At 63.9% G+C, this 57,538-nt stretch carries 49 protein-coding genes (1 of these 49 cut by a window edge); 18 read left to right on the top strand and 31 right to left on the bottom strand.

Annotated features, from left to right (window positions below):
* Positions 1–1,763, top strand: the 3' end of a protein-coding gene (locus ACIPY3_RS02975; RefSeq protein WP_400329895.1) for an FtsK/SpoIIIE domain-containing protein. The gene continues 2,323 nt to the left of window position 1, outside the view; only the last 1,763 of its 4,086 coding nucleotides appear in the window; the start codon falls outside the window, past its left edge; the stop codon is at positions 1,761–1,763.
* Here ACIPY3_RS02975 and ACIPY3_RS02970 read toward each other — a convergent pair.
* Positions 1,760–2,269, bottom strand: a complete 510-nt coding sequence (locus ACIPY3_RS02970; RefSeq protein WP_400329893.1) for a hypothetical protein — start codon at positions 2,267–2,269, stop codon at positions 1,760–1,762. The two genes, ACIPY3_RS02975 and ACIPY3_RS02970, sit on opposite strands and share 4 nt — an antisense overlap.
* 242 nt (positions 2,270–2,511) lie before the next feature.
* On the opposite strand from ACIPY3_RS02970, the gene ACIPY3_RS02965 reads away from it, so the two are divergent.
* Entirely contained in the window at positions 2,512–2,760 is a 249-nt protein-coding gene (locus ACIPY3_RS02965) for a WhiB family transcriptional regulator (RefSeq protein WP_003804966.1), read from the top strand.
* Between the two features lie 75 nt (positions 2,761–2,835).
* Here the strand turns inward: ACIPY3_RS02965 and ACIPY3_RS02960 are convergent, their stop codons facing one another.
* From ACIPY3_RS02960 to ACIPY3_RS02945, 4 genes are read right to left on the bottom strand one after another with little or no spacing between them, the layout of a single operon-like run.
* Positions 2,836–4,305, bottom strand: a complete 1,470-nt coding sequence (locus tag ACIPY3_RS02960; RefSeq protein ID WP_400329891.1) for a sensor histidine kinase — start codon at positions 4,303–4,305, stop codon at positions 2,836–2,838.
* A 30-nt stretch (positions 4,306–4,335) separates the two neighbouring features.
* On the bottom strand, positions 4,336–9,192 hold the full coding sequence (locus tag ACIPY3_RS02955; protein ID WP_400329884.1) for an NAD-glutamate dehydrogenase: 4,857 nt from the start codon (positions 9,190–9,192) through the stop codon (positions 4,336–4,338).
* Between the two features lie 57 nt (positions 9,193–9,249).
* Positions 9,250–10,557 carry a CpaE family protein gene (locus ACIPY3_RS02950; protein WP_400329881.1) on the bottom strand — a complete coding sequence of 436 codons (1,308 nt, stop codon included), beginning with the start codon at positions 10,555–10,557 and terminating at the stop codon, positions 9,250–9,252.
* Positions 10,554–11,198, bottom strand: coding sequence for an SAF domain-containing protein (locus tag ACIPY3_RS02945; protein WP_400329878.1), 645 nt, complete (start codon positions 11,196–11,198; stop codon positions 10,554–10,556). Before ACIPY3_RS02945 ends, ACIPY3_RS02950 begins: the two co-directional genes overlap by 4 nt.
* Before the next feature lie 151 nt (positions 11,199–11,349).
* Here ACIPY3_RS02945 and ACIPY3_RS02940 point away from each other — a divergent pair, with 151 nt between their 5' ends.
* Positions 11,350–11,565 (top strand): helix-turn-helix domain-containing protein, encoded by a 216-nt coding sequence (locus ACIPY3_RS02940; protein ID WP_400329876.1) that lies wholly within the window; start codon positions 11,350–11,352, stop codon positions 11,563–11,565.
* Positions 11,566–11,606: 41 nt separating this feature from the next.
* Here the strand turns inward: ACIPY3_RS02940 and ACIPY3_RS02935 are convergent, their stop codons facing one another.
* On the bottom strand, positions 11,607–12,149 hold the full coding sequence (locus ACIPY3_RS02935) for a hypothetical protein (protein WP_400329873.1): 543 nt from the start codon (positions 12,147–12,149) through the stop codon (positions 11,607–11,609).
* Between the two features lie 172 nt (positions 12,150–12,321).
* Here ACIPY3_RS02935 and ACIPY3_RS02930 point away from each other — a divergent pair, with 172 nt between their 5' ends.
* Both ACIPY3_RS02930 and ACIPY3_RS02925 read left to right on the top strand, forming a co-directional pair.
* On the top strand, positions 12,322–13,044 hold the full coding sequence (locus ACIPY3_RS02930) for a LysM peptidoglycan-binding domain-containing protein (RefSeq protein ID WP_400329871.1): 723 nt from the start codon (positions 12,322–12,324) through the stop codon (positions 13,042–13,044).
* Between the two features lie 131 nt (positions 13,045–13,175).
* The gene (locus ACIPY3_RS02925) at positions 13,176–13,598 is read left to right on the top strand and encodes an Rv3235 family protein (protein WP_400329868.1); all 423 of its coding nucleotides are present in this window, start codon (positions 13,176–13,178) and stop codon (positions 13,596–13,598) included.
* A gap of 92 nt (positions 13,599–13,690) precedes the next feature.
* Here ACIPY3_RS02925 and secA read toward each other — a convergent pair whose 3' ends face one another.
* The 7 genes from secA to mtrA all read right to left on the bottom strand — a co-directional run bounded on the left by secA (position 13,691) and on the right by mtrA (position 24,067).
* Positions 13,691–16,432, bottom strand: a complete 2,742-nt coding sequence (gene secA / locus ACIPY3_RS02920; RefSeq protein ID WP_400329865.1) for a preprotein translocase subunit SecA — start codon at positions 16,430–16,432, stop codon at positions 13,691–13,693.
* Positions 16,433–16,474: 42 nt separating this feature from the next.
* The gene (locus ACIPY3_RS02915; RefSeq protein ID WP_400329862.1) at positions 16,475–17,755 is read right to left on the bottom strand and encodes a winged helix-turn-helix domain-containing protein; all 1,281 of its coding nucleotides are present in this window, start codon (positions 17,753–17,755) and stop codon (positions 16,475–16,477) included.
* A 30-nt stretch (positions 17,756–17,785) separates the two neighbouring features.
* The gene (hpf, locus tag ACIPY3_RS02910) at positions 17,786–18,514 is read right to left on the bottom strand and encodes a ribosome hibernation-promoting factor, HPF/YfiA family (protein WP_400329859.1); all 729 of its coding nucleotides are present in this window, start codon (positions 18,512–18,514) and stop codon (positions 17,786–17,788) included.
* A gap of 143 nt (positions 18,515–18,657) precedes the next feature.
* Positions 18,658–19,677, bottom strand: a complete 1,020-nt coding sequence (locus ACIPY3_RS02905; RefSeq protein WP_400329857.1) for a ComF family protein — start codon at positions 19,675–19,677, stop codon at positions 18,658–18,660.
* Between the two features lie 67 nt (positions 19,678–19,744).
* Positions 19,745–21,460, bottom strand: coding sequence for an LpqB family beta-propeller domain-containing protein (locus tag ACIPY3_RS02900; protein WP_400329854.1), 1,716 nt, complete (start codon positions 21,458–21,460; stop codon positions 19,745–19,747).
* Positions 21,457–23,253, bottom strand: coding sequence for an MtrAB system histidine kinase MtrB (gene mtrB / locus ACIPY3_RS02895; RefSeq protein ID WP_400330602.1), 1,797 nt, complete (start codon positions 23,251–23,253; stop codon positions 21,457–21,459). Before mtrB ends, ACIPY3_RS02900 begins: the two co-directional genes overlap by 4 nt.
* Positions 23,254–23,392: 139 nt before the next feature.
* A complete protein-coding gene (mtrA, locus tag ACIPY3_RS02890; protein ID WP_347107889.1) occupies positions 23,393–24,067 on the bottom strand; it encodes an MtrAB system response regulator MtrA in 675 nt (224 codons plus the stop codon).
* A gap of 223 nt (positions 24,068–24,290) precedes the next feature.
* Here mtrA and ACIPY3_RS02885 point away from each other — a divergent pair, with 223 nt between their 5' ends.
* The 6 genes from ACIPY3_RS02885 to ACIPY3_RS02860 are packed head-to-tail and all read left to right on the top strand — an operon-like array spanning position 24,291 to position 30,633.
* Positions 24,291–25,604, top strand: a complete 1,314-nt coding sequence (locus ACIPY3_RS02885; RefSeq protein ID WP_400329852.1) for a glycerophosphoryl diester phosphodiesterase membrane domain-containing protein — start codon at positions 24,291–24,293, stop codon at positions 25,602–25,604.
* The gene (locus ACIPY3_RS02880; protein WP_400329849.1) at positions 25,601–26,281 is read left to right on the top strand and encodes a DUF4129 domain-containing protein; all 681 of its coding nucleotides are present in this window, start codon (positions 25,601–25,603) and stop codon (positions 26,279–26,281) included. The genes ACIPY3_RS02885 and ACIPY3_RS02880 overlap by 4 nt, the downstream gene beginning before the upstream one ends.
* Positions 26,278–27,480, top strand: coding sequence for a DUF4350 domain-containing protein (locus ACIPY3_RS02875; RefSeq protein WP_400329847.1), 1,203 nt, complete (start codon positions 26,278–26,280; stop codon positions 27,478–27,480). The genes ACIPY3_RS02880 and ACIPY3_RS02875 overlap by 4 nt, the downstream gene beginning before the upstream one ends.
* The gene (locus tag ACIPY3_RS02870) at positions 27,477–28,562 is read left to right on the top strand and encodes an AAA family ATPase (protein ID WP_400329845.1); all 1,086 of its coding nucleotides are present in this window, start codon (positions 27,477–27,479) and stop codon (positions 28,560–28,562) included. The genes ACIPY3_RS02875 and ACIPY3_RS02870 overlap by 4 nt, the downstream gene beginning before the upstream one ends.
* 52 nt (positions 28,563–28,614) lie before the next feature.
* Complete coding sequence (locus ACIPY3_RS02865; RefSeq protein ID WP_400329842.1) at positions 28,615–29,907, top strand: DUF58 domain-containing protein; 1,293 nt, start codon at positions 28,615–28,617, stop codon at positions 29,905–29,907.
* Between the two features lie 15 nt (positions 29,908–29,922).
* Complete coding sequence (locus ACIPY3_RS02860) at positions 29,923–30,633, top strand: DUF4166 domain-containing protein (protein ID WP_400329839.1); 711 nt, start codon at positions 29,923–29,925, stop codon at positions 30,631–30,633.
* On the opposite strand, the gene ACIPY3_RS02855 is transcribed toward ACIPY3_RS02860, so the two are convergent.
* Both ACIPY3_RS02855 and ACIPY3_RS02850 read right to left on the bottom strand, forming a co-directional pair.
* On the bottom strand, positions 30,630–31,658 hold the full coding sequence (locus ACIPY3_RS02855) for a hypothetical protein (protein WP_400329837.1): 1,029 nt from the start codon (positions 31,656–31,658) through the stop codon (positions 30,630–30,632). The genes ACIPY3_RS02860 and ACIPY3_RS02855 overlap by 4 nt on opposite strands.
* A 2-nt stretch (positions 31,659–31,660) precedes the next feature.
* Entirely contained in the window at positions 31,661–32,050 is a 390-nt protein-coding gene (locus ACIPY3_RS02850) for a chorismate mutase (RefSeq protein ID WP_400329835.1), read from the bottom strand.
* Positions 32,051–32,198: 148 nt separating this feature from the next.
* Between ACIPY3_RS02850 and ACIPY3_RS02845 the strand changes: the two genes are divergently transcribed.
* Positions 32,199–32,855, top strand: coding sequence for an NADPH-dependent F420 reductase (locus ACIPY3_RS02845; protein ID WP_400329833.1), 657 nt, complete (start codon positions 32,199–32,201; stop codon positions 32,853–32,855).
* Positions 32,856–32,857: 2 nt separating this feature from the next.
* Here the strand turns inward: ACIPY3_RS02845 and ACIPY3_RS02840 are convergent, their stop codons facing one another.
* From ACIPY3_RS02840 to ACIPY3_RS02825, 4 genes are all read right to left on the bottom strand, one after another.
* Positions 32,858–34,564 carry an ABC transporter ATP-binding protein gene (locus ACIPY3_RS02840; RefSeq protein ID WP_400329830.1) on the bottom strand — a complete coding sequence of 569 codons (1,707 nt, stop codon included), beginning with the start codon at positions 34,562–34,564 and terminating at the stop codon, positions 32,858–32,860.
* On the bottom strand, positions 34,561–35,541 hold the full coding sequence (locus tag ACIPY3_RS02835; protein ID WP_400329827.1) for an ABC transporter permease: 981 nt from the start codon (positions 35,539–35,541) through the stop codon (positions 34,561–34,563). The genes ACIPY3_RS02840 and ACIPY3_RS02835 overlap by 4 nt, the downstream gene beginning before the upstream one ends.
* Positions 35,542–35,543: 2 nt before the next feature.
* A complete protein-coding gene (locus ACIPY3_RS02830; RefSeq protein WP_400329824.1) occupies positions 35,544–36,635 on the bottom strand; it encodes an ABC transporter permease in 1,092 nt (363 codons plus the stop codon).
* A 125-nt stretch (positions 36,636–36,760) separates the two neighbouring features.
* Positions 36,761–38,389 (bottom strand): ABC transporter substrate-binding protein, encoded by a 1,629-nt coding sequence (locus ACIPY3_RS02825; protein ID WP_400329822.1) that lies wholly within the window; start codon positions 38,387–38,389, stop codon positions 36,761–36,763.
* A gap of 319 nt (positions 38,390–38,708) precedes the next feature.
* On the opposite strand from ACIPY3_RS02825, the gene ACIPY3_RS02820 reads away from it, so the two are divergent.
* The gene (locus ACIPY3_RS02820) at positions 38,709–39,536 is read left to right on the top strand and encodes a caspase domain-containing protein (RefSeq protein ID WP_400329819.1); all 828 of its coding nucleotides are present in this window, start codon (positions 38,709–38,711) and stop codon (positions 39,534–39,536) included.
* A gap of 24 nt (positions 39,537–39,560) precedes the next feature.
* Here ACIPY3_RS02820 and ACIPY3_RS02815 read toward each other — a convergent pair whose 3' ends face one another.
* Both ACIPY3_RS02815 and mnmA read right to left on the bottom strand, forming a co-directional pair.
* Positions 39,561–41,186 (bottom strand): hypothetical protein, encoded by a 1,626-nt coding sequence (locus tag ACIPY3_RS02815; protein WP_400329817.1) that lies wholly within the window; start codon positions 41,184–41,186, stop codon positions 39,561–39,563.
* Between the two features lie 92 nt (positions 41,187–41,278).
* The gene (mnmA, locus tag ACIPY3_RS02810; RefSeq protein WP_400329815.1) at positions 41,279–42,418 is read right to left on the bottom strand and encodes a tRNA 2-thiouridine(34) synthase MnmA; all 1,140 of its coding nucleotides are present in this window, start codon (positions 42,416–42,418) and stop codon (positions 41,279–41,281) included.
* A 165-nt stretch (positions 42,419–42,583) separates the two neighbouring features.
* Between mnmA and ACIPY3_RS02805 the strand changes: the two genes are divergently transcribed.
* Positions 42,584–43,837, top strand: coding sequence for an NAD(P)/FAD-dependent oxidoreductase (locus ACIPY3_RS02805; protein ID WP_400330599.1), 1,254 nt, complete (start codon positions 42,584–42,586; stop codon positions 43,835–43,837).
* A gap of 10 nt (positions 43,838–43,847) precedes the next feature.
* On the opposite strand, the gene ACIPY3_RS02800 is transcribed toward ACIPY3_RS02805, so the two are convergent.
* The 4 genes from ACIPY3_RS02800 to ACIPY3_RS02785 all read right to left on the bottom strand — a co-directional run bounded on the left by ACIPY3_RS02800 (position 43,848) and on the right by ACIPY3_RS02785 (position 47,488).
* Positions 43,848–45,071: a cysteine desulfurase family protein gene (locus ACIPY3_RS02800; protein ID WP_400329812.1), complete on the bottom strand. Its 1,224-nt coding sequence runs from the start codon at positions 45,069–45,071 to the stop codon at positions 43,848–43,850.
* A 26-nt stretch (positions 45,072–45,097) separates the two neighbouring features.
* On the bottom strand, positions 45,098–45,778 hold the full coding sequence (locus ACIPY3_RS02795; RefSeq protein ID WP_400329810.1) for a helix-turn-helix transcriptional regulator: 681 nt from the start codon (positions 45,776–45,778) through the stop codon (positions 45,098–45,100).
* Between the two features lie 63 nt (positions 45,779–45,841).
* Complete coding sequence (locus tag ACIPY3_RS02790) at positions 45,842–46,519, bottom strand: hypothetical protein (protein WP_400329807.1); 678 nt, start codon at positions 46,517–46,519, stop codon at positions 45,842–45,844.
* 45 nt (positions 46,520–46,564) lie between these two features.
* Positions 46,565–47,488: a diacylglycerol/lipid kinase family protein gene (locus ACIPY3_RS02785; protein WP_400329804.1), complete on the bottom strand. Its 924-nt coding sequence runs from the start codon at positions 47,486–47,488 to the stop codon at positions 46,565–46,567.
* 121 nt (positions 47,489–47,609) lie between these two features.
* Between ACIPY3_RS02785 and ACIPY3_RS02780 the strand changes: the two genes are divergently transcribed.
* From ACIPY3_RS02780 to ACIPY3_RS02765, 4 genes are all read left to right on the top strand, one after another.
* Positions 47,610–48,545 carry a J domain-containing protein gene (locus tag ACIPY3_RS02780; protein ID WP_400329801.1) on the top strand — a complete coding sequence of 312 codons (936 nt, stop codon included), beginning with the start codon at positions 47,610–47,612 and terminating at the stop codon, positions 48,543–48,545.
* Positions 48,546–48,590: 45 nt separating this feature from the next.
* On the top strand, positions 48,591–49,058 hold the full coding sequence (locus ACIPY3_RS02775) for a tRNA (cytidine(34)-2'-O)-methyltransferase (protein ID WP_400329798.1): 468 nt from the start codon (positions 48,591–48,593) through the stop codon (positions 49,056–49,058).
* Between the two features lie 187 nt (positions 49,059–49,245).
* On the top strand, positions 49,246–49,851 hold the full coding sequence (gene sigK / locus ACIPY3_RS02770; protein ID WP_400329794.1) for an ECF RNA polymerase sigma factor SigK: 606 nt from the start codon (positions 49,246–49,248) through the stop codon (positions 49,849–49,851).
* A 1-nt stretch (position 49,852) separates the two neighbouring features.
* Positions 49,853–50,704 (top strand): anti-sigma factor domain-containing protein, encoded by an 852-nt coding sequence (locus tag ACIPY3_RS02765; protein WP_400329791.1) that lies wholly within the window; start codon positions 49,853–49,855, stop codon positions 50,702–50,704.
* Between the two features lie 81 nt (positions 50,705–50,785).
* Here the strand turns inward: ACIPY3_RS02765 and ACIPY3_RS02760 are convergent, their stop codons facing one another.
* The 6 genes from ACIPY3_RS02760 to ACIPY3_RS02735 form a co-directional block, all read right to left on the bottom strand.
* A complete protein-coding gene (locus tag ACIPY3_RS02760) occupies positions 50,786–52,201 on the bottom strand; it encodes a gluconate:H+ symporter (protein WP_400329789.1) in 1,416 nt (471 codons plus the stop codon).
* Positions 52,198–52,743 carry a gluconokinase gene (locus ACIPY3_RS02755; RefSeq protein WP_400329786.1) on the bottom strand — a complete coding sequence of 182 codons (546 nt, stop codon included), beginning with the start codon at positions 52,741–52,743 and terminating at the stop codon, positions 52,198–52,200. Before ACIPY3_RS02755 ends, ACIPY3_RS02760 begins: the two co-directional genes overlap by 4 nt.
* Before the next feature lie 74 nt (positions 52,744–52,817).
* Complete coding sequence (locus tag ACIPY3_RS02750; RefSeq protein WP_400329783.1) at positions 52,818–53,597, bottom strand: PIG-L deacetylase family protein; 780 nt, start codon at positions 53,595–53,597, stop codon at positions 52,818–52,820.
* Between the two features lie 4 nt (positions 53,598–53,601).
* Complete coding sequence (locus tag ACIPY3_RS02745) at positions 53,602–54,555, bottom strand: electron transfer flavoprotein subunit alpha/FixB family protein (RefSeq protein ID WP_400329781.1); 954 nt, start codon at positions 54,553–54,555, stop codon at positions 53,602–53,604.
* 15 nt (positions 54,556–54,570) lie between these two features.
* A complete protein-coding gene (locus ACIPY3_RS02740; protein WP_400329778.1) occupies positions 54,571–55,386 on the bottom strand; it encodes an electron transfer flavoprotein subunit beta/FixA family protein in 816 nt (271 codons plus the stop codon).
* A gap of 248 nt (positions 55,387–55,634) precedes the next feature.
* A complete protein-coding gene (locus tag ACIPY3_RS02735; protein WP_400329775.1) occupies positions 55,635–57,377 on the bottom strand; it encodes a trypsin-like peptidase domain-containing protein in 1,743 nt (580 codons plus the stop codon).
* Positions 57,378–57,538: the final 161 nt, after the last annotated feature.

Genomic DNA, 57,538 nt, shown 5'->3' with positions numbered 1-57,538 from the left:
AGGCCGCAGCGGCCATCCCCGTCCGTATCCCAGGCCGCGCCTTCCTGGTCCGGGCGTCCGGAGCCCCGGAGGAATTCCAATCAGCCTGCCTGGATGTCAGCGGAGGGGACTCCCCCGGCACTGCCGGCGACGCGTCATTGGTGAAGTCTGCGCGCAACGCCCTGAACACGGGACACCTACCCTCGGCACGTCCTGATGGACCTGGCCAGGCCGCGCGCACTGGCCTTGCCACGGTGGTGTCCGCCATAGGGACGGCATGGCAAGCTCATGGCGGGGGTACCCCGCGCCCTCCCATACATGTTCCGCTCCCGTCCGGCATTCCTTGGGACACGGACTTGTCTGCACTTGCCCCACCGCGTGGTCCGGAAAGCCAGGGTGACGCGTCGTTGCCCCAGGACTCCGCGCTGCTGGTCGATCTCGGCCTGTTGGACAGGCCTGAAGGCCAGACGGTTCAGATCCTTCAGTGGGCACCGCAGTCCGAAGGCCATCTGGCCATGATCGGCAGTGGAGCCAGCGGCATGCACCAGAGCTTTCAGGCAGTAACAGCCGCTCTTGAAACCCACCCGGGCAGTCCCCATCTCTACATCCTCGACGCCGTTGGCATGCTCGGGCAGGCCGGAGAGTCACGCCAGTTTGGCGCTGCCGCCGGCCTCCACGAACTGCCGTTGGCAGTACGGGTCCTGGAGCGGCTGTCCCAAGAGATGGCCGAACGACGCAGTTCCGCGCATTCCAGGAGGCAACAGTCGCCCTTGGTCCTTGTTGTGGCGGGCTGGTGCGCGTGGCAAGCCGCCTTCAGGGCCAGTCAATGGGCCGGGGCGGAAGACCTTTTCCGCGATATCGTCAGGGATGGCACAGCGCTCGGCGTTACCGTGTTGGTCTGTGGCGAGCGCGAACTGCTCGGCTCACGCTTCTTTGCCGCCATTCCAAACCGTGCTTTCTTTCCCACGGCATCAACAGACGAATCACGGTTTCATTGGCCCCGGCTCCCGGAGACACAGCCGGTCCCGGGAAGGGCCGTGGTCTTCGGTACCATCGCGCATGGTGAACCCTCCACCGCCCAATTCCGCGACGCTCCGGCGGGACCCACAGAGCCATTTCAACGACGGACCAGCACATCAGAACCACCGTTCCGCATCCGGGCCCTTCCACGCCGGCTCGATCGGGAACTGTTTGAGCTCAGGGTTCGCAGCGCTGCTTCCCTTGATCCGCGGAACCTCTGGATCGGGCTGGGCGGAGACGAGGCAGTTCCGGTGGCACTGCCTCTCAGGCCGCAGGGCCTGAGCCTTGTGCTCGGCACACCCGGCTCAGGAAAGACATCCATCCTCAACACGCTTCAGGCCCTCAACCCCCGCGCTCAGTGGATCCGCCCCGGGCCAGGAGAACAACCCGGACCGTTCTGGGCCAAAGCAGCCATGGGTTTCCTGTCCGGAAGTTGCGATCCAGAGTGCCTGTTGCTGGTTGACGACGCGGACACCCTGGACCCGGAGGCACGCCAAGCACTGGCCAGCCTCGTGGGAAAGACGCGCGGCATCATCATGACCGCAACCACAAGCCCGGCTTTGCACCGTAAGTTACCCCTTATTGACGACGTGCAAGCCAGCCGCATGGGGATTGTCCTGGCACCCGGGTCTCCCCTGGACGCCGATATCCTCGGCGTCCGATTGCCCGTGGATGGCCAGGCCATCCCCGGCCGCGGACTGCGGATCAGCGGCAAGGAACTGCTGCCCTTCCAAGCGGTCTTCGACCAGAGCCGGCAGTGCTAAATGGCGGCCTGCGAACCGCCGGTCCGTGACGCGTAGGAAATCACTGGACGCTGGAACAGGAACACCAGCGCGGCAAGTGCGGGAACAATCATGGCCAGGCCAGGAAGGATCAACCCGCCGGACATCGTCGGGAATCCAATGGTCAGGACGAACAGCTGCGCAACCAGCGCAGCTGCCCTTGTCCACCTGTACCCGCGGAAGAGGAAGTGTCCCACCGCGAACAGCCAGGCTGAGAACGCCAGCAGCAGCCCCAAAGTGAAGACAGCCCCCCAGAAGGTAAGGACGGGCGCACCGCTCAGCAATTCAAAGGCATACCAAGCCGCAGCTCCGAGGAGGGCAAGTGCCTCAAGCACCACGACTATGGAGATGACCACGATGCCTGCCGGCCGGCCGGCCCGGTCCTGTTCTGGACCAGCGGATTTCGCCGTGGCCGGAGGGCGGGTTGAATCGTCGTTTCCATCGTGGCCTGAGGATGGCTGGGCAGGGTTGGCGGGAGGTCTTGACACACTGGCACACTACCCGAGATAGTCATTGAGCAGTGAGGGCACTGGCAGCTGATGTGATGCATCGCTCACGGATTCCGGGCATTTCACCAACTAAAACCCCTTGTTTACAAGGCGTTAACATGAAACGCTTGACTCAGATGACCAAGGGGGCCCGTGCGGGCCCCTTTCCTTTGGGGCCTCTCGTGAATGTTTTCACAAGAGGCTCTCACCTAGTTCTCACACGAATGGAGTGACTGATCAGCATGGATTGGCGTAATCGCGCAGCCTGCCTCGACAAGGACCCGGAGCTCTTCTTCCCAGTCGGAAACACGGGACCTGCACTTCTCCAGATAGAAGAAGCCAAAAGTGTTTGCCGCCGCTGCCCCGTTGTGGACACCTGCTTGCAGTGGGCCCTTGAGTCCGGCCAGGATGCCGGCGTCTGGGGCGGCATGAGCGAGGACGAGCGACGCGCCCTCAAGCGCCGCGCAGCCCGCGCACGTCGAGCTTCCTAGGCGCGCGACACACAAAGCGAAAGACCGCGGACCAATCTGGTCCGCGGTCTTTCGGCTTAAGCATCGACACCCGGCTTAGCCGCGGGCCAGGTTGAGGACAATGTCGACGGCGGTACCCCCACCGTCACGCGGGCTCCATTGGATGGTTCCCCCCAGTTCGCTTGTCACGAGCGTCCGCACGATCTGGAGACCCAGGCCTTCGGCGTACTGTCCATCCGGAAGCCCCACGCCGTCGTCGGCGACGGTTACGGTCAGGAATTCGTCGTTTCCGTCGCCCGCCGCGCGGTCGGCCAACAGCCAAACAGTCCCGGTCCGCCCTTCCAAGCCATGCTCGACGGCGTTGGTCACCAACTCGTTGATCACAAGGGCCAAGGGTGTGGCGAAGTCGCTGGGCAGCTCACCGAACATCCCTGACCTTTCGGTGCGGACGTGTTGCGATGGCGACGCGACCTCCGCCGAGAGCCTGAATTGGCGTCCAATGAGTTCATCGAAGTCCACACTCTGCGTCAACCCCTGGGACAGCGTCTCGTGAACCAGCGCAATGGTCGCCACGCGGCGCATCGCTTGCTCCAAACCCTGCTTTGCCTCGTCGCTGACCATGCGTCGGGATTGCATCCGGAGGAGTGCCGCCACCGTCTGGAGGTTGTTCTTCACCCGGTGATGGATTTCGCGGATCGTGGCGTCCTTGGTCACCAGCTCCATTTCCCGCCGCCGAAGTTCCGAGACGTCGCGGCACAGGACCAGGGCGCCAAAGCGATGCTGTTCGTCCCGCAAGGGAATGGCCCTCAGTGAAAGGCTGACGCCGCGGGACTCAATTTCGCTGCGCCAGGGCATGCGTCCGGTGACCACCAAAGGCAGCGTCTCATCGACCATCCTGCGGTCCTTCAGCAGCCCGGCCGTGACCTCGGCCAGTGACCTGCCCTCGAGCGATTCCACTTCGCCAAGCCGGCGGAAAGCGGAGACTCCATTAGGGCTCGCGTACTGCACCACGCCGTCGGCATCGAGCCGAATCAAGCCGTCACCCACACGCGGAGCGCCGCGGCGGGAACCCGTTGGCGACGCGAAGTCCGGCCAGAGCCCAAGGGTTCCCATGCGGAGGAGGTCATAGGCGCACTGGCGATACGTCAGTTCAAGCCGCGACGGCATACGGGAACTAGACAAATCCATGTGCGAGGTCACTACAGCGAGGGTCCGGCCGTTGCGGACCATCGGAACGGCCTCAACACGCAAGGCCATTTCGCTGCTCCAACTTGTTTCGCTGGAGCGCTCGATCGAGCGGCTGTTCCAAGCCTTGTCCACCAAGGGACGCAGGTCGGAGCGGATGCCCTCGCCAACGAAGTCCGCATGGAACACCGTGTGGGATGTCGACGGACGGACGTGGGCGAGGGCTATGTAACCGAGCTCGGGATGCGGAAACCACAAAGCGAGGTCCGCGAACGCCAAGTCGGCGACCATTTGCCAGTCGCCGACCAGGAGGTGCAGCCATTCAGCATCTCCCGGCCCGAAATCAGCATGTTCCCTGATGGGGTCCGTAAAGATTGCCACTGCACCTCCAGTTACGACGCGGGCACCACGCTAGCGTCGGACGATTGACCTCAAGAGCCTTAATGCTACCGACAGTGAGGCCATGTCGTCGGCTTCGAGGGCATTCACCTCGTCGAACATGGTCTTCGCGCGTCCGAGTTGCTCGGCGTTCTGTCCTTCCCACGCCTTGAGGCGATCCTCGGCGGCGGTTCCCGCGTCGCTCGACTCAAGGACCGACGTCGTCATATCCGCCACGGTGGAGTAGAGGTCATCGCGCAAGGCAGCGCGGGCCAACGCCTGCCACCGGTCATCACGAGGCAATGCGCTGATGCGTTCCAGCAGCGAATCAGCGTGGAACCGGTTGAACACGGTGTAGTAGACCTGTGCCACGTCCTCGACGCTGGTGTCGCGGGCCTGTGCAATCCGTGCGATGTCCAAAAGCGCATAGCTTTCGAAGAGCTCCGCCCACCTGTGTGCCAGGTGATCCGGAAGTTCCCAGCCACGGGCCTTGTCCAGCCAACCGGAAATGCGTTCCTTGTCCTCACCGCGCAGGTAATCAAGCAATCGGCCGCGCAACGGTGCCATCATCGGTTTGAAGGATTCCACCACCTCGGCAATCGGCTGCGAAGCGATGCTCTGGCCCAGTACCCAGCGGACGGCGCGGTCCAGGAGGCGCCGGATGTCCAGGTGGACTTCGCTCCAGTGCTCAGTGGGGAACGAGGCCGGGAGGGCATTCAGTTCGTCAATCATCGAATCGAGGTCGTAGATCTCACGCAAGGCCACGAACGCCTTGGCAACAGCCACCTCGTTGGCCGAGGTCTCCTCGATGGCCCGGAAAGCGAAGGTAATGCCGCCCAGGTTGATGATGTCGTTCGCCACCACCGTAGCGATGATCTCCCGACGCAGCGGGTGGGTGTCCAGTTCGGCGTCGAATTTGTCGCGAAGCTGCTTGGGGAAGTACGAGCGGATGGTGTCCTTGAACCAAGGATCATCCGCGAGGTTGCTGTCGCGGAGCGCCGCTCCGAGTTCGATCTTGGCGTAGGCCGCCAGGACGGACAACTCCGGCGACGTCAGTCCTTGGCCTTGTTCGAGCCGCTGCCGCAGCGTCTCGGTGGACGGCAGTGCCTCAAGGTCGCGTTTGAGGTCGGCCGACTTCTCGAGCCAGTCCATGAGTCGTTCATAGCTGGGGCTCCATTCGGCAACACGGGTCCGGTCGTTGAGCAACAGGATGTTCTGGTCGATGTTGTCCTGCAGGACCAGGCGTCCCACCTCGTCAGTCATGTCGGCCAGGAACGCAGCCCGTTCGGACGCGTCCAGCTTGCCGGCCGAAACCATGCGGTCCACGAAGATCTTGATGTTGACCTCGTGGTCCGAGCAGTCCACTCCGGCTGAGTTGTCGATCGCATCGGTGTTGAGGATGACGCCCTGCAAGGCGGCCTCGATGCGGCCTCGCTGGGTCAGGCCAAGGTTTCCGCCCTCGCCGACAACCTTGACCCGCAGGTCCTTGCCGTCCACGCGGATGGAGTCGTTGGCCTTGTCGCCCACCACGGCATTGGTTTCCGTGCTGGCCTTGACGTAGGTGCCGATCCCGCCGTTGTACAGCAGGTCTGCCGGCGCCAGGAGGATCGCCCGGAGCAACTCCGGCGGGCTGAGTTGGGTGGTGCCTTCAGGCAATCCCAGCGCCTGGCGGACCTGCCCGGAGACGGGGATGGTCTTGGCCTGGCGCGCGTAGACACCGCCGCCCTCGCTGATGAGCGAGCGGTCGTAGTCATCCCATGACGAGCGCGGCAGTTCGAACAAGCGCTGCCGCTCAGTAAACGAGGAGGCTGCGTCAGGTGCAGGGTCGAGGAAGATGTGCCGGTGATCGAAGGCAGCCACGAGCCTGATATGGCGCGACAACAGCATGCCGTTGCCGAAGACATCGCCTGACATGTCGCCGACGCCCACCACAGTGAATTCTTCGGTCTGGGTATCGAGGTCGAGTTCGCTGAAGTGTCGCTTGACGGATTCCCACGCGCCACGGGCAGTGATGCCCATGGCCTTGTGGTCGTAACCCACTGAACCGCCGGACGCAAAAGCGTCACCAAGCCAGAAACCGTATTCGGCGGCCAGCCCGTTGGCTGTGTCGGAGAACGTTGCCGTTCCCTTGTCCGCCGCGACCACCAGGTAGGAATCGTCGCCGTCGTGACGGACAACGTCCGACGGCGGGACAAGCCGCTCGCCGTCGGAGGAAGTCACCAGGTTGTCTGTGATGTCCAGCAGCCCACGGATGAACGTCTTGTAGCTTTCGATGCCCTCAGCCATCCAGGCCGAACGGTCGACGGCCGGGTTCGGCAGCTTCTTGGCGAAGAATCCGCCCTTCGCTCCTGTCGGGACAATCACTGCGTTCTTGACGGTCTGCGCCTTGACGAGGCCCAGGATTTCGGTGCGGAAGTCCTCCCGGCGGTCCGACCAGCGCAGGCCGCCACGGGCCACCTTGCCAAAACGAAGGTGGACGCCCTCGACGCGGGGCGAGTAGACCCAGATCTCGTACATCGGACGCGGGAAGGGCAGCCCATCGATAGTGGTGGGATCGAGCTTGAAGCTCAGGTACCCCTTGTCCTGGAAGTAGTTGGTCCGCAGCGTCGATTCGATCAGGTTGACGAACGTGCGCAGCACACGGTCGGCGTCTAGCGTGGCGACTTGGTCGATTGCCTCGGTGAGCGCCAAGCGGGCGGCGGCCTGGCGGGCGGGGCGCTGCCCGTCTTCCACCGTCGGGTCGAACCGGGCCGCGAACAACGCCATCAACCCGCGGGCAACGTCCGGATTGGCCAAGAGCGTATCGGCGATGAACCCAAACGAGTTGGTGTTGCCCATCTGCCGCATATATTTGGCGTAGGCACGCAGCACTGTCACCTGCCGCCAGTGAATGCCTTCGCGCAGCACCAGCCGGTCAAAGTTGTCCGATTCGACAGAGCCCGTCACGGCAGCACCGAAGGAATCGGCAAGGAGGTCACCAGTTGCGAGCGGATCGATCCCCGACGGGTACTTCAAGCCGAGGTCGTAAAGGAAGAAGTCGCGGTGGTCGGCGGTTTCGATCTCAAACGGCCGCTCGTCCAGGACTTCCAGGCCCAGGTTGTGGAAGTAGGGAAGGATTTGGCTCAGGCTCTTGGGCTCCATGAGGTAGAGCTTTACCCTGGCGTCTTCCTCGAGGGACTCCCCTGCCCCTTCCGGGAGGTAGACGTGCACGCCTGGACGGATCCCGGTGTCAGCCGCGCCTGTGCGTTCGGCCTGGGCTCCATAGTTTTCGAAACGCTCAATATCCTCAAGAGCGTCTTCCACCTCATAGTCCACGCGGTAACCCGCCGGGAAAGCTTCGGCCCACAATGTTGACAACACTTCAGCATCGTCGCCGGGCCGGTTTTCCCTGAGGACCTCGGCAATGCCCTCGCTCCAGGAACGGGATGCACGCATCAGCCTGTGCTCCAGCTCCTGGACGTTGACGTCGGCGAGTTCGGCGGTGCGGGGCAATCGGATGCGGAAGAACACGCGGGCGAGGGCTGATTCCGTAATCCTGGCCTCGTAGTCGATGCTTTCTGCGTGGAAGGTCTCCCGAAGCTCCTGCTCGATCCTGAGCCGAACGCTGGTGGTGTACCTGTCACGCGGCAAGTAAACGACGGCGGACATGAACCGGCCGTAGATATCAGGCCGGAGGAAGAGCTTGGTCCGGCGCCGTTCCTGGAGCCTCTGGATTCCCGTGGCGGTCGCCGCGAGGTCGGGGATCTCGATTTGGAACAACTCGTCGCGGGGATACGTTTCCAGGATGCCCAGGAGGTCTTTGCCCGAGTGCGAATCGGTAGGGAACCCGGCATTGCGAAGCACGGCGTCCACCTTGTCCCGGACAATAGGGATGCTTCGGACAGATCCGGTGTAGGCACTGGTGGCGAACAAACCAATGAACCGGCGTTCGCCGTTCACGTTGCCCGCGGCATCAAAGCTCTTAACGCCGATGTAGTCAAGGTAGGCCGGGCGATGAACAGTTGACCGCGAGTTTGCCTTGGTGATGACCAGGGCACGCTTTTCACGTGCCCGTTTGCGGCCGGCATCGGTCAGGTGTTGGATTTGACGGGTGTTGTCGCCCGCGCGGAGCAGGCCAAGGCCGCTGTCTTCGCGAAGTTCCAGGACATCCTCGCCATTGTCATCAATGAGGTCATATTCCCGGTAGCCGAGGAAGGTGAAGTTCCCGTTGTCCAACCACCGCAGCAGGTCCTGCGCCTGCCGGAGTTCCGCGATTTGCTCGGGATGGGAGACCGTCCCCAACGCTTCAGCCAACTCACGGGCCTTGCTCCGCATCTTGGGCCAATCCTCGACGGCGGCCCTGACGTCTCCCAGGACCCTCACCAGTCCGGCAACCAGCTCACCGCGGGCATCGTCGCTGACGCGGTCAACTTCCACTGCAATCCACGACTCCATGTGGGAAGCGTTGTCACCGTCGCCAAGCAGGTGGGCGACGCTGGGCAGGGCGGCCGTGTCGCCACTGGAAATACCAATGTTGGACGGAACCCGTGAGACCTTGCTCAAGGCGCCGGACACGCGGTCGCGCGTCACCACGAAGAGGGGGTGCATCACCAGGCGGATGGCGCAGTTCTGACGTACCAGTTCGGCATTGACCGAGTCCACAAGGAAGGGCATGTCGTCGGTCACGATGTAGACGACACTTCGGTCGGCTTCGCTGTCCACTTCGACAATCGGACTGCCGGGCCGGCGGGACTCCGCGATCTTCTTGTGCTTGTTGGCCCGGGCAATCAGCAGTTCCGGGGAGTAACCCCGGGAGTCATCTTCGGCGAGGTGCTCGTAGTAGTCACCGAAGAACCCCTCCCGGACAACTGCTGCATCGGACCGATCCTCCACGCTGGACCCTGACGACATCTACAAACGCCTCCATTACCTGTCGATTGCTGCGACTCTGCAGCCCACATGGTGAGCCTAGCGCTTAAGCAGGCGCATAGCTCTGGTAGATCGTCCAGCAGATTCGCGATTTTGCTGGTTGGGTGCACAGACCAATCCGGCGATGGCCAATCTCAGGGCGGAACCGGGAGCAGATTCCAGCAGGACAGTCCCGGAGAGCATGGCAGCATCACAAGCCGGAAAGTCCGCCGGGAGGTATGCCTCTATGCTTCGCAGCGGCCCAAAGCGCTGCCACGCCTCCGCCAATTGACGTCGGGGCGACCTCCCCACGGATGCCTGCCGGACTTTGTTCAGGACAATCCTCGGTGAGACGTGGGGAGCGGCAATCTCCAGATCGGCGAGGCCACGGACCAGCCTGGGGACGCCAACAGCGTCGGCCGCACCAACAGCTATCACCTCGTCGGCCAATTCCAGGCACCGGAGGGTCGCTCCATTCCTGCGTGGAGCCATCGTGTCAAAGCTCAACTCCTCGTCGGCTTCAAGGCAGAATCCCACGTCCACCACCACCACGCTTGCCGCGTGCCTTGCCCGTTCGAGGACTACGGACAAGGCCGGGGCCCTCAGTTCCGTCCAGCGGTCCGAGCGGGTAATGCCACTGAGGATCCGGAAGCTCCCGGCCGAGGTGTTCACATGGGTGGCCGCGCGATCAAAGGCGGCCCCATCCAGGATTCCCTGGTCCGCCAATCGACAGGCCTGGGCAAGTCCTGCCGATTCGTCGAGCAGGCCAAGCATTGCTGCCGCGCTGGCTCCGTAGCTGTCAGCATCCATCAGGATCACGGTGTCTCCTGCAGCAGCAAGTTCGGCAGCGATGTTGACGGCAACCGTGGTCCGCCCCGGCGCTCCCGCAGGCCCCCACACCGCGATGACGCGACCAGGCTCCGGCGTATCGTCCGGAGGGGCCGGCTCCACCGGATCCGACGAGTGGACAGACAGTTCGGCGAATCCCGCATCCATGACGGACTTCTGCCAGCCCCGCTCCCGGTGCATCTCCACGGCTTCGGATATCTTCCCGGCCAACTCGCTGGGTCCGATACCCACCGCCGCCGGAGTGACGCCAAAGGATTGCAGGCGCGCGGCCTCGGTCGGATCGTCAGTCAGGGCAACAAGGGAAACCCCGACAATATCCAGGCGGGCCACCAAGGAAGCAGTCAGATCGCCCGAGCTTTCCGACAACACGGCCGCCTGGGCCAGCCCGCTCTGGCAGGCCGCCAGGAGCTCAGCCAATTCGGAACAACGCCTGACAACCGTGACTGGTCCGTGCAAGCGTTCAAGTCCGCCCACCAGGGCTTCGGTCGCCTGGCCGAAAGTGACAACTGCAATACTCATCGGCCTACGCCAGAGGGGTTCCAGACCACCGACACCTTGGCAGCATTGGCCTGGGCCCCGAGCAACGCCGGCATCTGCTGGTCCGTCACGAGCACCAGCACAACAGTGGCCTTTGAACCGCCCAGAGTAGTAGAGCCCGGCGTTACCTGCGATATCTCGGCCCCAGGCAGCAACAGGGTTGGCTGGTCGTAAGCCCGCTTGGAACCCGGCATCGCCACCCAGACGTCCACCCGGGCCCCCGCGACCACCTGCACAGGCAGCGGCTCCTCCACGGAAATGGCTACCGGCTTGCGGTTGAGGGACTCCGTTTGCCCGAGGCTCCGGCGCGGAACGAGTTGGTCTTTCTCTATCCGCTGAAGCGCTACCTTGCCTTCCGTCAATCCATCCGCCACGGCCATGTACTCCGGTTCCACCTCGTCCAGGCGCACATTGACCACCTTGAGGTCATCACGAGTGACCTGCTGGCCCACGGCGATTGGTTCCCTGGCGGAAAACATCGGCGTGGTCTTGTCCGCCGAACCGACAACCGCAATGACGCCCGATACCGATACGAGAACCAGCAGGAGTCCAATGAGAAGGCGCGGATCCTTCCACGAGGGCTTCTTCAGCCTTCCGGCGGAACTCGTGTTGTTTTGGTCCATTCGTGGCGCTCCCCCAGTCAGCTCATGCAGGATGTCGTCGGGCCTATCCATTCTTGCCGGGCCGATCGGGAGCGCCAAAGCCAATAGCTGCAAAGTGCGCGAAACTGTGGATAAGTGCACCAAATTGGCCAGCCAGTGGCAAAATATACCCATGCCCCGTTTCTTGACCCTGGCGGATGTCGCCGAACAATTGCAGATCAACTCACCCCAGGCGTATGCGCTGGTGCGCAGCGGAGAATTGAAGGCCATCCAAGTGGGAGGCCGCGGCCAATGGCGCATCGAAGAGAAGATGCTCGATCAATACATTGAGGAGCGATACGCCGAAGCCAGCCGGATGATCGAAAGATCCAGGACCAAAAGCGCTTAGCCACTCATGGCGCGGGGCTGCCTGATAGCTGGCAGGCAGCCCTAGTAATCCTGTCCACCCAGGGAACAGACCGCCGCCAAAGCCGTAAAAGGCACGGTGACAACCGAGACCACAGCCCCTGCCCGCCGCGCCTCACCCCTGGTCACGGCCACATCAAGATGGTCCGGCCCCACCCTGTCGATGACGCCCTCGAAGACGCGGCCGGCCTGCCCCGCCGAAGCTACGTGCACGGCAACCCCGGCCCGGTTCCTGGCCAAGCCCCTGAGGGCACCCGCCATACCCAGACTTCCTCCGACACCCGGAGACGGCTTCCGGACCAACCGACCCAAGCCTTCGAGAAAGCTGACGGACCACCAAGGCAGCAGCCATTGCCGGGCGCCCTGGGACATGAGCAACCAGTCCTTGCCCACGTGGCCGAGGACTCCGGCGACGCGCCCGCCACCGCGAAGTACCAGCACCAGTTCGTGGCCAATGGCACCCCGCAGCCGGTCTCCGAGGGCGATCTGTGCCACTTCAACGCGGGCACGTTCCGAGATTTCCGCTTCCTGCACCCGCGTGCGTTCCCCGGAAAATTGTGCTTCCAAGTCCTCAAATAGAGAGTCCCATCTCATCTGTCCAGAGTAGGCTCTACAACAGGACTGCACCAAGGCGACGTCCAAAGCCTGAGATGACGATTGGACAAACCGCGCTAAGCATGCCAAGAATGGCCTAAATTCATCAAACACCATCAAAACGCATGATGCGGGCAGGGACGGAATGGGCCGGGATAAAGCTCCACAACGGAACGACGTTGCTGTCGCCGGGACGATTCTTGTCTTGGGCGTCCTCTTGGTACTTGCGGGGCAGTTCCTGACGGACCGGGGCCATGCCGGCCGACCGCCAGCCCTCGACGTCGAACAGCTTCTCGGCTTCACGGCCAACGTCCTCGGCCTGGTCATTGTTGCCTGGTGGCTCTTGACCTTCGTGCTCGCTTTCCTGGCCGCAGCATTGCAAAGGTCGGGTTGGAGATCCAGGGCCAGGGTCGTAGCGAAGTACAGCCCGGGGTTCATGCTGCGCCTCACGTTTGCTTTGCTGAGCGTCAACCTGCTGGGCGTGGCAGCAGCGCACTCCGCCACACCACCGGATCCAGGCTGGCAGCCCGGCTCCTCAAGGACAACAGCACACGGGGCGGCCGAATGGAAATGTTCCGGAGGTCAGACCGCCCCGCAGTGGATGCCACGTCCGCCAGTTGTCGAACCCGGGCTCCTGAGCCGCTCGGCTTCCCGGGACGCTTCAGGCACTCCCGGGAAGGCAGGCGTCGTTGTCAAGGATGGCGATACCCTCTGGACAATCGCGGCCCGCCGCTCCGGACCGTTGGCCACTGACGTGGACGTCGCAAGGGAGTGGCCGCGCTGGTATGCAGCCAACCGGTCCACCATCGGCGATGATCCCGCCGTCCTCCATCCGGGTCAAGTGCTGCAGCCACCGCCAATGGACTGAACCACCATCATCAGCTGAAAACTGTCCGCTCAGGGACACCGTTCACTCACCCAAAGCCAATCCCAGAAGAATCCACTTGAGCCAGGCAATCCCCACGCCGGGCTCTGAATGCCTACTCCTGAGGATTGACCATGACTGCAACCACGGCTCGCCGTCCCACGGATGTCCCGACACCGGCACGAACGCCCGCCACGCAGGGCGCCGGTGCGGCGAATGTCGATGTCCGCCTGGTGGCACGCAGCATCGCACAAGCAGCGGTCGAAGTCCTGGCCGGCACCCGGCCTGTGCAACAACTCGCACGATTCCTGGACGCCGACTGCTATCTGGCGCTCCAGCACAGGGCTGGCCTGACAAGGGACTTCGTCGTCCGGTCTCGGGCACAGCAACGGGTCCACCTCAGTCCAATGGTCCGTTCCGTCCGTGTTTGCCACATATCGGACGAGATCCACGAGGCCACAATCGTGGTTGCAGAGGATCTCCGGTGCCGGGCCATAGCCATGAGGCTGGAACTCTCCGCCGGTACGTGGCAGGTTACAGCGCTGGAGATCGGCTGAGCTACGCGTGGGGGATAAAGAGGAAGGCCCGTGACCGTCCAACGTGGACGGTCACGGGCCTTCTGCTTTTCACGCAAGCAGTTGGTAAACAGTTACCGGCGCTTCTTCCTGGCAGGCTTTCGCTGCTCCTGGGCAGCTGTCTTGGCAGGATTTCCAGAACGCCCGGAGGACCTGGCTTCGATGCGGGTCTGGGTAGCCCCGTCTTCACCGGGAGCGGTGTACTGCAGCTGCGCGGGGCGTTCAGGCGCTTGCAATCCAGCCGCGCGGATCTGCGGATCGTGGTGTTCCGTGTGGGCGCCTGCAGCCGTGTCGTCCGCCACTACGACGTCTTCGGCCGGGGTAACTTCCACCTCCAGGTTGTAGAGGAATCCAATGCTCTCCTCGCGGATGGCTTCCATCATGGCTTGGAACATGGTGAAGCCCTCGCGCTGGTACTCCACCAACGGATCGCGCTGTGCCATCGCCCTCAGGCCGATGCCCTCCTTGAGGTAATCCATCTCGTAGAGGTGTTCCTGCCATTTGCGGCCCAACACGGAAAGCACCACGCGACGTTCCAGCTCACGCATGCTCTCGGCGCCGATGGTCTCTTCGCGTCCCTGATAGACCAGCCGTGCGTCAGAAAGGATCTCTTCACGAAGGAACTCAGGCGTGACATTTGACTTGCCACCGGCCTCCTCAATGATCTCCTGTGCCGTGACCGTTGCCGGGTACAGCGTCTTCAGGTTGGACCACAGCTGGTTGAAGTCCCAATCGTCGCCCGTTCCCTCTGCTGTGGCAGCGTCGATGAGGGAATTGATGGTGTCTTCCAGGAAATACTGGACCTTCTCGTGGAGGTCGTCACCTTCAAGGATCCTGCGGCGGTCCCCGTAGATTGCCTCACGCTGGCGGTTCAGGACATCGTCGTATTTGAGGACGTTCTTGCGCTGTTCAGCATTGCGGGCTTCCACCTGGCCCTGGGCCGACGCAATGGCACGGGACACCAGTTTGGACTCCAACGCGACGTCGTCCGGAACCGAACTGTTCATCAGCCTCTCAGCGGCGCCGGAGTTGAACAACCGCATGAGGTCGTCCGTGAGGGAGAGGTAGAAGCGGGACTCGCCGGGGTCGCCCTGGCGGCCGGAGCGTCCACGCAGCTGGTTGTCGATGCGCCGGGACTCATGGCGTTCCGTGCCCAGGACGTACAGGCCTCCGAGGTCCAGGACTTCCTCGTGCTCGTCCTTGACAGCCTGCTTGGCGGCAGACAGCGCCTCAGGCCAGGCGGCCTCGTAGGCTTCCGAGTTTTCCTCCGGGTCGAGGCCCCGTTTGGCCAGTTCGGCGATGGCGGTGAATTCCGCGTTGCCGCCCAGCATGATGTCAGTACCGCGGCCGGCCATGTTGGTCGCCACGGTGACGGCGCCCTTGCGACCCGCCTGCGCCACAATGGAGGCTTCCCGCGCGTGGTTTTTCGCATTGAGGACCTCGTGGCGAATGCCCTCCTTGGCCAGCAGCTTGGAGAGGTATTCGCTCTTTTCGACGCTGGTGGTGCCTACCAGGACCGGCTGGCCGCTTTCGTGCCGCTCCGCGATGTCCTTGACCACGGCGTCGAACTTGACGATCTCGTTCTTGTACACGAGGTCCGACTGGTCGATGCGCTGCATGTCACGGTTGGTGGGAATAGGCACCACACCCAGCTTGTAGGTGCTCATGAACTCGGCCGCCTCTGTCTCGGCTGTACCGGTCATGCCGGAAAGCTTCGAGTACATTCGGAAGTAGTTCTGCAGCGTGACCGTGGCCAGGGTCTGGTTTTCGGCCTTGATCTCAACGTTTTCCTTGGCCTCGATGGCCTGGTGCATGCCCTCGTTGTAGCGGCGTCCAGCCAGGATACGGCCCGTGTGTTCGTCAACGATCAGGACCTCGCCGTCGAGGATGACATAGTCCTTGTCCCGCTTGAAGAGTTCCTTTGCCTTGATGGCGTTGTTGAGGAACCCAATCAGCGGAGTGTTGGCGGACTCGTAGAGGTTCTGGATGCCCAGGTAATCTTCCACCTTCTCGATGCCGGCTTCCAGGACGCCAACGGTGCGCTTCTTTTCGTCCACCTCGTAGTCCACCTCTGGCTGGAGGCGCAGGACCACCTTGGCGAACTCGCTGTACCAGCGGTTGGTGTCCCCTTGGGCCGGACCGGAGATGATCAGCGGTGTACGGGCCTCGTCGATCAGGATCGAGTCCACTTCATCCACGATTGCGAAATTGTGGCCACGCTGGACGAGTTCACTTGCGTCCCACGCCATGTTGTCGCGCAGGTAGTCGAAGCCGAATTCGTTGTTGGTACCGTACGTGATGTCCGCGGCGTACTGCGCGCGGCGAACAGCGGGGTCCTGGTTGGCCAGGATGCAGCCGCTGGTAAGTCCCAGGAAGCGGTAGACACGTCCCATGAGTTCGGACTGGTATTCCGCGAGGTAGTCGTTCACGGTGACAACGTGCACGCCCTTGCCAGTGAGTGCGTTCAGGTAAGCGGGCGCGGTGGCCACGAGCGTTTTACCCTCACCGGTTTTCATCTCAGCGATGTTGCCCAGGTGCAACGCGGCGCCACCCATGAGCTGGACGTCGAAGTGCCGCATTCCCAAGGTGCGCGACGACGCCTCGCGGACGGCGGCAAACGCTTCGGGGAGGAGGTCGTTCAGGGCCTCGCCGTCTTCATGCCTGGAGCGCAGGCGATCAGTTTCCTCGCGGAGTTCGGCATCGGAGAACGTCTTGAACGACTCTTCAAGGGCATTGATGGAATCGGCATAGTTCCGCAGTTGCTTGAGGGTTTTTTTATCACCCGTGCGGAGAAGTTTTTCGATTAGTGATGCCACGTGAAATTGCTCCCAGTCTCATGCTGCCGAATTCTGGCTGTTTCAGTCTACGGGAGAGACCAAGGCCACGTTGTCGGTTTTCCCTGTCAGCGGATTGTCTGCGGCGACCAGCCGGGAAGGCCTTGCGGACACCGCGTCGGCGAGCCCGGCGGCAAGGTCGCCAACGGGGTCCACCACGATGTCCTGCAGTCCCAACCATTCGGCCATGAGGTTGAGTTCGGCAGAAAGCTCGACGGCGGTGTCCGCCGGGGCGCCCGGCTCCCCGAACGCCGAACGGACCAAGAGGCGTCCGGTAGCCCTGTCCGCTTTAAGGTCCACCCTGGCAACCATTTCCTCTCGAAGCAGGAACGGCAGGACGTAGTAGCCGAAGCGTCGTTTGGCCGCCGGAGTGTAGATCTCAATGCGGTAATGGAACCCGAACAGTTCCTCGAGGCGGCGCCGCTCAAATACCAGGGAGTCGAAAGGACTCAACAAGGCCCGGCCCTCGGCCTTGCGCGGGACCCTCGCTTCGACATGCCGGTAGGTATCCCGTGCCCAGCCCTGCACCGATACTTTCTCCAGGCGTCCCGCCTCGACCAGCCGCTGGACTGACGCCGCACCGGCTTTCACGGGCGTCCGGAAGTAGTCCGCGAAACACCGCACTGTCCCGATTCCGTGGGCCTGGGCTGCGGCCTCGATCAACCGGTCCATGGATTCTTCCAGGTCTGTGGACGCGGCAGGTTCCCCGGGGTACACCCTTGACGTCAGCGTGTAGCGCCGTTCGAATTGGGTGGTCCTGGAGGCGGCCGAGATGCGCCCTTCCTCAAACAGGTGTTCAAGCACCCGTTTGACGACGTTCCAGTTCCAACCCCAGTTATCCCGTCCCGGCTCCTCGTCATGTCCCAAGGTGGCGGTCAACTCAGCGGCCGTCATTGGCCGACTTGCTGCCAGTAAGGCCATGATCCGTGCCTCCATGTCCCCTCGGATAGCCGGGTCCATGCGGTGGGCGCCAACCCAGGCGCGTTTTTGCCACAGCAGCAGGTCCCGGAAATGCTCCGGCCTGATGAAGCTGGCCTCGTGCGCCCAGTACTCCATCATCTTTCGGGGTGGTCGCCCCGCCATGGCCTGCAGGATTGCGGGGTCATAGCTGCCCAGCCTGGAGAAGAAAGGCAGGTAGTGGCTCCTCGCCAGGACGTTGACTGAGTCGATTTGGACCAAGTGAAGTTGGGCAAAAGTCCGGCCCACCGCCCGTCTTGTGACAGGTCCGGTGGGCCGGGCTTTTGCTAATCCTTGGGCTGCCAATGCCATCCGCCGTGCCTGGGACAGGCTCAGCGAAGTGGTCATTGAAGTCCTTTCACGGGGGGCGGCTGTGCCCTACTTGGCTGTGGCCGCCTGATCATCGGAACGGTAAGCGTGGATCTTTTCCTCAACAGCGTCCTCGCCGGGTTCGCACGTTGAGTCAAGGGTAATCACACCATAGGTCCAGCCGCTTCGCCGGTAAACCACGGATGGTGCGTTGGTTTCCTTGTCCAGGAACAGGTAGAAGTTGTGTCCCACGAGTTCCATGTTGTCCACGGCGTCGTCGAGAGTCAGTGACGCTGCGGGGAAGACCTTCCGCCGGATGAGGACCGGTGAGTCGCCGGCCGGAATGTCGTTCTCGATGTCGTACGGCGACGCTTCTTCGGCCTGCAGTACGGGAGCCTGGTGGTTGCCTGCTTCGGCGTAGATCGGCTCACTGGCACTGGCGGGCTCAAGGGATGCCGTTGCTTCCCGGACTGCCTTGGGCGTGTGCCGCCCGTGGTGCACCTTCTTCCTGTCCTTGGCACGACGCAGCCGCTCAAGGAGTTTGTTGTAGGCGAGATCGAAGGCAGCAAATTTGTCAGCGGCTGTGGCCTCTGCGCGGATAACGGGGCCGCGGCCCAGGACGGTCACTTCAACGGTGAGCTGGCCAGGTATCTGGCGCGGGTTGGTTTCCTTGGAAACCTTGGCGTCTACCCGCTGGACTTTATCCCCAAGCGACTCAATCTTTGAGATTTTCTCGCCGGCGTATTCGCGAAAGCGATCGGAAACGGTCAGGTTTCGTCCGCTGATCATGAACTCCATGGTGCCCTCCAAATAACTCAGGTGACACGACAACGACTCTGTTTGGGGCCGGTCTGACGGACAGTCGAGCCCCTTTCCGAGCCGCTATCGACAGGTACATCTGTTCTTGGTACCCATAATCGACGTTAGTTCATCGGCACGAGTTATTCATCCTTTGGCCACTTATTTTTTGTTTGCGTCTTCTTCACTGTGGACGGCTCGTCTCCAGCAGCGAAAGAGGCGTAGGCTGGTGGCCTCGTGGCCGCCAGGACAATGGCACCGCAAACTGTCGCCCCTGCCGCTTGCAAGGCCCTGTTTGCTTCAGCCAGCGTGGCCCCTGTGGTCAGGACATCGTCAACAATGATGCACTTCCGCCCACGGACTTTGGACCGGAAGCCCGGCTTCACAACCATGGATCCGGCCACCCGCCGCGCCCGTTCCCCACGTCCGAGTCCTTTCTGGCCACCGGTGCTTTGCCGCGTGGCCTGGCCTGCAACCGCATCCATGGCCTTGGCGACGAGCAAAGTGGCCTCATTCAGCTGGAATCCAGAACGTGGAACGACGCCCTTCTTTCGCAGGGCATCCCACGTAGGGCAATTCTCCAGGAGACGTCGACGCCGCACCGCGGCCAGCAGGACGCTGACGGGACTGAATCCACGCTTGCGGAACGCTTTTCCGCTGCTGGGCACCGGAATCAGGATGAGCCCCTGCTCCCGGCCGACGGCAGCTTTGACCGCCCTGCCCAGGCAAGGTCCCAAGACCGCAGCCATGCGTCCCTGACCGGCCTGCTTGAACGACAGAATGGCCACGGCAAGCTCGTCGCGGTAGGGCCCCGCAGCAACCACTCCGAGTTTCGCGGTTCCGTCGAGCTCCATCAGGAAGGGCGATTCCTGCTCGGCGCGGAATGGATTCGTGCACAGCAACCGGATGCGCTTGGAGCAAACGCCGCACAGCACGGTGTCTTCGACCCCGCAGCACACGCATTCCACCGGAACCAGGACGTTGAGGACCTCACTGAGGCCCAGCTGGAACGCCGAGACCATACGGACAACCGGGCGGGCATGGGAACCCCGCCTGGCCGCCATGACGGGGGGCCTTCCTTCAAGGTCCGGATCCACCCTTGCTGTCCGGCGGTTGTGCACGTCAACGCCGGAGTTCCGTGGGCGAAGGCGTTGGGAGGACATGCTCCAAGCTTGCCTGCCCAGGACAAACCCGGCACCGACGCCCGGTCACTATGTGGAAAACAAGCGCTTAGCCCGGGAAGGCGGGTTCCGTCGGACCCTTCAGCTGCAGTTCCCAACCGTTGCCGACGCGTTGGAAGACCCCGGCCGCCGACTGGCCATAGATCTGCTCAGAACCGTTTCCGGCGCTCAGGCTGGTGAGCCCGTCCCACGGCGCCAGTTGCTGCGGATCCCCCGAGGCGAGCGAAAGCAGTTCGGGTACGACCGTTCCCGTCGCTGACGCGGCCATCACCACCACCGTGGACCCGTTGACCCATGCCCCTTGGTCCGGAGATGAATTGGTGAAGAGGGTAACCGGAGCCGTGAGGTCCTTGGGCGTCCCATCGGGGTTCCGGACGATGCCGGCAACTTGGACCGCCGTCTTGCCGTTGGCCACCGAAATGATCAGTGCCCTGGCGCCCTCGCGCGAAACCCTGAATTCCTTGACGGTCCGTCCGGAAAGCCAGGCAGGTGTGATCGTGGTGGAAGGGATGGCCATTCCCGGCGCTACGCCCGTCGGTTTGAACGCCACGATTTCGGTAGCCCCGTTGGCCCCGGGACCCGACGTCCACACCCAATCCTGTGGACTGAACGATGGACCGGTGAGGGTACTCCGTGTTGTCAGCTGACGTGCCGGTTGGCCTGGCTCGATCGAGTAGAGGGTTGTCCGGTCTCCGTTGAGGAAGGCCGCCGTTTGCGAAACGGGTGACTCCGCCGGCGAATGGGGACCCAGCCCCGCCACCGATTGGATGTCCGGAAGGGGCGAGACCCTGTTGTTCTCGTAGCGGACCAGGTCTCCGTTGTTGACGGCGATCTGCCGCGCCGGAACACTCTTGTCCACCACCGGCGGCAGGACCGAACCGTCGTCGTCCACCCGTACCAAATCCTGGTCCGCGCGGAGCTGGACGTTAATGACATCCGGCTGGCTCCTGAACGTCAGCGCCAGCTGGTTCTGCATGCGCTGCCGGTCTTCGGCCGAGGCATCGAAGAGCTCCTTGGCGGACAAGTCCACCTGGGCAGCACCGGAAACCACGGGAACCGATTCCCGTGCGAGTTTGATTCCCGACGGGAAGGCACTCACGACGGCGCCGCGCAGGTAGGGTGCCGGACCGGCCAGCAAAGCGCTGGTCATCGACTTGACGGTCTTCTTCTTGATGAACCAGCGGTAGTCGGGCACCGCATAGGTGAAAGTGGGGTCATAGAAGTAGATGGGATACGCCCCGTAGATCACTTTGAAGGTCTCCTCGGGGATGGCCGTGCCATCGGGCACTTTGGAGATGCGCCACTCCCCCTCCACCTGGTCAAGCGTGACAGGTATGGATTCCTTGGTCCCCGGCGGGTACTGGGTGGCGATGCCGTCGGCATCCACGGAATAGGCGAGGTCGAGTTCGTAGACGTATTCGTTTTCGACCGCGGTTTTGACCACCTGGGCTTCACGGAACACCAAAGCCCGCTTGTCCGGCTTCCAGGTCACGGACTGCGCCTGCGTCAGGTACTGCCGTGCCACAGGGTAGTCGTCTTCATAACCGCTGCCGGCCATGTAGAAGTCCTCGATCACGGCTTCCGGGCTGGCACCGGCCCGCGGCGCGGCCGGGAAGAAAACCGGGGCGTTCGAATTTCCGGCGCTCTCGTCCTTGCTCTTGCCCACGGGCCCGGACCGCGGAATCTGGGCGCAGGACGCCAGGAGGACCACCAAGACCGCCATCACCGCGATGGCTGCCCGCCGGAGGGACTTTGCAGCACTCATTCCTTGCCCTCCAGCGTGCTGGGCGGGAGCTCAGGATCGGCGGAGTAGCCGTGTGTTCCGGAGGTGTCCGTCCCCGGGCCAGGATCCAGGACGAGCAACTGGTGCTCGATGCCGGTGTCCGGGAGGTCTATGTCCGCCGGCTCCAACTGGAGCGGCGATTTGAGGATGGTTCCGCCTTGGCGAAGGGGCAGCGTCAGCCGGAAGTTGGAACCGGCCCCCTTGCGTCCCCAGGCCTGCAGCCAGCCGTTGTGGAGTTTGGTGTCCTCCGCCGCGATCGAGAGCCCCAGGCCGCTGCCGCCGGTGGTTCGGGCACGGGCTGGATCCGCCCGCCAGAACCGGTCGAAGACGCGGGCGGCCTCGGCCTGGCTCATCCCGATTCCGTGGTCACGGACAGCCACGGCAACGGCATCCTGGTTGGCCGCAACCGAGATGTGGACCGGCCGGCCTTCACCGTGTTCCAAAGCGTTGAGCAGGAGATTGCGGAGAATACGGTCGATCCGGCGGGAGTCCATTTCCACGACGATGGCCTTGTCCCTGGCGTTCAGGCGGACGTCGGAGCCATACTCGGCTGCCACCGGCGCGGCGCCCTCCATGACGTGTCCAAGGACCTGGAAAATATCCTGCGGCTCGGCATCCAGGATGGCCGCCCCGGCGTCGAAGCGGGAAATCTCAAGCAAATCGGACAGCAGTGACTGGAACCTCTCCACCTGGTTGTAGAGCAGTTCCGCCGACCTCTTGTTCATGGGGTCGAAATCTTCGCGGGCATCGAAAAGGACTTCTGCCGCCATGCGGACAGTGGTCAGCGGCGTCCGGAGTTCGTGGGAGACGTCGGAAACAAATCTCTGCTGCATCTGGGACAACGTGGCCAGCTGTGTAATCTGCTCCTGCAGGCTTGCGGCCATGTGGTTGAACGAGGCTCCAAGGCGTGCCACCTCGTCCTCGCCCTTGACCACCATGCGTTCCTGGAGTTGTCCTGCCGCCAATTTTTCCGACACTACTGCAGCGTGGCTGACAGGGCTCACGACATTTCGCGTCACGTACCAGGCGATGGCACCAATCATGAGGACCAACGCGGCACCGCCGGCCCAGAGGACGTTCTGGATTTCGTCCAGGGTTTTCTGGGCGGTGTTGAGGTCGTAGATCAAATAGAGCTCATACATGGTCCCGTTGAAGGTGACCTTGTTTCCCACGGCAATGCCCGGCCGGTCCTCGTTCCCCACGGGAAACTCCATCGATGCCCAGAACTGCTGCTTACCGCCGTCCTGGACGGCCTTCCGCAGTTCGGGGGGAATAACCCGCACGGTCAGTTGGTCGGACGCCCGGGACTCCACCCACCGGTTGCGTGGCTTGGTTTGCTCGGGAACTGCTTCGAAAACGTACCGCCGTTGAATTACGGAGCCCCGGCCCTCGACTGCCGTCAGGGTGTCGTAAACCAAGGTGATGACGCTTGACTGGTCCGTGACCTGCGCGCCGTCGAACGTGTCCTGGACCTGTTTAACGTTGTAGCGCGATTCCGATTCCGCCTGGGCCAGGCGCTCCTGGAAGAGGTTGTTGGCGATCTGGTTGGAGAGGTAGGCACCAACGATCGCGAAGGACGTGACGGCCAGCAGCAGCGTGGTAAGCACTGTCCTGAATTCGAGGGACCGACGCCAGCGCCGCAACAGCGACCGCCACAGAAACCGGACTCCCGGCCGGATCTGGCGTATGCCGATCGCCACGAGACGGGATACCCGAAGTACCAGGATCAGTCCACGCCGCGTCCAGATCCTGGCCCTGCCGGCCAACCATTTCACGGTTCCACGGCTGCCGCGGGAGCCGGGGACCGTTGATTCTTCAGGCGTTTCCCCAGGGCTCGCCAAAGGTGCACCGGTGGTATCCGGAGCTGAGGGTGCGCGCTTGGCCCCGGCCTTTTCGGCCTCGCCGGCGGGTGAGTCAGGAACCTGCTTTATATCCGACACCACGCACCGTCAAGACGACCTCGGGCGCTTCCGGATCACGCTCGATCTTGGAACGCAAACGCTGGACATGGACATTCACCAATCGGGTGTCGGCAGCGTGCCGGTATCCCCACACCTGTTCAAGGAGCAACTCCCGGGTGAAGACCTGCCACGGTTTACGGGCCAGGGCCACCAGAAGGTCGAATTCGAGAGGGGTCAGCGAGATGCGCTCCCCACCACGGGTTACCAAGTGGCCCGCGACGTCAATCGTGACGTCGGCGATGCGCAAGGTCTCCGGCGCCTTCTGCTCTCCCGGACGAAGGCGGGCACGGACGCGGGCAACGAGCTCAGCAGGCTTGAAGGGTTTGGGCACGTAGTCGTCTGCGCCCGATTCCAAACCACGGACAACATCCGATGTGTCCGACTTCGCGGTGAGCATCACGATGGGAACATCCGACTCGCCACGGATCTGGCGGCACACTTCGATTCCGTCCGAACCGGGGAGCATGAGGTCGAGGAGAACGAGGTCCGGCTTGGACGAACGGAAGACGTCAAGGGCTTGGCCGCCGTCTGCGCAGAAGACGGGCTCGAAGCCGTCATTTCGCAGGACGATGCCAATCATTTCTGCGAGCGCTTCGTCGTCGTCTACTACCAGAATGCGTGCCTTCATAGTTATATGTTCCCTTATCGACAACCCTTTGTCCTGTTGGCGGGGGCGCACGGCATGGCGACCCCCAGGAGCACTTCCACCGTACTGCACTGGCCGGAAGACCTCGTGCCGGCGGGGAATCATGCGAATGCTAGGAGTGATGGCAAAGGGATTATAGGCTGGGTTCCAGGTCCGTTTGGGGGACGTCGATGGTCGGCGGTCGGGGCCTCATGGGGAGGAACTCGTGACACAACCAGAGCATGGCCAGCCGCCGCAGGCGGGCGGGCAGGCGGGGTGGGGAAGCCAACCGCAATGGGGCGGTCAACCGCAGTGGCCGATGCCTCCCGGGCACGGTCCCTGGCAGGGCCAGGCACCCAATGGAATGCCCGGCGGACAGACCCCGCCGTACGGTCCACAGCACGGCCAGCCATACGGTCAGCACCCTGGCCAGCCATACGGTCAGCCACTGTACGTCGCTCCGCCCAAACCCGGAGTCATTCCCCTGAGGCCCCTGCAGTTCGGCGAGTTCCTTGACGGTGCCTTCCAAACCATCCGCCGGAATGCCGCGTCGATGGTGGGCTCGGCCCTGATTGTGCAGGCAGCCAGCGGGATCCTTACCGGCGTCCTGACCGTGGCAGTGCTGCCGGCCATGGAGTCCCTGCAATCCGTGAACCGGCGCGCAGACCTCGATGATTTCCTGGGCCCGGTCATCGGCTTCATTGCAGCCATTATTGGCGTTGCCATCCTCGCCGCCCTCCTCGGCTCGGTATTGCAAGGCGTCTTCGCCGTGCCGGTCCTGCGCTCGGTGTTGAACCGGCGGACCGGCTTCCGTCAGATGTGGAAACTTGCGGCGCGGCGCATCTGGCCGCTGCTAGGCGTGGCGGCACTTCTTACCTTTGTGGGCCTCTTGGCTGTTGCCGCAGTGGTGGGAGTAGCCGTGCTCCTGGTGATGGCCATGGGACCTGCAGGAATCGCCTTGGTTATCCCGCTGTGGATCGGCGCACTGGTCCTGTTCGTCTGGATTGGCTTGAAGCTGATGTTCGCTCCTGCCGCCATCGTGGTGGAACGGGTGGGCGTCTATGACGGCCTGCTCCGGTCATGGCAATTGACCAAGAACAGTTGGTGGCGCATCTTCGGCATCACCCTTGTGGTGGCCATCATGGTTGGTGTCATTGGCAACGTGGTCCAGATCCCGGTGAACCTGGCAACCGAAGGCGTTGGAACGGTGTTCTCCCCACACCCGGATGCTTCCTCCACGAGTTCGGGTTTCCTGGTGGCCACCATCATTTCCACCATCATCGCGGTCCTTGTCGGATCGGTGACCTTCGCCTTCCAGACGTCGGTCACCGCGCTGATCTATGTGGATCTCCGGATGCGGCGCGAGGGCCTCGATGTGGAACTGATGCGCTTGATGGAGACTGGCGCGGACCCTGACGGCGTACCGGGTGAGCCGCTGGCCCGTCATGCCGGTACGCAGTGGCCCCCACACAGTGGTTCGTGGCCGGTTCCCGGTTCACCGGCGCCGGATGCCCCCTATGGGCCACGGCCTCCGGTATGACCGGACTTCTGACGCTGGCCGTCACGCAAGAACCGCCCGTGGCGCCGGACCGGGACGAAGCCCGGCGATGGGCTGCAGAAGAGCTCAGCAAGAGCAAGTATGCAGAAGCGCGTCCCAGCTGGCTGGACCAAGCATGGCGCGACTTCCTTGACTGGCTCAACTCCCTGGGAGGCGACGGCACCCCGGGTGGGAATGGTGTGGCCGTCCCCCTCATCATCACCCTGGCCGTGGTGCTCATTGTGGTGGCCGTTATGTTGGTCCGTCCACGCTTGAACGCACACCGCAAGGCGCCCGCTTCCGGGGTGTTCGGCAATGAGCCGGTCGTTGGCTCGTCCGCGTACAGGCAACGCGCCGCAACTGCCGCAAGGGACGGCAACTGGCGGGCCGCCGTCGTCGATCAATTCCGCGCCCTGGTGCGCTCGGCGGAAGAACGCGACGTCCTCGAGTCGCGGGCAGGCAGGACTGCCGATGAAGCTGCCGCCCACCTGGGCGGGGCATTCGCAGCCATCCGCCATCGCCTGGCCGACGCCGCAAGCGTTTTTGACGCAGTCCTGTATGGCGACCAAGCGGCGCGGGAGCAGGACTTCGAGGCCCTTCGGCAACTGGACGCGGACATGCAGGGCATGTCCCCCACCTACGCTGGGCCTGCCGGCAGTGGATTGGCTGTGCCGCGATGACGCTCACCGAGACGTCCGCCAACGCACCGTCGCCGAAAGTCCCCACCACCGGGAGGTCCGGCACCATCCCAGGCAAGTGGTTGCGGAAGAACGCGAAGTGGGTGGCGCTCGCTGTCCTTTTTGCCGCGCTGGTGACGTTCCTCGTGGTGCAGCGTCAAGCGCCCACAGCGGACTCGCGGCCTTTGTCGGCCAACAACCCTGGACCGGAAGGCGCCATGGCCCTGGCCGAACTCCTGGGCCAGCACGGAGTTCGCGTCACCAGCACCGACTCCCTTGCCACAACGTTGGACGCCGTTGAGGACAACCCGGAGTCCACTGTGCTGGTCTACGACCCCCGGGGTTTCCTGGGCCGGGAACAGCTCACGGAGTTGCGGGACTCAGACGCCGCCAAGGTGGTTGCGGTGTCACCACGGCTGGGGTCCGTGCGCGGTCTCGATGCCCAGATCCAGGCCAGCGGCGTGGTTCCCGATTCGAGCGGCGTGCTGGCTCCCTCCTGCAGGCAGGCCGATGCCACAGCGGCCGGCAACGTTGCCGCCAAGGGCACTTTCTACACGGGCCCGGTCACGTGCTACACCACCAAGGCCGGGGGCCCCGGACTCTACGCAGCCTCCGCCACGGGCAAGGTGGTGGTGCTCGGAAGCAAGGACCTGCTGAACAACGCACACCTCGCCGAGGAGGGCCACGCCGCGCTCTCACTCCGCACGCTGGGCACCACTGGTCACGTTGTCTGGTACCTGCCTGGCGTCGCCGACCTGGAAGCCGACGCTTCCACCCCCACCCTCAATGATTTGGCGCCGCCATGGCTGGCAGTCGGGGGTCCCTGGCTTGCCCTCGTGGCGGTACTGGCCATCGCTTGGCGGGGACGCCGGCTGGGGCCCCTGGTCCACGAGCCGCTGCCCGTGGTGGTGAAAGCGGCTGAAACCGCGGAAGGCCGGGCGCGGCTCTACCAGGACTCCCGGGCCGTGCAGCGGGCCGCGGACAATATCCGGGCCGGGACACTGTGGAGGTTGGCCAGGCACTTCAACCTCGGTGCCGAAGCCACACCCGAAGCCGTCGTTGAGGCTCTGGAGCGACGCTTCGGAAGACCCGTTCCGGAGCTTCGTTTCACCTTGCTCGACGCAGAGCCCCAAACTGAAGGACACCTTGTGCAATGGGCACAACACATGGAACGAATCGAACGGGAGGCGACAGCCCAATGAGCAACCAGCCAGGCAGCTACACGGAAAGCGCCGAGCGATACTCCGGCACTGCGGCGCCGGAAGCCGGCCACACTGGAAGGGATGCCGCGTCCGCCAATCATCACGGTGGCCACGCAGCGGCCAGTGGCGCCGGAGACCCGGCCCGGCAGTCGCTCCTGAACGTCAGGAACGAGGTAGGCAAGGCCGTGGTGGGCCAGGATCCCACGGTGACGGGAATGCTCATCGCCCTGTTGTGTGGCGGCCATGTCCTCCTTGAAGGAGTCCCGGGTGTAGCGAAGACGCTGCTGGTGCGGGCATTGTCCACCGCCTTGAGCCTGGATACCAAGCGTGTGCAGTTCACCCCGGACCTCATGCCTGGCGACGTCACAGGTTCCTTGGTCTATGACGCCCATTCCTCGGAATTCTCTTTCCGGGAAGGTCCTGTCTTTACCAATATCCTGCTGGCTGATGAGATCAACCGGACGCCGCCCAAGACCCAGGCCTCGCTGCTGGAAGCGATGGAGGAGCGGCAGGTCTCCGTTGACGGTGTGTCGCGGCCCCTTCCTGAACCCTTCATTGTGGCAGCAACCCAGAACCCTGTGGAGTACGAGGGCACGTATCCGTTGCCCGAGGCCCAACTGGACCGTTTCCTCCTGAAGCTCACCATGCCTTTGCCTGGCAGGGCCGAAGAGATCGAGGTGATTCGCCGCCACGCCGCAGGTTTCGATCCCCGGAACCTCGCCGCCGCGGGCGTGCGGCCTGTTGCCGGCGCCGCTGAACTCTCGCAGGCACGCCACGCTGTGGCCCAGGTTTCCGCTGCACCGGAAGTCCTTGCCTACATCGTGGATGTTGTCCGGGCAACGCGGTCTGCCCCCTCGTTCCAGCTCGGCGTTTCCCCTCGCGGGGCCACCGCTTTGCTCAACACCTCAAAAGCGTGGGCCTGGTTGTCCGGGCGTTCGTTCGTGACTCCGGACGACGTCAAGGCACTGTCCCTCCCATGCCTCCGGCACCGTGTGGGCCTGCGCCCCGAGGCCCAGATGGACGGAATCAACGTGGACGACGTCCTGGGCAGCATCCTGGCTTCCGTTCCGGTTCCGCGGTGATCCGGCTTCCGGCCCGGCGCAAGCCCGCTGTGGTGCCACCAAGGAGTGCCGAATGGCCGTAACGGGTCGCTTCGTCCTTCTTGCCTTCGCTGCGTTGGCCCCCCTTGTGCTGTTCCCGGCCTGGTCAACGGTGCTGGTGGTCATCGCAGCCCTGCTCCTGCTCGTCGTTGTTGACGTGGCCTTGGCAGCTTCCCCCGCCAAAACCACGCTCGAGCGTATCCAACCGGCGAACGTCACCCTGGAGAACCACGTGGAGTCCGTGGTGGTTATCACCAACCCAGGTCGCCGAAAGCTCCGCGCGCTGGTCCGTGATGCATGGCAACCCTCCGCCGGCGCTGTCAACGCCGTCCAGAACCTGGTGGTTCCGGCGGGCGAACGACGACGGATGACCGTCACGCTGGTCCCCCGGCGGCGGGGCGAACTCGCTGCACCGCACGTGACCGTCCGCTCCCATGGGCCACTGAGGCTCGCCGCCCGCCAGCGGACCCGGCCGCTGCCCGGCCACCTCCGGGTCCTTCCGCCGTTCCATTCCAAACGGCACCTGCCCTCCAAGCTGCGGAAGCTCCGTGAGCTCGATGGCAGGGCGGCTGTGCAGATCCGCGGTGCCGGCACCGAGTTCGACTCCCTCCGGGACTATGTCCGCGGGGACGATGTCCGTTCCATCGACTGGCGCGCCACGGCCCGGCGCAGCTCCGTTGTTGTCCGCACCTGGCGGCCGGAGCGGGACCGCCGCGTGGTGATTGTCCTGGATACGTCCCGGACGGCCGCCGCGCGGATCGAGGACGAGACGCGGTTGGACACGGGCATCGAGGCTTCCCTGCTCTTGGCGGTCCTCGCTGAACGCGGCGGGGACCGCGTGGACTTCCTCGCCTACGACAGGCGGCTCCGCGCACGGGTGGAATCGGCGTCGAAGGGAAACCTCCTGGGACAACTTGTTCAGGCCATGGCGCCGCTGGATGCGGAACTGATCGAACTCGACTGGCAGCAGATTCCTGGCCAGGTTCGGGCCGTTTCGGCCCACCGCTCGCTGGTGGTCCTGTTGACCGCGCTCGACGGCGGGGCCCCCGAAGAGGGCCTGCTCCCCTTGGTTGCCCAGCTGGCTACCCAGCACGTGGTGATTGTGGCGTCGGTCCGTGACCCCGTGCTTGCCACGATGAAGGAAGAACGTTCGACAGCGAGCCAGGTTTTCCGTTCGGCGGCCGCCGAACGGTCCCTGCTGGAACGGGCAGCCGTCACGGCACAGCTCCGGCAGCTGGGGGCAGAAGTGGTGGACGCGGATCCACAAGACCTGCCTCCCCACCTCGCAGACACCTACATCCGGCTCAAAGCTGCCGGACGCCTCTAGGAAGGACTCCACGCCATGGGCGATGCCATCTACCAACTGGCTCTGCGCGGCGACTTTGACCGCCTGCAGCCGGAAGTCCGCGACTACTTTTCCCTCGCTGCAGGCTCCGGCACCTACGGGATCGGACAAGGAGTGTTTGATGTGGTGGGCTGCCGGCAGAAATGGCTCCGACCCTTGCTTGCCCTGACGGGCAACGAAGAGGCCTTCTTTCCCGAATACGGAGAAGGCATTCCCTTCCGAATCGAAAACCATGCCCACGTGGACCCTTTTGGCCGGCCGGCGCTGACTGCGCGACGCGAGATCCATTTCCCTTCCGGTACCCGGCTGTTCCACGACACAACCAGCGCCATCGCGGGTCCGACGGGTCAGCCGGACAGGCTCGTGGACCACCTGGGCCGCTACCGGCGCCTCGTCACAGACCTGGAGGTCAGTGTCACTCCGGAAGGAAGGCTGCGTGGCGTGTCGAAGGCCAGCCGGCTCTTCCTGGGTCCGCTTCGCATTCCCCTGCCGGCCGCCCTCGACGCGCGCGCCTATGCCGAGCAATGGTGGGACGAAGCCGAAGGCAAGCATCGGATCCAGGTCAAGGTGATCCAGCCGCAGGTTGGTTTGGTCCTCGTGTACGCCGGCCGCTTCGACTACCGGCTGGTCCCCTACCTCCCGGGGAGCGCGCCGGGAACGGCCTTGCCCCGCTACGCCGAGCCTGACCGGTGGGAAGAACGGATCTAGCCCTGGGCCAGCTGGTCCAGTCCGTCCGCGACGTGTGTCAGCTTGGTCAGCACTCTCTTGGCCTCAGCAGGTTTCAGGTGTGCCAGGCCCGTCGCCGGGGTTACCCGCAGCCCGGACAGCGCCGATGCCGGCAGGCCCACCTGCCGCCAAGGCCGCCAGAGGCGTTCCACGATGTCCGCTGTCCGCGGCAAAGACGGGCCGTCGGTAGGCAGGGCGCCCGCCCACACCCGCTTGCCGGATTCCACGGCTGCGGCCAAGTGCTCCCACTGGCGTGTGGTCAAGGCTTTCAGGGGGACGGCGACACCGTCTGCTCCCGCTGACAGGATGCGTTCGATCGGCGCTTCGATCTCCGGTACCGAAATAACGGTTTCGACGACGCCGGCCTCCTTAAGTGCGTCGAGCACCAGCCGCCATGCTGAGCTGACTTCGTCACCGGCGATCGACCGCAAGGTCCGGTAACCGCTCGCCGTCGGGATGGTTCCGCCCATCACTGCAGCAATGGCAGGTTCATCCAGTTGGACCACAATGCCGGCCCCGGGGGCCGCTGCGCGGATCTTCTGTACGTGATCGGCCACCCCGGCAGCCAAGGACCCGGCAATGTCACGACGCGCGCCGTAGTCGAGGAGCGCCCGCTCGCCACTGTGCAGGTACAGTTCCGAAGCCAGGGTGAGCGGTCCCACCAATTGGACCTTAACTTCCGTGGCCGAAACCTCTTCTGTTCCTGCGACGTCGGCCAGGACGTTGATGTCGGAGGCCAGGGCCGATCGGGCCCGCAGGTGGTCCTTTCCGGGCCTGTCCACGAGCCGCCAGCCATGCGGTTGGACGTCGATGGCCAAATCGACCAACAGGCTGCCGGTCCGACCTATGGCGTCGGAACCGACACCGCGGCCGGGCAGTTCAGGGAGGAAGGGAAGGTGCGGCTCGCCCAACTCCCCACGGATGATTCGGAGGGCTTCCGCAGGGTCACTTCCCGGCCACGGGCCAAGAGCCGTGGCACTGGCCCGCAGAGGGTGCGTTTCCGCCACGCCTAGGCCTGCTGGCTGGAGATCTGGTGGTTCTCGGCGATCGCCTCATGGTGCCGGATGACTTCACTGATGATGAAGTTCAGGAATTTCTCGGCAAAGGCCGGATCCAGGTGGGCGTCCTCGGCGAGGCGCCGCAACCGTGCGATCTGCGCCGCCTCCCGGCCCGGGTCCCCGGCAGGAAGCTTGTGGGTGGCCTTGAGGATGCCCACTTTCTGGGTGGCCTTGAACCGCTCGGCGAGGAGGAACACCAACGTGGCATCGATGTTGTCGATGCTGGACCGGATGGACAGCAATTCCTCCATGATTCCCCGGTCCACCTGGCCGGACAGGGAACTCGCTGCCGGGTCGAAGGATTCGGTGTCATCGGGAAGGGCGTTGCTCTGCTCGGTCATGCCTCCCAGTCTATGGTGTGCGGCTGGTGGCTCCGTTGTTGTTACCTCCCGGCGAAGCTTCCTCGGGACACCAGGAAGGGCAGTGTTGCCGCCACGCAATCGGGTGCACAATGGGCTCCATCACCTGCGGATCGGCAAAGGAGCTCCCATGAAGATCGCCGTTTTGGGAACGGGAATGGTGGGGCACGCCCTCGCCGGAAAGTTGGTGTCCTTGGGCCACGAGGTCACCATGGGTTCCCGTGAACCGGGGAATCCCAAAGGCCTCGCCTGGGCGGAGGATGCCGGAGGCCTCGGGCACGCAGGATCCTTCTCTCAGGCCGCGGCAGGCGCCGAATTGGTTGTCAATGCCACCCCCGGAGCGGTGAGTCTTGCGGCGCTTGCCGAGGCCGGCGAAGCGAACCTGGACGGCAAGGTCCTCCTGGACGTATCCAACGGCCTGGACAACTCCAGCGGCTTCCCGCCGACGCTGACGGTGTGCAATACGGACAGCATCGCCGAAACCATCCAACGCACCTATCCCGGCGTTCGCGTGGTCAAGTCCCTGAATACGGTCAGCGCGCCAGTCATGGTGGAGCCCGGGCGCCTGCCCGGAGCGCACCACATCTTCATGGCCGGCAACGACGCCGGGGCCAAGGCCACAGTTTCCGCCTTGCTGCAGGCCTTTGGTTGGCCCCGGGAACACATCCGCGACCTTGGTGGACTGGACGCCGCCCGGGGGATGGAAATGTGGCTTCCCCTGTGGCTGCGCATCTTCATGCAGCAGCCACAAGGGAAGATGTTCAACATCGGAATTGTGTCCGAGTAGCGTCAGCCGCCCAGCAGCGCCCGGTGCGCCTCCCGCCGTCGTGCCTGCTCCTCCGGGTCCGGTACCGGCAGCGAGGCGATCAACCGCTTGGTGTAGTCGTGCTGCGGCGCGCCCATGACGTGGTTGCCGATCCCTTGCTCCACAAGCTGGCCTTTGTACAACACGCCGACCCAATGTGAGAGCATGTCCACCACGGCGAGGTCGTGGCTGATGAAGAGGGCCGCGAAACCGTACTCTTCCTGGATGTCCTTGAAGAGGTCCAGGACTTTGGCTTGTACCGAAACGTCAAGCGCGGAAGTCGGTTCGTCGGCAATCAGGAGCCGGGGGCTCAATGCCAGCGACCTCGCCAGGGAAGCGCGCTGCCGCTGCCCGCCGGACAGCTCGTGCGGGTAGCGTTGCGCGTACGACGCCGGCAACTGGACTGACTCGAGCAGCTCGCCTACCCGTTTCCTCGCCTGTGCTGCGCTCGGCTTGGTATGGATGAGGAGCGGTTCAGCGACGCACTCACCGATGGTGAGGTGCGGGTTGAAGGACGCTGCCGGATCCTGGAACACGAAGCCGATGTCCTTGCGCAGCGGACGGAACGTCCGCTCCTTGAAGTCCAGCATCTCGTACCCGAGTACCTTCAAGCTGCCACCGGTCGCCCTGGTCAAACCGGCGATCGCGCGGCCAATGGTGGATTTGCCGGACCCCGATTCACCCACCAGGCCGAAGACCTCGTTTTCGGACACCGTGAAGCTCACGTCGTCCACGGCCTTGAAACCGTGGCGGCCAAAACGGCCCGGGTATTCAATGGTGAGGTTCCTGGCTTCCACCAGCACTTTTCCGTCCTGGTGGAGGCGGGCCCGGGCACCTTCGGACGCCGAGTTGCGGCCCAAGTGGGGAACGGCGGCGAGCAGCTTCCGGGTGTACTCCTCGCGGGGTTCAGCGAACAGCACCCGTGATGGGGCCTCCTCCACCACATCGCCCTGGTACATCACCACCACACGGTCCGCCAGGTCCGCCACCACGCCCATGTTGTGGGTGATCAGCACGATCGACGTTCCGTAGTTGTCCCGCAGCTCCCGCAGGAGCTGGAGGATTTCGGCCTGCACCGTGACGTCCAAAGCGGTGGTTGGCTCGTCCGCCACAATGAGCCCCGGATTCAACGCCAAGGCGGCGGCGATAACGACGCGCTGCTTCTGGCCGCCGGAAAACTGGTGCGGGTAGTAGTCCACCCGCGTTTCCGGATCCGGGATACCCACCTTCCGGAGGGCCTCGGTGGCGCGCGCCTTGGCTTCCTTGGCGGAAACGCGATGCCCGTCCTTGGCGTGGGCGCGGATGCCCTCGGCAATCTGCCATCCCACCGTAAAGACGGGATTCAGGGCCGTCGACGGTTCCTGGAAAACCATGGCAACGTCCCGGCCCCGGATCTTCCGCAGGGCCGGCTTCCCGAGACTGATCACGTTGTTGCCCTTGATCACCACGGTGCCGGAACTGATGGCGGTCTCGGGCAGCAGGCCAAGAATGGTCTTGGCCGTGACGGTCTTGCCTGATCCGGACTCCCCCACGATGGCCACTACCTCGCCGGCCTTCACGTCGAGGCTGACATCCTTCACCGCGTGGACGTCCCCGGCATCGGTGGCGAAGGTGACTTGCAGTTGCTCGATCGCAAGGACCGGCTCCGTGGCGCCGCCCTGGTCCGTAATGTTTCCGAGGTTGGTGGTCATGGCTTACCTGCTTCTACCGGCGCCGGAGCTGTTCCCCCGGCGCGTTTGCGACCCCGGATCCGCGGATCGTTGAGGTCATTGATGCTCTCTCCAACCAGGGTCAGGCCCAGGACAGTGAGGACTATGGCTATGCCGGGGAAGACGCCGGTCCACCAGATGCCGGAGGATGTATCGGCCAGCGCCTTGTTCAAGTCGAACCCCCACTCGGCGGCGGACGTGGGCTCAATGCCGAACCCGAGGAAGCCCAGGCCGGCCAGCGTGAGGATCGCTTCGGAGGCGTTGAGGGTGAACATGAGCGGCAACGTCCTGGTGGCGTTCTTGAAGATGTGGCGCCCAATGATGCGGATGCTGGAAGCACCCAGGACCTTGGCCGATTCCACAAAAGGCTCGGCCTTGAGGCGGATGGTTTCCGCGCGGATCACCCGGAAATACTGCGGTACGAACACCACCGTGATGGAAAACGCACACGAGAAGATGCCGCCCCAGAAGCTGGATTGCCCCCGGCTGATAACGATCGAGATGACGATGGCCAGCAGCAAGGTGGGGAAGGCATAAATGGCGTCGGCCACCACTACGAGGATTCGGTCAAGCCAGCCTCCGAAGTAGCCGCTGAGCAGGCCAAGGGCAACGCCAAGGAACAGGGACATGGCCACGGATACCACAATCACGGTCACGGCCGTTTGCGAGCCCCAGAGGACCCGCGAAAGGACGTCGTAGCCGCCTACGGTGGTGCCCAGGAGGTGCTTGGCGCTGGGTGCCTGCTGCGTCGGGAACGAACCCGAGGCATCGCTGAGTTGGGAGTACCCATAGGGTGCCAACAGCGGCGCAAAGATGCTCGTCAGCACGAACAGCCCACTCAGGATCACCCCGGTGACGAGCATGCCCCGTTGGAGGCCCACGCTTTTCCTAAGGTGCGACACCACGGGAAGCCGGGAGAAAAGAGGCTGCTTGGGTGCAGCCAGTTCGGGAGTAGCCATGGTCAGTACCTCACTCGGGGGTCGATGAGCGCGGCAATGATGTCCACGATGAAGTTGGTGACCGCGACGATGACGGCCAGGAGAACCACGATGCCCTGGACGGCCACGAAGTCGCGCGCGTTCAAGTACTGCACCAGTTGGTACCCCAGCCCTTTCCATTCGAACGTCGTCTCCGTCAGGATGGCACCGCCCAGCATGAGGGCGATCTGGAGTCCCATGACAGTGATGATGGGGATGAGTGCGGGCTTGTAGGCGTGCTTGGTGACCAGGCGGAACTCGCTGACACCGCGGGAACGGCCCGCCTCGACGTAGTCCTTGCCCAGTGTGCCAATGACATTGGTCCGCACCAATCGAAGAAAGACCCCGGCAGTGAGCAGGCCAAGGGCGACGGCAGGGAGCACAGCATGGGAGGCAACGTCACCAAAGGCCGTGAAGTTGCCGCTGCGCAGTGCGTCCAGCCAGTAAATTCCCGACGGCGCCGCCAGGTTGCTCATGGTCAATTCAGTGCGCGTGGACGCGCGCCCCGCTACGGGGAACCACCCGAGCCACACGGAAAAGGTCAGCTTCAACAGGAGTCCCGAGAAGAACACGGGTGTTGCATAACAGAGAATCGCAAAGAGCCTCAGGAAAGCATCGGAGGCCTTGTCACGATGCTGGGCGGCAACGAGGCCCAGCGGGATGCCCACCGCGAGCGCCACGATCAGTGCGTTGATGCTCAGTTCCAGCGTTGCCGCGCCAAAGGTGAAAAGCACCTCGACGACGGGACGGCGGTCTGTGATGGTGGTTCCGAAATTACCGGTGAGCAATTGGCCCAGGTATTCGAAGTACTGGACAAGCACCGGCCTGTCGTAGCCGGCGTCGTGGATCCGCTGCGCCAGGACATCGGGGGGCAACCGCCCGCCTTGGGCTGCGGTGATCGGGTCACCGATGACCCGCATCAGGAAGAAGACCAAGGTCACCAGGATGAAGACCGTGGGGATGATCAGGAAGAACCTGACCACGATGTATCTCCCAAGCCCTCCCCCGGACTTGGTTTTGCTTTTCGGAGCGACGATGCCGGGTTCGGCGTCGGGCACATCTATGAGAGTTGTCATGTGTTACCTGTGTTTCCTGCCCGTGGATTGCGCGGGACTGGCTCGTGCGTACTGACGACGAAGAGTCAGCAAAGGAGGCGGGACACCTGATGGGTGTCCCGCCCTCTTTGGTCTTGGAGGAGTGGTTACTTGGAAATGGTTCCGAGACGGAACTTGAAGGAAGCATCCAGCGTCTTGTCGACGCCGTTCACGCCGCTTCCTGCGATGGCCACCTGCGCGCCCTGGAGCAGAGGCAGGGTGGAAATATCCTTGGCCAGGGCGTTCTGGACATCCTGGATGTCCTTTTCACGCTTGGATTTGTCCGACTCGGTCAGCTGCTTGCTGATGAGCTCGTTGACGGTGGCGTTGTTGTAGTGGTTCTTGAGGAAGCCGCCCTCGGGGAAGAACGGGGTCAGGTAGTTGTCCGCGTCGCTGAAGTCCGGGAACCAGCCGAACTGGAACAGCGGGTATTCGTCGGCGCGGCTGGCCTTGCTGTAGGTGACCCACTCGGTGGACTGCAGGTTGACCGTGAAGAGACCGGACTTCTCAAGTTGCTCCTTGATCATGGCGTACTCGTCGCCGGAGGAGCTGCCGTAGTGGTCCGGGTTGTACTGCAGGTTCAACGCAACCTTGTCCGTGATTCCCGCGTCGGTGAGGACCTTTTTGGCCTTGTCCAGGCTTGGCTTGCCGTTGTCGCCATAGGCGTCCTTGAACGACTCGTTGGCGCCGAGGAAGCCATTCGGAACGTTCGAGTACAACGGCAGGTATGTGCCCTTGTAGACCTGGTCCGCAATCGCCTGCCGGTCCACGAGGTTGGCGATGGCCTGGCGTACTGCCGTGGCCTTCGCGGGGTCAGCCCCGGCCGCCTTCGTTCCGAACGGCATTGTGTCGAAGTTGAACGTGATGTAGCGGATCTCGCCGCCCGGGCCAGTGAGGACCTTGACCTTGGAATCCTTCTTGAGGTCGTCGACGTCGGTCGCGGTAAGGCTGCGGAAGGCGACGTCGATGTTGCCCTGCTGGATGTCCAGCTTCAGATTGGTAGTGCTCGCGTAGTACTTGATGGTCGCTTCGTCATTGGCCGGCTTGCCAAGGACGCCCTGGTAGTCAGGGAACGCCTTGAAGCTGACCAGCTCGTTCTTCTTGTAGCTGTCAATGGTGTACTGGCCGTAGAACGCCTTGGCCTTGATGATGTCGTCGTCCGAAAGGAGCTTGTCCGCCGGGAAGACTTCGTCGTCAACGATCGGCGCAGCGGGGCTGCTGAGGATCTGGGAGAACGTCTGGTCGTTGGCCTGCTTGAGCTTGAACACGACGGTGGTGGCATCCGGCGCCGTCACGCTCTCGATGTTCGTCAGCAGCGATGCGGGACCTGCGGGATCGTTGATGGCCACTTGGCGATCGAAGGAGAACTTTACGTCCTTTGAGTCGAGGGTGTGCCCGTTGGCCCACTTCAGGTTTGGCTTGAGCTTGACGGTGTACTCGGTGGGTGCCGTGAACGACGACGATTCCGCCAGGTCCGGCACCGGCTCGGCCCCGCCCGGCTTGGAATTCAGCAGGAAGGAGTAGATCTGGTTCATCACCATGAATGAACCGTTGTCGTAGGACCCCGCGGGGTCAAGGGCAGTGACTTTGTCGGTGGTGCCGTAGGCGACGGGTCCGGCAGCAGCCGGCGCGGAGGAGCTCCCGCCGCCCGAGGGCCCGGTGCATGCCGTCAACGCCAGTGCGGAAACGCCCGCGAGCGCGATAACGCCGTGCAGGGCCTTCTTCTTCAGTGCCATCTGGTGAACCTTCTGTTCGATGGATTCGGCGCGCCGCCGTCGGATATTTGTGACGGCGCACACATTTGATTCCACGATTCAATCAGACTTCGACGGTGCGGAACCCCCGATACGGGGATTCGAGACACAAAATTTACCAACTAGTAGCTTCCTCCGATCGTTATAGCCCATTGCCCGCGCCCCTGCCCCGGAATATCTTTAGTGTCGAGTTGGCAAGCGCTGTGCCATGGCATCAATGGGCCACGTGGACAGTATCCGGGCGGTGGTTTGCGGGGCCGCCACGATGGGGAATGCAGCACCGAGTCCGAAGGACAGCCACATGAGCAAGTCAGCCCTTTGCGTAGGGATCAACAAATTCAAGTTCCTGCCTCAATCCAGCTGGCTCCAGGGCTGCGTCAACGACGCAGAAGACCTGTCCACGCTCCTGGCTGAGAAGTACGGTTTCGCAGCGTCTGACATCACCGTGCTCAGAGACGCCAAAGCCACCAAGAAAGCGGTCATGGCAGGACTCAGCAAACTTGTTGAGGCGGCCACGACCGGAAAGGCAGACCATCTGGTCTTCACCTTCTCCAGCCACGGAACCCAGATTCCGGACACCAACGGCGATGAGGCCGATCGGCTGGACGAGGCTTTTGCCTGCTACGACATCAACAACACGGGGGACGCGTGGGATCCTGCCACCGTCATCGCCGATGACGAATTGGCGGACGTGTTCGCCAGCCTGCCCGACGGCATCCGCATGGATGTTGTCCTTGATACCTGCCACAGCGGCACCGGGTTGAAATCGCTGGACCTGGTTCCTGGACGCCGACCCCGCTTCCTCCCGGCGCCCACGCCCCGGGCCGTCATCGCCACTGAGTTCAACGATTCGCGCACGTTGCGGGACATGGTCAAGTCAGCCAAGCTGTCCAAACCCGTACTGATGGCGGCCTGCCGTTCGGACCAGACTGCCGCCGATGCCTTGATCGACGGGCGTTACAACGGCGCCTTCACCTACCACTTCGTCAAATCCCTGAGGAGCGACGCCATGCTTGGCCGCGCAGAGATCCTCAAGCTCGTCAGCAAGGGCCTCAAGGCCGGCAACTTCGATCAAGTCGCCCAGTTGGAAGGGACGACGGCGGCACGCAAGGCCGCGTGGGGCAGCTGACGGCGGCCCGTCCCGGCTCGGGGCTCAGTCCCCCGTGCCGTGGAACTTGTTCCGCACTCCCGACGATGCGGCTTCCTCGGCGTCCCGTTGCACATCGGATCGGAATTGGAGCGTTTGCCTGTCCCGATCCATCACAGGTTTGAGGGCGGCGTAAACGAGCCTCCCACCGGCGTCGAACCTCAAGAGGCCGCCACCACGGATGTCCACGTAATCCCGGCGCGTCTTCAACCCCAGGCGAACATAAGCCTCCCGCCGGCTCATCCGCACTGTCTGGATGAAGGAGGCACCGATCTCGGAGATGATGAAACCGTCCGGCGAAACCCGTTCGGAGGTCCGCACCCGCGTTGAGCTCAAAGGCGTCCGGCGTTCCAGCCGCGCGGCATCGAGCAGCCGCGGGTTCTCCCACACGAACCGCTGGACTTCCTGCGGATCAGAGCCAAGGGCCGAAAGCCGGATCGGATATCGCAGGCCCTGGTAGTTGTCCACTCCGCTGATGTTGTTCAGGGACACCCTTCGAACGCCGATCGCCGAGAACTCGGCCTGCAGCGTCTCCCGGTACCCGTGCGGATCTTCCGGGACCATGTCCAGGTCCGCGGCTATGATTCCGCGCAGGAGGTCGCGCCAGCCAACGTCCACCGGTGGCATGTACGACAGGCCACGGATCACCATGCGCAGGACCCGGGTTGCCACGATGGATCCCGATTCGGCTTTCTGCTGCAGGCTTTGGTTGTCGCCGAATCGGGCGTTCCGTTCGGACCAGAGCTTGTGGACAGCACGAAGGACCGCGCCCACCACCACGGCCCCGCGCGCGTGCGGCTCCTCCAACTCCTGCCAGTCCTCGGGAACCGCCCCCACGAAGGGTTCCCGCAACGGACCGCGGGCGAAGAGGTCCCGGGCGAAGTCGAACAGCGAGCGCTGCAGCACGGCGTCGTCCACCACCTGCCCTGCTTCAAACCCGCCGGCCGCTGCTTCCAGTTGCCGGTACACCACTTCCCAGGAGGAAAACACCTGCAGTATGGCCACCAGATCCGCGAGTGCTTCGTGGAGGGCAAGTTGTTCGATGGTGGCGAGCTGGTCCGCCCAGGCCGGCCGGAATCCGTCCAGGATGGCGTGGGTGACTTCGTGGGCCACGATGTCCCGGAACAATGCCGTGGGAACCTTGTACCCCATGCGGTCCACTGATCCGAAGCGGATGATATTGGTGCCGCGCTCGTAGCCGGTGTCCGTCGCAGTCACAAGGTCCCTGGCCTTGAGGACAACCCGGCCCTCGGGATTCCAGGGCATGCGGCGTCCCAAGGTGGATTCGAAGACGTCCAGCGTGCTCATGGCCACGCCGTAGACATGTTGCGCCAGGAACCTGGTGTCGTCCAACAACGCCCGGAGTCCGGCCGGCGGCGGTTCGGAAACAAGCTGCCACGGATCGCCGTGGCTGGTCAGGGTCACTGGAGACACAGTGGTACCCCGCCACTTCCTGATGTGCACCGCATAACGGTGGCCGGTAGGGCCGCGCCGGAGCCGCTCCACCGGAATACGGACCTGCGCGGTCAACGGTGGTCCGCCGTCGGTCCCAAGGGGCCCTTCGGCCAGAACAATCACCGAGACCATCTGCCCGGCCTTGATGTCTCCCGGGCTCTTCTTTGGAAATGCCACAGTCATCGCCGTCCCGAATGCGGACCCCACAACACCGCAGCGGTTCAGCTGCTTAGGCCAGTATGCGGGTCCTGCCCTACCGAGGCAATGATCTAGAGGGCTGCCCTCTGCAGCGACCGGGCCGCGTCAATGGTCGCCTGGCCGAGCACCCTGCTGCCTTGGTACAGGACCACGGTCTGCCCGGGGGCGACGCCCCTGAGGGAATCCTCCAAGGTGACTACCAGCCCAGCCCGCTCTGCGCCGTCCCCGTCCACCACTTTCTCAACCCGGGCAGTGGCGGGAACGGGGTCGCCATGTGCCCGCACCTGGGCGTAGCAATCGAAATCGGCGCCCGTGGACACTTCCGCAATGGGCAGGCCCGCCCACGAAACCTTGATGCCGCGGATTTCGTCGATGGCGAGCAACGCCTCCGGACCCACCACCACCTTGTTTTCCTTGGGTCGGATTTCCAACACGAAGCGGGGCTTGCCATCGGCGGCGGGGCGCCCGAGCTTGAGCCCGCGACGCTGGCCAACCGTGAAGGCGTTCGCGCCGGGGTGTTCGCCTACCTTCGTGCCAGTCTCATCGACGATGTCGCCGGTGGTCATCTCGATCTTCTCGGCCAACCAGCCCCGGGTGTCGCCGTCGGAAATGAAGCAAATATCGTGGCTGTCCGGCTTGTTGGCAACCGACAGGCCGCGACGCTCCGCTTCCGCGCGGACTTCGGCCTTGGAGGGGGTGTCCGCCAGCGGGAACATGGAGTGCTTGAGCTGTTCGTGGGTCAGGACACCGAGGACATAGCTCTGGTCCTTGGCCCAGTCGGCGGCGCGGTGAAGTTCGCGGTTGCCGTCCGCGTCCTCGATCACCTTGGCGTAATGACCCGTGCAGACGGCGTCAAAGCCCAAGGCGATGGCCTTCTCCAGCAAAGCTGCAAACTTGATGCGCTCGTTGCAGCGCATGCAGGGATTGGGCGTTCGTCCGGCCGCGTACTCGTCAATGAAGTCCTGGACGACGTCTTCCTTGAAGCGCTCAGAGAAGTCCCACACGTAGTAAGGGATTCCGAGGACATCGCAGGCACGCCACGCATCCCGGGAGTCCTCAATGGTGCAGCAGCCACGGCTACCGGTTCGGAGCGTTCCTGGCATGCGGGACAGCGCCAGATGCACTCCGACGACGTCGTGTCCGGCCTCAACGGCCCGGGCGGCTGCCACGGCGGAGTCGACTCCGCCGCTCATTGCTGCAAGTACTCGCATGCTGGCTTTCTGTGTGTCATGGATTGCTTCAGGGTTTCCGCCGCCAGTCAGACGGCGCGCCCATCCATTCTAGCCGAACACGCCATGGTGCCCTTAAATTCCCTTGACTGTGGGCGCCGCCACTTCTAAAGTCAAGTTCATCAGTTTTAGAACGAGGCGATGCATATGGCAACGGAACGGATGGTCATAGTGGGCGGCGGGCTCGCCGGAGCCACTGCGGCCAAGACCCTGCGCACCGAAGGCTTCGAAGGTCCCGTCACTCTGGTGGCCGCTGAAGGCAGGATTCCCTACCTGCGCCCACCCCTGTCCAAGGAATTCCTCCTCGGGAAGGCGGAGGACGACGCCGTGGACGTGACACCTGGGGACTGGTACGCGGACAACGGTGTTGAGCTCCTCATGGACCACCCGGCAGCGGCGCTCGATGTAGCCGGGCACACAGTAACGCTCATGGACGGGAAAGACATCGAGTACGCCACGCTCCTGTTGGCCACGGGCGCCCAGCCCCGGCATATCCAGCTGCCGGGCAATGAACTTGAAGGCGTGATGACTTTCCGGACGTACCAGGACAGTGTCCGCTTGCGCTCATTGCTGCAAGGAGGCGGACAACGGGTGGTCATGGTTGGCTCCGGATGGATTGGCATGGAGTTGGCGGCCGCAGCGCGGAGTTATGGCAACGAAGTCTCCCTGCTTGGGCTCGAGGACGTGCCGCTCAGCGCTGCCATTGGCGCCCACTTGGGCGCACGGTTCCAAAAAGTCCACGAGGACCACGGTGTCGTATTCCACCTCCCGGCCAGCGCGGCCTCCATCGAGGGCCAGGACGGCCGCGTCTTATCCGTCCGCACCAACACAGGCATCTCCTTGCCCGCAGACATCGTCGTCATCGCCGTCGGCGTCGTTCCTGACACGGCCCTCGCCGAGGCCGGAGGCCTTGAACTCCGGAATGGCATCCTGGTTGACGCCTTCCTTCGAAGCAGCGCGCCGGATGTCTTTGCGGCCGGAGACGTGGCGAATTCGCTGCACCCCTTCACTGGTGAGCACCACCGCAGCGAGCACTGGGCCAATGCCTTGAACGGTGGGAAGGTAGCAGCACGGTCCATGCTGGGGCAGGACGCCGTCCTGGACGCTGTGCCCTATTTCTATACGGACCAGTTCAGCCTGAGCATGGAATATTCGGGGTTTCCCTCACTTGCCGCCAACGTGGACCCTGTGATCCGGGGCTCCCTTGAGGACGAAAGCTACATTGCTTTCTGGCTAAGGGACGGAGGGCAAGGAGCCCAGCAGGTGGTGGCCGGTATGAGCGTCAACCAGCGGCGGGTGCAGAAACCCATCAAGGCCCTGATTTCCGGCAGGCATCGCGTCGATGTCCATCGTCTGACCGATCCGGGCATCCCTTTGGAGGAATTCCTGCCTGGCGCCTAGTTTGCGCAATTCAGCGACCCGGGTTGCGGGCTTCCGTAGCGGCCGTCTGGATTCTCGATTCGTGCCCCGCCATGCCCGCTTGGCGCGCCCTCGCACAGGCTTCGGGAAGCGCCTTCAGCAGCGCGTCAACATCCGCTTCGGTGGACGCGTGGCCCAGCGTGAAGCGCTGCGCACCCCGCGCCTCATCTTCCTCCAGGCCCATGGCCAGGAGGACGTGGGATGGGCGGGGCACTCCCGCCGTGCATGCGGAGCCCGTGGAGGATTCCACGCCGGCCAGGTCCAAAAGGAACAACAGGGAATCGCCCTCGCACCCCGGGAAGGTGAAATGGGCATTCCCGGGGAGCCTGCCCTCGCCTCGCGCACCGCGAAGGACAGCCTCCGGGACCACTTCTCCAACGCCTGCGATCAACCGGTCGCGAAGGCCGGACAGCCGCTCAGACTCCGCGGCAAGGTTCCGCACCGCGCCGGCGGCAGCGGCCGCGAAGGCAGCTATGGCAGGTGTGTCCAGCGTTCCGGACCGGACGCCCCGCTCCTGTCCCCCTCCGTGTTGGACCGGGGTCAACGTCACGGCGCGTCCAAGGAAGAGCGCGCCAACACCCACAGGGCCGCCGATCTTATGCCCTGACACGGACATTGCTGCCAGCCCGGACGCACGGAAATCCACTGGCAAGGAACCGAAGGCCTGCACGGCATCGCTGTGCACCGGAACCCCATACGGCGCGGCCAACCCGACGATTTCCGCGACGGGCTGGACACTGCCTACTTCGTTGTTCGCCCACATGACAGTAATCAGGGCAACTGATTCCGGATCCCGGCTCAGCTCATGTTCCACGGCTTCCACATGGACGATGCCTTCACCGTCGACGGGCAGCCACACCACCTCGGCGCCTTCGTGGCGTTCGAGCCATTCGACGGTGTCCAGGACAGCATGGTGCTCGACGGCGGAACACAGGATCCGTCGGCGGCGCGGGTCCGCGTCATGCCGGGCCCAGTAGAGGCCCTTGACGGCAAGGTTGTCCGCCTCAGTGCCGCCCGAGGTGAAGATGACCTCGGATGGGTGGGCGCCCGCAGCCGCAGCCAGCGTTTCGCGGGCCTCCTCGACGGTTCGGCGTGCGCGGCGCCCCGCGCCGTGCAGCGAGGAGGGGTTGCCGGTCCGCGCCAATTCGCGGGTCATGACAGCAAGCGCTTCGGCCGACATGCTGGTGGTTGCGGCGTGGTCAAGGTATACGGGCACCCTGCAATTCTACCGACGCTGCGCCCTCAAGCCCGGGCAGGAGCCTCGGCCTTGGCGATGCGGGCGCAGCAATGGCCCGGACCTTCATCCGGCACCACGCAGTCCGGGTCCTGTCCCGAGGCCGCAGCAGCACCCTTCAGGAAAGCCCCGTTCATGGTGCACACCACGTCCTGGTGGTTCCTCGAAAGCCGGTGGAACGGGCAGTTCAGGAGACGGTACCCACCCTGATCTTCCGTGGGCTGGTATCCGATGTCTGTCAACGCGCCAAGGAAATCATCCTGCCGGCCGGCCTCGCCACCTTTGCGTCGGGCAACCGCCAAGAGGGCTTCCTTGACTGGAGTCCCTTCGTTGACGGATTCCGAAACGGCAGAGGCCAGGACATCCCCGGCCAGGTCATAGTGACGTTCCGGGATCGATGCGCTGACTTCGTCCATGGCAGCGAGGTAAAACTTCGCGGGCCTGCCCGAGCCGGGCCCGGCTTTGCCCGGGGCCTTCCGGAACTCGACCTTCAGCACACCTTCCTCCACCAAGCGGTCCAGGTGGAAGGACGCCGTGCTGCGGGGAAGGGCCATGGCCTCAGCCGCCTCATCCCGCCCCACCGCACCGCCGGCATCCAGGACGTAGGCATACAGTGCCCGGCGGTTGCCGTCATCCAGCGCCGCGATGGCGGCGATTCTCCTGCTCCACGAAGGACCCGTCGTGCCCATGGGAACAGGATATCTCTAAAAACAAATCTCATTGATTATTTGAAGGGCTGCTTCCAGCAGCCGTCAGGACGGCGGAACGATGACCACCTGGGCTTGGACGTCTGCCTTCGCCTTGGCCAGGGCGGTCGCATCCGGGCAGGCAATCGAGACATACACAGAGGACGCGGTGCCGCTGAACAGCCTGGCCATCACCGAGGCAGGTTTTCCTCCGGCGGTCGACGCCGACTCCAAGGCCAGCAATTCCACGGAGCGCTGGGGTTTTTCTGAGTCCTGCCCCCAGCGCAGGGTGGCCGCCTTCAGCTTTTCCGGATCGATCCCGGCGTCGAGGTACTGGAACAGTGCCTTGGTGGAGGCAACATCGTCTCCGGGAACCACCAATGGACCCTGGTTGACCGTGATCCTGGCCAGCGCAACGCAGCCATCGGCTTTCGCGTAACGGTTCTCACCCTGCAGCCCCGCGTGGACCACCGACCATCCCGGAACCTCCTCAAGCCTGCTGGCATACGTGACCGGTTCTCCCGGCACCAGTGTTCCGCCAGCGGCGAGGGGAAGGTCCTTGGCCGCCACGGCGGCTGCATCGTGGCCAGGGGTGATCGTGGGTGTGGACAGGGTGGACCCTGCCGGTGAAGGCTTCGGAGCCGCAGGATCAGGTACGTTGACGCTGCATCCGGCCATCAGCAGACCGGTGGTTGCCACTGCGCCCAAGGCGAGCAGCCGCCGTCGAACGTTCTCTACCACCATTGCTCCTCACTCGCCGTCCCTGCCCGATCTGAGTCTACCGACGCGCTAGGCCAGGACACGCAATCCTCCCGGAACCACCTCAACCTCGACAGGCAGCTCCGCAATCCGCTCTCCATCGGCATAGGCGCTGACCCCGGTGGCCTCGAGCCGCACGCGCTTGGCACGTTGAATCCCTACCGCCGGATGTCCTGTGTGCCGGCCAGTAAAGACTTTGGGGAAGACCGCCAGGAAGGCCAATCGGGATAGCGGCTTGACCACGAAGAGGTCCAGTTCGCCGTCATCAGCAGCTGCGTCAGGAGTAATCCTCATGCCACCTCCGATCGATTGCCCGTTGGCAACGGACATCAACATGGCGCGCTGGTGCCACTGCTGGCCGTCCGCCGTGACCACATAGTCGATGGGCCGGAAGGAAGCCAGTTCCCGGATCATGGCCAGGTTGTACCGGTTCCTGCCGCGGGGCCAGCGCCAGGAGTTGGCCCGTTCGTTCACGGCGGCATCAAAGCCTGCGGAAAGCACCCCGGCAAAATACGCGACCCCGGAGGCAGACGTGGTCCGTGCCAGGTCAATCCGGCGACCACCCGCGCCCAACGCGTCAAGCACTACGCGACACGCCGCCGCGATGTCTTCGAGGGGCAGTCCCAGCGACCTGGCGACGTCGTTGCCGGTCCCAGCCGGGACGATGCCCAGGGGAACGTCGGTTCCGGCGAGCGCGTTCACGGCGAGATTGACCATGCCGTCCCCACCCACCACGACAAGGGCTTCGATGCCAGCATCGACCGCTTGGTTCACACGCTTCCGCAGGGTTTCAAAGCTGACGTCCTGGAGCACGACGACGTCGGTACCGGCGGCGCGGAAAAAGGCGGCGGCCTGGTCCCCGGCGTTCGGGAGGCGGCCGAATGAAGCAGCCGGGTTGATGGCGAGGGCAAGCTTTCCGGGCCTGCGGCTGTTGGGCGGGGCCGGAGTGTTCACAGCAGGAATTATGCCAGCCGGGAACCACCGGGCCCCTTGCCAACGTTCATGGAGTGGCTGGATAAACTGGCACGTACCGCCCTCCCGGGGCGGACAACCGAACCTAGAGAAGGGCCCGTGCTTGGCCGAGGGCAGCAGTTCGCACTATCAAGTCCTTCGTGTGCCCGTCACTGCGACAGACAAAGAAATCAAGGTGGCCTACCGCAAGGCCGCGAGGAAGGCCCACCCCGATCACGGCGGCGAGGCTGAAGCGTTCCGTCGGGTGACCTTGGCCTACGAGACCCTGATCGATCCGAGGCGCCGCGCGGAATACGACCGCCGGTATGCGGCCGGGGCAACCGGAGGCTCCGTCCCCGGCCATGACGCAGGTCCCGGCGATCGCGGGCCGGCCACTGCCGCGGGTGTCAGGCGCCCCCAGCAGCAGCGCAACACCGCCGGCGACCCCGCCGTATACGTGCCACCGTTCGATGACCCCCATGACGTTCCCCTCATTTCCAAGGCGGAAGCCGCTTTGCAGGTCCATGGGATTCCCCGCAAACGCGGCATCTTTGGCGCGGAGGCCCGGATCCAGCGCGAACTGCGCACCGTGCAGCTCATTTCGCGGCAGGTCCTGTCGGCCATTCCGGCAGCACGCTTGGTGAACGGCCTGCGTTCCCCCTCGGATAACAGCCACATAGACCACGCCGTACTGTCCGGATACCGGCTTGCACTGGTCGGATCCATGCTGCTGCCCAAGGGTGCCTACGCCTGGAACGGCCATTCATTGCGCCATGGCGGCAGGACCATCGCGCCGCCGCAGCTTGGCCACATAGTCCGGCAGATGCAGGACATCTTTCCCGAATTGAACGTTACGGGGTGGGTTGTCCTGCACAGCCCTGACGGCAACCTGCACGAGCCAGTGATCGACCACTATGGGAAAGCCCCGGAGTCCGCCATTGAAGTGGTCAACGGCGCGGGCCTGGCCCGGGGCCTCAAGCAGTTCCTCAGTTCCGGTCCGGCGCCGAACACGGTGGTGGTACCTGTGCTGGCACGATTGTTGCGTGGCATGCATCAGTAGCCCGCACCACCCGATTGCACGCCCCGGACTGGATAGGATGGACCAGTGTTCCGTATCCTCTTCCACACCCCAGAAATTCCAGGCAATACCGGCAATGCCATCCGCCTTGCGGCCATCACCGGCGCCGAACTGCACCTGGTGGAGCCACTCGGCTTCGACTTTTCCGATGCCAAGCTGCGCCGCGCAGGCTTGGACTACCACGACCTCGCTGTGGTCACGGTCCACAAGGATATCGACGCCGCCTGGGACGCCCTTAAGCCAGACCGGGTCTTTGCCTTCACATCGGACGGCGAAACGTCCTACACGGACATTGAGTACCGCGAAGGCGATGTGCTGATGTTCGGGCCTGAGTCCGTGGGCCTCCCGGCCTGGCTGAAGCAGGATCCGCATGTCACCGCACGGGTGCGGCTTCCGATGCTTCCTTCGCTTCGCTCGCTCAACCTTGCCAACGCAGCCTCCATCGCGGTCTTCGAGGCATGGCGCCAGAACGGCTTCGCCGGGGCCAAAATCTGACCCATCCATGCGGGCCGCCGCGCCGAATAACGGGTGCAGGAGAATTCCGGCCAAGGATTGCGGATGAGGAGCCCAAGTGAGTCTGTTGGAGAGACAGGTGGCTGTGGTGGTCAACCGCACGACTTCGCCCACCACGCCGGAGGGCCGTCCTGCCGCTTTCAAAGCCGACCACATATGCTGGACAGTAATGGACACCCCCAACACCCCCGGCCCCCCGGTCTTCGAGGCCGCTGGGCCCGCAACCGACCTGAACTCGCAGTTGTCAGGCCTCCTTGAGCTGATCGCTGCCGGAGACCAGCAAGCCTTCGCGGAATTTTACCGGCTGACCTCCAGGCGGGTTTTCGGCATGGCGAGGCGGGTGCTGATCGATCCCGAACTGAGCGAAGACGCAACCCAGGAAGTCTTCATGCAGGTCTGGCAAGGCGCCGCGAAGTTCGACCGCGGCGCAGGAACACCGTTGGCTTGGTTGATGACCATTGCACACCGCCGGGCCATCGACCGCGTCCGTGCCGTGCAGGCAGCCACGGACAGGGAAGCGCGTTACGGCGCTTCCAGCCAGGATCCCGACCGCGACGTGGTAGCCGAAGAAGCCGGAACCAACCTCGAAGCCGAGGCCGTGGGCCGCTGCTTGGGAACGTTGACCGAAACCCAGCAGGAGTCTGTCCGACTGGCCTACTACGGCGGCCTCACCTACCGCGAGGTTGCCGAACGGCTCGGCGCAGCCGTGCCCACCATCAAGTCGCGGATCCGGGACGGCCTCCTGCGCCTCAAGACGTGCTTGGGGGTGGGCTGAGATGAGTGAGAACACCGGTGGAGGATTTATCCGCAAAATGTTCGCGAACGACATCGCAACCGACCTTGCCGAGGGCCGGGTCCTCGAACTTGCCGAAATTTACGCCTTGGACGCCTTGACCGAGGAAGAGCGTGTCCTGATCGACGATTACGTCAGGGACGCACCCGAGGGTCCGGAGTTCCGGGAGAGGGTTCGCCAGGCACACGAAACGCTGGCCGTCAGCTTTGCACCGGAGGAAGAGCCCCCCGCTGCCTTGTTCGACTCCATCATGGACAAGATCGCGCAGTCCTCAACCGCAATGCCGTCCTCTGCGGAGCCTGTTGCTCCGTCCGCCGGAGAGCCGTCCGGAGGTGCGGCCGTCGCCGATCTCGCCAGTGCGCGGCTCAAGCGTAAGGAACGTCGCGGGATGGCAGGAGCGCGGGCATGGATCATCGGCGCTGCCGCCGCGGCCGCGATCGCGGTGGCAGGCGTCGGCGTCGGCGCCTATGTTTCTGCACAGAACGATCCCATCAACCAGGTCCTGCAGGCACAGGACGTCCAGAAGAAGACCGCGGACGTTCCCGGAGGCGGCACCGCCACGATCTCCGCTTCCTCGGCAAAGGACTCGTTCGTGGTGCTCATGAACGGTGTGTCTCCTGCCCCGAGTGGCAAGGTCTATCAGTTGTGGACCCTGCCGAAGGATGGTTCCGCGCCGGTTTCGCAGGGCACCATGGATGCCGAAAGCCTTTCAAAGCCTGCCGTTGTGAAGGGATTGTCATCGGCCTCATCGGTAGCCATCACGGTTGAGCCCGCGGGCGGATCCAAGGAGCCCACCTCCGCTCCTGTCGTGGTGGTTCCCTTGGGCGCCGCCTGAGTCCACCCGCGTTAAAGCCCGACGGCGGCCGTCCCACCCACGGGACGGCCGCCGTCGTACTCTGCGTTGAGAAGGGCGTCGCTACAAAACGAGCGACAACAGCATCACGAAGCCGAAACCCACAACAGAGATCAGGGTCTCCATCACGGACCAGGTCTTGAAGGTTTGACCAACCGTCAGGCCGAAGAGTTCCTTGACCAGCCAGAAGCCGGCGTCGTTCACGTGGGACAGGAACAGCGAGCCGGCACCGATCGCCAAAGCCAACAAGGCCGCGTGCGTCGGACTAAGGCTGCCTGCCAGGGGCGCCACGATTCCGGCGGCGGTCACGGTGGCCACTGTTGCCGATCCTGTGGCGAGGCGGAGCGCCACTGCGACGATGAAGCCCAGGACCAACACGGACATATTGGCACCTTCGGCCCATTTCTTGACGGCGTCCCCCACGCCCGCACCGATCAGGGTCTGCTTGAAACCACCACCTGCACCCACGATCAGGAGGATGGCCGCGATCGGTCCCAGGCTGTCGCCAAGCTTGGCAGTGATCTTGCTGCCCGTGAAACCCACCGCGTACCCGAAGGTGACGATTGCCGCCAGCACGGCCAGCGTCATGGCAACAAGGGGCTGGCCCACGAAGTCGAAGAAGATCCTGATGGCCGGTGCAGTGGCAGCATCCGGCCAGATGATGCCGCCCAAGGCCTTCAACAGCATGAGGACCACAGGGAAGATGATGGTCAGCAGCGTCACAAGGAACGATGGTTGCCGTTTGACATCGCTGAGGTCGGCACTGTGTTGGGTGTCGATGCCGCCGGCGACAGCGGGCGCGTCCACAGGTACCCATCGGGCAGCCAACCGGGAGAACAACGGACCACAAATGATCACCGTGGGGATCGCCACCAGGATGCCCAGGGCCAGGGTGGTTCCCAATTCGGCCTTCACGGCACTGATCGCGATCAGGGGCCCCGGGTGTGGCGGCACGAGTCCATGCAGCACCGACAGGCCGGCCAGGGCGGGGATGGCGATGCGCATCAGCTTCATCTGGGAACGCTGCGTCACCAGCACGATCACCGGGAGGAGGAGCACCAGGCCGATCTCGAAGAACATGGGCAGGCCGATGATGACCGCAACCAAGGTGATCATCCAGACCAGCTTGTTGCCGCTCGCCTTGGCGATGAGCGTGTCCACCACGCGGTTCGCTCCCCCGGAGTCGGCCAGGAGCTTGCCGAGCATCGCGCCCAAGGCAATCAGGAGCCCCACTTCCTTGAGGACCCCGCCCACGCCGTCTTCGAAGTTGGTGATGACCTTTCCGAGCTCAACGCCGGAGGCCAGGCCAACGAAGGCCGAACCCAGCACGAGGGCCAGGAAGGGATGCAGTTTCAGTTTCGCGATCAGGACGACGATGAGCGCAATTCCCAGGGCCGCCACCACCAGGAGCTGTGTGTCGTGGCCGGTCCATCCCTGGACCTCTGCGGGCACCAGCGTTGCCGTCTTCAGCCCAATCACAGGGCAGTCGATTCGGTGCCCTTGGCGGCGGGCAGAAGCCCCAGCCGTTCGATCACTTCCTCCGCTTCCTCAGCGGGCGACGCCGAGACACACAAGGAGATGCAGCTCTCCTCCTCGGTGGGCTCTTCGAGAGCCTCAAACTGGGATTCCAGGAGCGACGGCGGCATGAAATGGCCGTGGCGAGAGGCCAGGCGGTCCGAGATCTTGTCTTTGCTGCCTTGGAGGAACACAAAGACGACGCCTTCTCCGCGAAGCACGTCGCGGTACTTTTTCTTCAGGGCCGAGCACGTAATGATCGCCGGCGTTCCGCTTTCCGTGCGCTTCCGGATCCATGCGGCAATGATCTCGAGCCAAGGCCAACGGTCCTCGTCCGTGAGTGCCTGTCCGGAGTGCATCTTGGCTACGTTTGCCTCGGGGTGGAGATCGTCACCTTCGGCAAGGTCCCATCCGAGCTTTCCCGCCAGGACGCCGGCAACGGTTGATTTTCCCGAGCCGGAAACTCCCATGATCACAAGGACCGGCTGCTGTGCAGTCTTCGCCATCAAAGTCTGCCTTCCTCAAATAAATATGATTTAACCGAGGTCAAGCATATGGCAGGGGTTACAGGAGGGCAATACTAGAAGCCTGCGATGGTGGTGGAACCGTTGATCGCCACCACGTGGAACCGCTCCGCGCTCCGTCCTTCCGGAAGCCCTGCACGTTGTCCGTTGGCCAGCAGGTTTCCACGGACCACGCGCTCCATCCCCTCGATGTCCGGGTGCTGGCTCGCATGGATCCTGATGGCGTCCAGCTTGGCGTCAACGTGTTCCGTGATGTCTACTGCGTGATTCTCGAGGGCCTCCGGGCTGGAGATGAACCACAGCCACGGCAGCTTGAAAGCCCCCAGTCCGGCCTCTGCGAGTTCGGGGTAGGCGAAGGGGTTTTCCACGGCCGGGTAGACAGCGCGGGTCACGGCCTCCCCCGCTGCAAGGTGGTCCGGGTGGCTCTTCTGGATCCGGTCCCAGTTCCTTTCCGGATGCATGGTCAGCACAATATCCGGACGGATCTCGCGGATCAGCTTGACCACTTGCTTGATGACCTCGTGGGTGGGTTCCAGGTAGCCGTCACGTTCGTGGAGGTAGTGGATGTCATGCACGCCCACCAGCGCGGCCGCACGCTGCTGTTCTTCGGCCCGGAGCTCGATGATTCTTTCCCGGTCCACCGGATCGAAGCCACCGGCGTCACCGTCGGTCATGATGCAGTAGCTGACCTGGACTCCCGCGGCAGTCCACGCAGCGATAGTCCCTGCCGCTCCAAAATCGATGTCGTCAGGATGGGCAGTAAAACAAAGCACCCGCTCAACACGCTCCGTGGAGGTGTTGAACGGGCTCTGTGCTGACGAAACGCCAGAAGTCAAAGGATCAGCCTTTCCGCTTCTTGATCTCGGCCGTAGCCTGCGGCAAGACCTTGAAGAGGTCGCCGATAATGCCGAAGTCCGCTATCTCGAACACGGGAGACTCGGCATCCTTGTTGACGGCAACAATGACCTTGGACGTCTGCATGCCGGCCTTTTGCTGGATGGCACCGGAAATGCCGGCCGAAATGTAAAGCTGCGGCGAGACCGTCACACCGGTCTGGCCTACCTGCGCGTCGTGGCCGATCCAGCCCGCATCCGTCGCTGCGCGGGAAGCGCCGACTGCGGCGCCGAGCGCATCAGCCAACTCTTCGACAGGACCGAAGTCGCCGTCAACGCCTCGGCCGCCGGCCACCACGATGCGGGCTTCACTCAGTTCAGGGCGTCCACTGACAGGCTTGTCCGACCGCGACGAGATCCGTGCAGAACCTGCCGCAGCGTCGCCAGGTACCTCAACCGTGGCCGTGGCGGGCGTTGCAGCAGCGGCCGCCGGCTCGGGTTCGACCGTGTTCGCCTTCACCGAGTACACGGACACAGGCGTGGTCGCCTTCGCCGTGGTGGTGTAGGAGCCTGCGAGCACGGACTTGTGCGCCGTGCCGTCCGCTTCCACGTCCACGACGTCCGTGATGACACCCGCGCTGAGCTTGATGCCGAGACGGCCGGCAATTTCCTTGGCCTCGGGCGAGTTCTCAAGCAGCACGGCGGTGGCACCGGAGGCTCCCACTGCCGCAGCCAGGTAGGCGGCCTTGGGTCCGGCAAGGTACTCGCCAAGATCGTCCGACGACGGCAGGAAGATCGTGGTGACGCCGTAGGCACCCAAGGCGCCGGCGACGTCGTCGGCCACGCCACCGTTGATGGCGACGGCGGTCTCCCCCAGTTTCCGGGCAAGGGTCAGGAGCTCCAGGCTGCTCTTCTTGAGCGCAGCTCCGGGGTTGTCAATGAATACAAGTGCGTTTGCCATGGTTTGGGGTCCCCTTTAGAGCAGCTTCTGTGCGGCCAGGAAGTCGACCAGCTTGATGCCGGCGTCGCCTTCGTCGGTGATGATGGTTCCGGCGCTCCGCGGCGGGCGTGCCTCAGCCGATTCCACCACCGTCCAGGAACCCGCGGCCCCCACCTGCGAGGCCTCGACGCCGATGTCCGCGAGCGACAGGGAAGCGATCTTCTTCTTCTTGGCGGCCAGGATGCCCTTGAAATTCGGGTACCGCGGCTCGTTGATCTGGTCCGTCACGGACACCACAGCGGGCAGCTGTGCCTCGATGGTCTCCGAGTGGAGCCCGGTATCGCGGCGGGCCACCACGGTGCGGCCGTTCACCTCCAGGCTGGAGGCGAACGTCACCTGGGGCAGGGACAAGCGCTCAGCGAGCTGCGCCGGAACCAGCGACGTCTCGCCGTCCGTGGAAGCCATGCCGGTGAGAACCAGGTCAACGGGCCGGCCGTCCGCGGACAGGTGGCGGATGGCGGCGGCAAGCGCCAGCGACGTGGCGGCCGCGTCTGAGCCCGCCAAGGCCTCGTCGCTCAGGTGTACGCCGGAGAAGGCACCGATTTGAAGCGACTTCTTCACGGCATTCACCGCTCCGGATGGGCCCATGCTCAAGGCAATGACCTCGTTGCCCGCCTTTGCGCCGCCGCGTTCTTCGGCCAGCTGCAGCGCTGCCTCCAGGGCGTACTCGTCAAGTTCGGACAAGATGCTCTCGTCACGATCGGTGGTGTTGCCTGGTCCGGTGATGTGCCGGTCGAACTGCGCGTCCGGGACGTGCTTGACCAGGACCACAATCTTCAATGTGTCTTCCACTGTCTTCGAAGCAGCCTTCCATGCTTGTGGACGGCCAACCTTCAAAGCGTGGCCGTGAAATTGCCCAACACGTGGGCTTCCCCTAGCTAAGCATATTGCCCGCAAAATTCCATGGCGGCGTTAACGCCTGTTTCGTCGCCTTGGGAAGCGCACTGGCCGGTAAAGCACGACGGCGGGCCGCACCTCTTGGGGTGCGGCCCGTCGTCGTTGGTTCGTTCTTGAGATGCGGCTGAATCCGCAGGTGCCCGTTACTGCTGGGCTGCATCCAGGGTGACGTCGACATCCTGCGACTGTCCGTTCCGGACGATCGTGACCTTCACCTTTGCCCCCGCCGACTGCTCACGCACGGCGGCGGTCAACTGGTTGGGATCGCTGATGGCGTAGTCACCGAACTTCGTGATTACATCGCCGACCTTGATGCCCGCCTTGGCTGCAGCGGAACCGCTGGTCACGGAAGCAACTTCGGCGCCAACCGAGAAGCCAGAGTCACTTCCCGTCGAGGACTTGGCCCGGACGGAGACACCGAACTGGCCGTGGCTGGCCTTGCCCGAATCGATGATTTCCTGCGCCACCCTCTTGGCGTGGTTGATCGGGATGCTGAAGCCAACACCGATGTTGCCGCTGGACGAAGTGGCGGAGCTGCTGCCAGCCGAAGCAATGGCCACATTGACGCCGATGATTTCACCCTTGCTGTTTACCAAGGCACCACCGGAGTTGCCCGGGTTGATCGCGGCATCGGTCTGGATGACGTTGATGGAAATCGACCCCTCGTTGCTGGTGCTCTGGCTCTGCCCGCCTCCCGGAGGAGCGAACTGGAAGCCCTGGTCACCGCCCTGGGAGTTGTCCGAACCGTCCTTGGGCGCCGCGGAAGACGCCACGCTGATGGTCCTGTTGAGGGTGGAAACGATGCCGTCAGTCACCGTTCCCGTCAGGCCTAGCGGCGCGCCGATGGCCACTGCGGTGTCCCCCACGTTGACCTTGGAAGAGTCGCCCAGAGTGGCAGGAACCAGTCCCGAGGCATCCGAAACCTTGATGACAGCGAGGTCGGACAGGGGGTCGGTGCCCACCACTGTCGCCTTGAGGACCTTGCCGTCGCTGGTCCGGACCTCGATGGCCGCATTGGACGTAGCACCGTCCAGCGTGACCACGTGGGTGTTGGTCAGGATGTGGCCTTGGTCGTCAATGATGATGCCGGAGCCCGTGCCACCTTCGTTGCCGCTGGTGGCCTTGATGGTCACCACGCTGGGCGACGCTTTCGCAGCGGCCGCCGTAATGGCGTTGACGTCGTCCTTGTTATTGACGATGACCGTGCTGGACTGTCCGCTGCTCGAAGACGTGGTTGTTGGTTGATCCCACAGCATGTTGCTGCCGGCCACGACGCCGCCGCCCACCAGGCCTGCCGCAAGGATGCTGGCTACCAGGGTGCCCACACCGAAGACGGGCTTGCGCTTGGTGGCTACCGCTGTGTGCTGGCCGGGAGCCTGGTGCATGCCCTGTCCCTGCTGGGCTCCGTATGGCCCGCCTGGGATGCTGTTGAAATGTGCTTGGCCCTGGGGCCCCGGAGCCTGGCCGCCCTGGGACTGCCCGGGCGTTCCTGGGTTCTGACCGGAACCGTAGAACGGATGGTGCTGTGGATAGTCCGGGCGCTGGCTGCCCCCTTGGTACATGTGGCCTGCATAGGGCGGCTGTGGCTGACCCTGGTGCGCGCCTGTATGGGGGTGGGACGCAGTTGGCTCCCCGGACGCCGCATTATGGTTACGATTGGCTTCCTGGCCGCCGTTGGGGTTCGGTTCCGGAGCCTCGGCCTTCGCAGCAGCCGGCGGCTGGAATGCCGGCATCGGCGTGGTGGGCTGGGACCCCGTTCGCTGATCGGAGTTCCAGCCGGGCTGCTGCTGTGTGGGAGTTGCATCCGAAGTGCTGGCGGCAGGATCGCGCGGCTCGTTCGGCTCGCGGTTCTCCGAAGCGGCGCCCTGTGCTGGGTTCTCCGTCATGGGACTTCCTTTCGTTCTCGTCTCCCCTAACTATGGCCCTATTTACTGGAACAATTTCGGACGTTCGCTGGGAGCTTCCTGAAAGCCTGGATGGGTTCGGCGGCGGGCGTCGCTGGGACCTGGATTCCTGCTTCAACGCGCGACCCTTCGGGCTTTCTCCT

This window comes from Paenarthrobacter sp. NPDC089714 (assembly GCF_044748905.1).
Taxonomy (GTDB): domain Bacteria; phylum Actinomycetota; class Actinomycetes; order Actinomycetales; family Micrococcaceae; genus Arthrobacter.
This window is presented reverse-complemented; position numbering and strand designations above follow the sequence as displayed.

What these genes read in the sequence shown, in the direction of transcription:
- ACIPY3_RS02845 (WP_400329833.1), top strand. Translation starts at nt 32,199, where the DNA reads ATGAAGATCGCCGTTTTGGGAACGGGAATGGTGGGGCACGCCCTCGCC.
- ACIPY3_RS02825 (WP_400329822.1), bottom strand. Translation starts at nt 38,389, where the DNA reads ATGGCACTGAAGAAGAAGGCCCTGCACGGCGTTATCGCGCTCGCGGGC.
- ACIPY3_RS02900 (WP_400329854.1), bottom strand. Translation starts at nt 21,460, where the DNA reads ATGAGTGCTGCAAAGTCCCTCCGGCGGGCAGCCATCGCGGTGATGGCG.
- ACIPY3_RS02820 (WP_400329819.1), top strand. Translation starts at nt 38,709, where the DNA reads ATGAGCAAGTCAGCCCTTTGCGTAGGGATCAACAAATTCAAGTTCCTG.
- ACIPY3_RS02870 (WP_400329845.1), top strand. Translation starts at nt 27,477, where the DNA reads ATGAGCAACCAGCCAGGCAGCTACACGGAAAGCGCCGAGCGATACTCC.
- ACIPY3_RS02865 (WP_400329842.1), top strand. Translation starts at nt 28,615, where the DNA reads ATGGCCGTAACGGGTCGCTTCGTCCTTCTTGCCTTCGCTGCGTTGGCC.
- ACIPY3_RS02735 (WP_400329775.1), bottom strand. Translation starts at nt 57,377, where the DNA reads ATGACGGAGAACCCAGCACAGGGCGCCGCTTCGGAGAACCGCGAGCCG.
- ACIPY3_RS02790 (WP_400329807.1), bottom strand. Translation starts at nt 46,519, where the DNA reads ATGGTGGTAGAGAACGTTCGACGGCGGCTGCTCGCCTTGGGCGCAGTG.
- ACIPY3_RS02950 (WP_400329881.1), bottom strand. Translation starts at nt 10,557, where the DNA reads ATGAGTATTGCAGTTGTCACTTTCGGCCAGGCGACCGAAGCCCTGGTG.
- ACIPY3_RS02850 (WP_400329835.1), bottom strand. Translation starts at nt 32,050, where the DNA reads ATGACCGAGCAGAGCAACGCCCTTCCCGATGACACCGAATCCTTCGAC.
- mnmA (WP_400329815.1), bottom strand. Translation starts at nt 42,418, where the DNA reads ATGCGAGTACTTGCAGCAATGAGCGGCGGAGTCGACTCCGCCGTGGCA.
- ACIPY3_RS02965 (WP_003804966.1), top strand. Translation starts at nt 2,512, where the DNA reads ATGGATTGGCGTAATCGCGCAGCCTGCCTCGACAAGGACCCGGAGCTC.
- ACIPY3_RS02945 (WP_400329878.1), bottom strand. Translation starts at nt 11,198, where the DNA reads ATGGACCAAAACAACACGAGTTCCGCCGGAAGGCTGAAGAAGCCCTCG.
- ACIPY3_RS02840 (WP_400329830.1), bottom strand. Translation starts at nt 34,564, where the DNA reads ATGACCACCAACCTCGGAAACATTACGGACCAGGGCGGCGCCACGGAG.
- ACIPY3_RS02955 (WP_400329884.1), bottom strand. Translation starts at nt 9,192, where the DNA reads ATGTCGTCAGGGTCCAGCGTGGAGGATCGGTCCGATGCAGCAGTTGTC.
- ACIPY3_RS02875 (WP_400329847.1), top strand. Translation starts at nt 26,278, where the DNA reads ATGACGCTCACCGAGACGTCCGCCAACGCACCGTCGCCGAAAGTCCCC.
- ACIPY3_RS02915 (WP_400329862.1), bottom strand. Translation starts at nt 17,755, where the DNA reads ATGACCACTTCGCTGAGCCTGTCCCAGGCACGGCGGATGGCATTGGCA.
- ACIPY3_RS02745 (WP_400329781.1), bottom strand. Translation starts at nt 54,555, where the DNA reads ATGGCAAACGCACTTGTATTCATTGACAACCCCGGAGCTGCGCTCAAG.
- ACIPY3_RS02805 (WP_400330599.1), top strand. Translation starts at nt 42,584, where the DNA reads ATGGCAACGGAACGGATGGTCATAGTGGGCGGCGGGCTCGCCGGAGCC.
- hpf (WP_400329859.1), bottom strand. Translation starts at nt 18,514, where the DNA reads ATGGAGTTCATGATCAGCGGACGAAACCTGACCGTTTCCGATCGCTTT.
- ACIPY3_RS02755 (WP_400329786.1), bottom strand. Translation starts at nt 52,743, where the DNA reads ATGGCGAAGACTGCACAGCAGCCGGTCCTTGTGATCATGGGAGTTTCC.
- ACIPY3_RS02925 (WP_400329868.1), top strand. Translation starts at nt 13,176, where the DNA reads ATGACTGCAACCACGGCTCGCCGTCCCACGGATGTCCCGACACCGGCA.
- ACIPY3_RS02930 (WP_400329871.1), top strand. Translation starts at nt 12,322, where the DNA reads ATGGGCCGGGATAAAGCTCCACAACGGAACGACGTTGCTGTCGCCGGG.
- mtrA (WP_347107889.1), bottom strand. Translation starts at nt 24,067, where the DNA reads ATGAAGGCACGCATTCTGGTAGTAGACGACGACGAAGCGCTCGCAGAA.
- sigK (WP_400329794.1), top strand. Translation starts at nt 49,246, where the DNA reads ATGGACACCCCCAACACCCCCGGCCCCCCGGTCTTCGAGGCCGCTGGG.
- ACIPY3_RS02940 (WP_400329876.1), top strand. Translation starts at nt 11,350, where the DNA reads ATGCCCCGTTTCTTGACCCTGGCGGATGTCGCCGAACAATTGCAGATC.
- ACIPY3_RS02880 (WP_400329849.1), top strand. Translation starts at nt 25,601, where the DNA reads ATGACCGGACTTCTGACGCTGGCCGTCACGCAAGAACCGCCCGTGGCG.
- ACIPY3_RS02860 (WP_400329839.1), top strand. Translation starts at nt 29,923, where the DNA reads ATGGGCGATGCCATCTACCAACTGGCTCTGCGCGGCGACTTTGACCGC.
- ACIPY3_RS02795 (WP_400329810.1), bottom strand. Translation starts at nt 45,778, where the DNA reads ATGGGCACGACGGGTCCTTCGTGGAGCAGGAGAATCGCCGCCATCGCG.
- ACIPY3_RS02905 (WP_400329857.1), bottom strand. Translation starts at nt 19,677, where the DNA reads ATGTCCTCCCAACGCCTTCGCCCACGGAACTCCGGCGTTGACGTGCAC.
- ACIPY3_RS02830 (WP_400329824.1), bottom strand. Translation starts at nt 36,635, where the DNA reads ATGACAACTCTCATAGATGTGCCCGACGCCGAACCCGGCATCGTCGCT.
- ACIPY3_RS02835 (WP_400329827.1), bottom strand. Translation starts at nt 35,541, where the DNA reads ATGGCTACTCCCGAACTGGCTGCACCCAAGCAGCCTCTTTTCTCCCGG.
- ACIPY3_RS02765 (WP_400329791.1), top strand. Translation starts at nt 49,853, where the DNA reads ATGAGTGAGAACACCGGTGGAGGATTTATCCGCAAAATGTTCGCGAAC.